This window comes from Pseudoclavibacter sp. RFBG4, from assembly GCF_002931515.1.
Lineage (GTDB): Bacteria > Actinomycetota > Actinomycetes > Actinomycetales > Microbacteriaceae > Pseudoclavibacter.
The window spans coordinates 1-57,529 of the sequence record NZ_PSYC01000011.1 but is presented as its reverse complement, the minus strand read 5'-3'; the positions used below and the strand labels follow the sequence as shown (position 1 = coordinate 57,529).

Genomic DNA, 57,529 nt, shown 5'->3' with positions numbered 1-57,529 from the left:
CGATGGCTTCGGCGTGCACTTCGCGCGCTTCGGCGTCGTCGCGGAGGTAGGGTCCGAGGTTCTCGACCGAGATGCGCGTCGAGGCGAGGGGCGTGCGCAGCTGGTGCGACGCATCCGACACGAACTCCTGCTGCCTCGTGACGGTCGCGGAGACGGTGCCGACCATGGAGTTGAAGGTGGAGGCGAGGAGCCGCAGCTCGCTCGGGCCCGTGTCGGTGCCGGCCTTCGCGTCGAGGTTGCCGCGCGCGACAGCATCGACGGAGCGTTCGAGCTCCTGAACGGGGCGGAGGACCCACCGCGACATGGGCCAGAGCAGCCAGAAGGCGACGGCGCCGGGAACGAGCAGCCCTGCGGCGAGGATGAGCCATTCGGTCAGGATCGTGGTGCGGGCAGTGTCGGTGGGCACGTCGAAGACGAGGGCGGCGACGACCTGCGAGTCGCGGCCGACTGGGGCGACGATCGTGAGCCGCTCTGGCCCCCACGGCCAGACGGTGGTGGTGAGGTCGGGCGACTGCCCGGAGAGGGCGGCGTCGACGAGCGCACGGTCGGCGTCGTCGACTGCGTAGGGCAGGCCCGCCGAGTGGATGATCTGCCCGTCGCGGTTGAGGAGCCAGGTGGGGGTGTCGAAGAGCTCTGCGTAGTCGTCGAGCTCGGCCTGGAGGCGAACGGGGTCGGTGCCGATGGCCGTGTAGGCGGCGGTCGAGAATCGGGCGGCGTCGTTGAGGCGGTCGTTGGTGAGTTCCGCCGAGTGGCGGTCGGCGATCGTGACAGCGGTGGGCACGGCGATCATGATGAGCAGCAGCACGAGCAGCGGGATGGCGCACAGCACGAGTCGCCGGTGCATCAGGTGGGCCCGTCCGGGTTGGCGGGCTCCGTCAGGCTGTACCCGACGCCGCGGAGGGTGGTGATGGTGACGGTGTCGCCGAGCTTGCTGCGCAGTGTGGCCATGTGGGTGTCGAGCGAGCGCGTGCCGGTCTCGACGCTGCGCTCCCAGACGCGGTCGAGGAGGTCCTCGCGCGTCACGGGCTGCCCTGCCCGCGCCGCGAGGAGACGGAGGATCTCGAACTCCTTCTGCGTGAGCGACTGCGCGGTCGGGGCGGCACCGTCGTCTGCGGTGATCGTCGCGGTGCGCGTCTCGGTGTCGAGGCGCAGCATCCCGACCTCGACGACGGGAGAATCGGGGGTACTCGTGGAGCGGCGCATCTCGCGGGTGCGCCGGGCGAGGCCTTCGATGCGGACGAGCAGCTCGGCGACGCTGAAGGGCTTGGTGACGTAGTCGTCGGCGCCGGCGCGGAGCCCTGCGATGCGGTCCTGCTCGCGGCCGTGCGCGCTGACCACGATGATGCCGACGGCTGGATGCTGGCGGAGCTTCGCGATGATCTGCGTGCCGAGCCCGTCGGGGAGGGACATGTCGACGAGTGCCAGCTCGGGCACTTCGTCGCGGATGCAGGCGAGGGCTTCGGCGACGTCGGCGGCCCGCGTGACCCGGTGTCCGGCGTGCTTGAGGGCGCGACTCAGCCCCCTTGCCAACTGGTCGTCGTCTTCGCAGAGCAGCACGCGCATGGGGTCGAGTTTATTTGACGCGTCCCTCGGTGGTCGGCGGCGTCGTCGAGGCCGTTGGTCTCGTGAGCCAGAGCCAGCCGGTGAGGGCGAGCCCCCAGAGGAGGAAGAGCGGGTCCCAGAGGAGGGCGTGCCCGATCATGGCATCCCGGTCGTACCCGCCTTCGGGCACGAGGATGCCGAGCAGCACGGCGCCGCTCGCGACGATGTTGACGAGCCCGTAGAGCACGATGCCGGGGCCGCCCACCCAGCAGATGGCGCGCCAGACTCTCGGCCACGGCATCCGCTGCGCGTCGAGTGCGACCGGGATGAGCGCGGCGAGCAGCTTGACCAGCGCGACGGTGCCGAGCAGCAGGCCGGACTCCACCGGTTCACGCCTCGAGAACTCGACGGCGATCGCCCCGATGGTCGACAGCAGCCAGGTTCCGCCGAGCGCCCAGTAGGCGCTGAAGGCGGCGTGCACGACGCCGATCGCCGCCGCGGCCAGCACGAGGATGCGTGCCGCGTTGCGCGAGCGGCGGGTGCGGGTATCTTCGCGCATCCGGCCCCTACTCCCCCGGTGTCTGGCCGGGCTGGTCCTCCAGGTAGACGAGCCCGTTGCCGTCCGGGTCTTCGAACGAGAACATGGGCGCAACGCTCTCCCAGCGCAGCACTTCGGTGTTGTGGAGCTCGACGCCGCTGGCCTTGATCCGGTCGTGCGCCTCCTGCGCGTCGGTGGTGCCGAGGCGCACGGCGATGGGAATCTCGCTGTCGTGCGGGAGCAGGACGATGCCGACGCTCGAGCCAGGCGGGAGCACCTCGACGTAGCGGGCGCCCGGCCACGCTTCGACGTCCATGACGAGCTCGCAGCCGAGCACGTCCGTGTAGAAGGCGAGCGACGCATCCACGTCGGAGACGGGAACCGAGACGCTGAGCACGCGTGTTGTCTTTGCCATGGGTCAAGTCCACCGCGAGGTGAACGACGACGCCAGTGGTTGGCGTGGATGCGCAGGAAGTTCGGTGGGGCGGACGGGCGCGCCTCGAGGTGGATCAGTGGTCGACGAAGCCCGCAGGTCGCCGCCCCGGCATCTGGTGGATGCTTCGGGTGCAGCGGCCTGCGGGCCTCGTGTTCTCGCCGTCTGCTAGCTGTTCGCCTTCGCGGAGCGCTTGCGCACGACGAGTGCGGTCACGCCGGTCGCGAGCAGCGCGAATGCGGCGAGGATGCCAGCGCCGATGTTCTCGGCGCCGGTCGTTGCGAGCGCGTCCGAGCCGTTGTCGGCGTTGCCGCCGCCGGCGACCGGTGCGGTCGTCGATGTGGCGGAGGCGGTGGCGGAGGCAATGGGCGTGGTCGTCGCCGACGCGGTGGGCGCCGCAGTCGCGGACGCGGTGGGCTCCGTGGTGGCGGTAGGCGCCACCGTCGGGGCTGGGGTCACGGTGGGCTCGGCGGTGCCCGGCGTGCTGGGCTCCGGCTGCTCGGCTCCTGCGTCGACGAGGCGGATGCTCCCGTCGGCGTTGACCTCGACCTGAGCTGCCATGGCGGCAGCCAGGTTCAGCCGCTGCCAGCTGCCCTCCGCACCCTCGTCGAGCGGGTAGCCGGAGTCGAGCGCGGTGAGCTCGAGCACCTGGCGGCGCTGCTCGGGCGTGAGGTCGGGGTGGCTCGTGATGAGCAGCGACTCGGCGTTCGCGGGGATCGTCACGGCTTCCCCGGCGGGCGCGATCTGCGGGAAGGCGTACGACATGCGCTGCTCGTAGAGGGCAAGGGCGTCGTCGTCGGAGAGGTACGGGGTGTCGGCCTCGATGCAGTCGACGAGGGCGGCGCCGCATCCGGCCTCGAGTACCCCGCGCAGCTCGGCCTCGGCCTCGGCGAAGAGCTCGCGGAACGCGGGGTCGCTCATGCGGCGCTCGACGATGTGCTGGCCCATCATGCGCCCGCTCATCACGTCGAGCGGGTAGTGCGCCGCCATGACGATGCGGTTGTTCCCGGCTTCGGAGGTGCGGGCGAGGATCTGCGGGGCGAGCTCTGGCAGCATCATCGAGAGCGACGTGCCCTGCCAGTACGCCTGCGAGGTGTGGCCGCTGGGGTAGGCGCCGCTCGTGGAGTCCCAGGCGTCGCCGCCCTCCTTGTCGCGGTACTGGAGCAGCTCTGGGAAGCGGATGTAGGGGCGGTCGTAGTCGAAGTAGTTCTTCGAGGGGTTGGACGACGAGTAGTAGCCGACGAGGCCGCCGCTCTTCGCGAGGAGTGCGTCGATCTTCGGGAGCTCGCCCGCGAGACGCGCCTCGGAGTAGATCGCGCCGAGGTTCGCGCCGAGGCCGTCGGCCATGGAGACCGACATGTCGTCGTACTGGTCGATGATCGCGCGCTCGACCTGCTCGGGGGTGGCCGAGGTGTTGATGTCGACGGTCTGGCTGTCGTTGAGCGCGATGATGTCGGCGCGGTCGGTGACGAGCCAGGAGAACTGGTCCATGATCGGCACGTAGTCGTACTCGGCGTTCGACGGGTAGTCGTAGGCGAGCTGGTCGTCCGTGAACGGCTCGGCGGCGGATGCTGCCCCCGCGCCGAAGCCGGAGAGGAGCACCCCCAGCCCGGTCGTCACAGCGATGGTGGAAGCGAGGCGTCGTCGTGACGTCGTGATGCGCATGCGGGGTTCGGCCTAACGGTCGGGGGATGAACCCGGCGAGCGTAGAGGCCCGGGGAAATCAGCCGATGTCCGTTAGGTGACCGGCTAGTGAACGAGGGTGCGGAAAGAGGCGCACAGCAGAACGGGGACCCGGCGCATCATGCGCGGGGTCCCCGTTCGGTGGCCGTCTCGGCTCAGTCGGCGATCTGCGCCGCGAAGGACTGCAGCCAAGGGCGGAGCTCGGGACCGAGCTTCGGGTCCTGGCTCGCGAGCTCGACGGTCGCCTTGATGTACTCGAGCTTGTTGCCGGTGTCGTAGCGGCGTCCGCTGTAGACGACGCCGACGACTCCACCGAATGCCTCGGGATCGCCCGCGAGCACCTCGAGCGCGTCGGTGAGCTGGATCTCGCCGCCGCGGCCGGGGGCTGTGCGTTCGAGGACCTCGAACACCTCGGGGCGCAGCAGGTAGCGACCGATGACGGCGAGGTTCGATGGCGCGTCTTCACGGGCTGGCTTCTCGACGAGCCCGGTCAGCTGGATCGTGTCGGGGCCGACGACGCCCTGTTCGCGCGGAATGCTCGTGTCGTAGGCGGCGACTCCGTACGCGGAGATCTGGTCGAGGTCGATCTCCTGGAGCGCGACCACGCTGGCACCGGTCTGCTCGTGCACCTCGATCATGCGCTTGAGCAGGGATCCGCCGGAGGACATGATGTCGTCGCCGAGGAGCACGGCGAACGGCTCGTGGCCGATGTGCTGCTTGGCCCGGAGCACGGCGTGACCGAGGCCGAGAGGGTCGCCCTGGCGGAGGTAGTGCACATCGGCGAGGTTGGTCGCCGCGTTCACGCGGGCGAGCTTCTCGTGCTCACCGCGAGCCGCGAGGAGCGTCTCGAGTTCGGCCACACGGTCGAAGTGATTCTCGAGGGAGGCCTTGTGGCGCCCAGTGATCATGAGCACGTCCGAGAGGCCGGCTTCAACGGCTTCTTCCACGACGTACTGGATCGCAGGGCGGTCGACGACGGGGAGCATCTCTTTCGGGATGGCCTTCGTGGCAGGCAGGAAACGAGTGCCGAGGCCTGCCGCGGGGATGACGGCCTTGGTGATGGGTGCGCGCATGAGGAGAATGCTATCGGCACGCGACCTCGCCCCGAAACTCCGGAGGAAAACGGTTACGCCCGTTTTCTCGGTCGCCGTGCAGTCGATCAACAGAAATGGGAGCTTCCACGCTGGCTCGGAGGACGGCGTGACGGGCTCGCCCAGCTAGACGATAGGGGTGACGGTCTCCGCAAGCGTCGAACCTTGAGAATTCGTCGCGATGAAGCGCACTTCAGCCGGCCCCGTCGTGGAGGTGCGGGCTTCTGATGCCGCAGTCGTCTGCTCGGTCACGCAGTAGTCGGCAACGCCAGGAATGGAGACCTTCCCGGTCGCAACAGACCCGTCGAAACTCACCTCGCCGCCTGCCAGAGCTGGCGAACTCGTCACCCGCAGCGAGACCTCTCCGCTCTCGTGTCGGTGCGCTTCAACCAGCACAGGAGAGGACGGGTCATCGCCCAGGAACACCGTGTTCAGGTGGAGCTGCTTCTCGAAGACGATCGCGACGGCGTGGACGACACCACCGGCAATCTCATGGTCGGTGGGAGAGAGCGCGACTTGTCGCGGTTCAGTGCCCCAGCTGAAGAGGACTCGCTGCCTCCCCCGCGCAAGGATGATGCTGGTCGTCGTGACGTCCCGGTCAGCATCGCCCGCGGAATACGTGCTGCCGTCAGCAAACGTGAGGACGTCAGAGGGCTTCAAGACCAGGGGCAGTCTGTGGGTGCTCTCACCCTCCTGCTCCGTGATGAAGGAGTACCGCAGGCTCGAATCCCAGTAGCTCCACCCGGTCGCGTACTGACTCGCACCCTCTTCGGACTCCGCCTGCTGTGAGAACAAGCCCGATTGCTGCGAGAGCTCGTCCGCTGACAAGGTGCTCTTCGAGGAGCCGTTGCGCGCGTCGACGAAGCGCCCCACAGTGCTGGAACGGCGGGTGCTGAACTCCCCGCCCGGGCCGATCGTCTCCCAGCCCGTCCCAGCCTCGTCGTCGTTGGAACTGACGAGAATGCTGCCCATCAGCGGAGACCAGAGCGTGCCGAGTTGACGTGCAGAGTTCTCGCCCTGCATCCACTCACCGAAGACGCCGACGGCGTAGTAGCCGGGACGGCGCACGAACAGGTATTCGTCGCCCACGGAGCCGAGGGCACGCTTGACGAAGCGATCGCTCGTCAGCATCGGAAGTGCCGCTTCCACCTGATCACGTGCGGTCTTGCTCGGCCCGTCGGGCGCGAGGACACCGTGCATCCAGATCCGGGGGTCGCCACTGGGTTTGGAGAGCGGTGGGATCTCCTTCTTCGAGTTCAGGAACGCTGCGCGTACCTTGTCCTTCTCTGATTTCGTGGGAAAGAACAGGGCGATCTCTGGGACCTGCTCGAGGAAGTCCTTCGCCAGAGCCCCCCGGTCCATGAATTCCTCCGCGGAGCGCGACAGCTTCGAGACTGCGCCGCGAGTGTGCAGGGCCGGCACGTGGAACAGCTCGCTGGTTCCCGGCTCGGGGATAACGGCGTAGCGCATGAACTCCACGTACCGCTGCACGAGACTGAGGAGAGCCGGGTGCGAGGTGTGACGGTACAGCCAGGCGACGTCGGGCAGTGCGACGGTGAAGTTGTAGCCGAAGTCGACGCCGTAGGGTTCGTGCAGGAAACCGGCTGGAGCCTGGCCGTGCTCGACGAGGAACGAGGTGCGTTCGTTCACGGCATCCTGCGTGGTCGTGGGCTTGTCCAGGGCCTCCAGGGCTCGCTGAGCGCCCACGAGGCCGGCGAGCACTTGGTTGAAGTACGGGATGGGCGTGCGCCAGTGCCTGGCTTCGGGATTCATGAACCACTTCACGGATCGCTCGAGGCTCTGCGCGAGTTGCTGCTGCGCCTGGTCGGACATCATCACGGAGCGCAATGCGACGTACGCCTCGGCTTGGACGCCCATCCCGAACGTCGTTGCAGCCAGCGAGGACTTATCGCGCCAATCCGGGTAACTGCCATCGTCGAACTGCAGCGAAGTGTAATAGCCGATGGCCGCTTCGAGGCGGCTCAGCAGCTTCGGGTCCAGGTAGTAGGGGTTCCAGTCCCGCTTGTTGGCGTAGAACCAGGCAAGCGTCGCGATGTGCTCCATGGTGCGAGCATTCTTGGGATTCTGAGTGTCGGGGGACCGCCACCAGCCTCCACCCATGAAGCCGTACGTCGCCCCGTGGTAGTCCACGATGTCGTTCGCCATGCCGGTCACGCTCATGAGGTACCGGCCGAGCACCTGCTCGTTGGGGGCGAAGAGGGCACGGGACGGGGACGAGATCGCGCCGACCTTCGGCAGCAGGGTGGGAGAGTCCGCGGAAGCTGGAAACGCGAGCTGCACCGCCGCGCCGAAGGCGCCCATGCCCAGTGCTCCGAGCAGCAGAGAGCGACGGCTGAGTTCGGAGGGGTCTCTGGTCATGATGATTCTTCTCAAGATTGGGGGATCGGGGCTGCCTGAGCGATGCTCTGCGAGCAGAGGGCCAGCAGGTCATCCCACACTCGGTAACTCCCGGAATCGGGACCGTGGTCAGAGGGCGGCGTGGGGTTCATTCACGGCTGGAGAACCTTGCGAGACCGCACCATGGCCGGGTCGAGCTGTCGCGGCAGCTCGAACAACCACCCGAGCTTGAGCTTCGGTGCGAGGGTGCCGAGAGCGACGGGCCCAAGCACCCCGACGGCTGTTCCAGCGCCCGCCTGGAGCACCAGGTTTTCGACGCCCGCGACGTTCAGGACGATTCGAGTTCCGGACGTGAACACGATGTGCGCGACGAAGATCACCATGGACTTGGCGCCAAGGCTCGAAAGCCACGCGGCCCCTGGCATGCCGGCCACCAACTTCGACGTCGCGAGGATGCCGACGACCCCACCCGTCGATGCCACGGTGCCGAGAACCACACTCACGACCGTCCGGCTCTCACCGTCAAGCGTCGGTGGCGTCGCCAAGCCGGAGACACCGAGCACGACCATGGTGCCCAGCCCGAGCACCGCCGCCGCGATCAAGGTCCACCGCGAGCGAGCTGCAGCGAATGCGAGGAAACGTTCGCCCCGCCAGATCGTCGCGACCACGAAGAAGATCGTGAGCGCGAGGCCCTGGGTGCCGAGGATGCTTCCGCCGAGGCCCCACATCGCGAGCGACCCTGTTCCGGCGATCAAGAGCGCGGCTGCGCGCCTGGCAGGTGAATCCCAGGGCCGGACGAGGGCCGTGAAGACCATCATGAGTGCGATCCACCCGAAGAACCACAGTTGTGCGTCCGGCGTCCAGATCTTGAGCACCGACTCGAGCGACGTCGGTGAATTCACGACGCTCGACGCCGCCAGCTTCACGCCTCCTTGGACCGCGGTCCACAGCAGGTAGAGCCAGAGGAAGGTCAGATCTCGGTCCAGGGCGTACTTCCAAGGTCCGACCCGACGCATTCCTCGTTGCACGAAAAGGCCAGCAGTGAAGGCGAAGACACTGAGATGCGACATGTAGACCGTGTCGTAGACCACGTTGAAGGTGTGCAGGTCTTGGATCAGGCCCGCGGCTTCGAGCCCGAGCCAGACGTGGCCGAAGACGATCGCAACGATCGCGAAGCCCTTGGCGATGTCGATGGACGAGTCGCGGGATGTACTGGGTATCCGGGGCACTTCCCAAGACTATGCGAGAAGTCGCCGCCTGGATGAGCTGCGGATTTCCACGAAGTAACATGATCTCGACAGTCGCACCGCCGCTCCCTGACGCCGGAGCCGCGTCAGTGAACGAGCTGACGTCGCCCATCCGGATCCACCTCGAGGAGAGCCTTGCGAAGCGCTGACGACCCGCTTCCCTACGCACCCGCGAAGCGCGGGTACGTGAGCACGCCGATCATGCTCCTGGTTGCGCTCATGTGCCTCGTCCTCATCCCCGCCGGCCCTATTCTCTTTCCCAGCCAGGGCACTCCGACCCGGTCGGACGCGATCATGGTGCTCGGCCCCGCCGACAACGGTCGCCTCGACTTCGCGCGCAGCCTCGTCGCGGATGGCTACAGCGACACGATCATCGTCTCGGCGGACGCGAACGGCGGTCGACTCAGCCGGGAGAACATCCGGATCTGCAACGAGCCGAGATCCTTCCGCGTCATCTGCAAACAGCCCTCGCCCTTCACGACGCAGGGCGAAGTGGCTCTCCTCCAGTCGGTCTTCGACGAGCGCGAGTGGCAGAGCGTCATCGTCGTCACCGGCACGATGCATGTCGCTCGCGCTCAGCTGTACCTCGACCGTTGCTTCGATGGACAGGCCACCGTCATCTCCGACGGAATGACGCCTCCACTCGGGAGCCTCCCATACCAGTACCTGTATCAGACAGCGGGCTTCTTGAAGGCCTTCACGGCCACGCCCGGTTGCGCCTAGCGACAGCAAAGCGGCCACCTCTCCTGGGGAGAGATGGCCGCCTTGATGGAGACGCTACGGGCGACCCATGCCGAAGTACTGCCATCCAGCGTCTCGCCAGCGGACCGGGTCGAGGCAGTTGCGGCCGTCGACCACGATCTTCCCGCTCACCAGGTCGCCAGCAGCCGTGGGATCGAGTTGTGTCCTGTACTCGTCCCACTCGGTGACGACAAGCACAGCGTCAGCCCCCGCAAGGGCTTCGTCGCGATCCGCCACGTAGGTGAGCTGCGGCTGCACGCGTCGTGCGTTCTCGATGGCCTCGGGGTCGGTCACCGTCACGCGTGCACCGAGTCCGTGCAGACGAACGGCCACGTCGAGAGCTGGCGAATCCCGGATGTCGTCGCTGTGGGGCTTGAAAGCGGCGCCGAGCACGGTGACCGACTTGCCGTGGACGTCTCCTCCGAGCGCATCGACGACCAGCTGAGCTGCACGCGCGCGACGACGCAGGTTGATCGCGTCCACCTCGCGCAGGAAGCTGACCGACTCTCCCTGGCCGAGCTCCTCCGCACGCGCGGAGAACGCCCGGATGTCCTTCGGGAGGCAACCTCCGCCGAAGCCGATGCCGGCGCCCAAGAACCGGCGTCCGATCCGCGCATCGTGTCCCAGTGCGTCCGCGAGCTGGGTGACGTCTGCGCCGGTCACTTCGGCGATCTCAGCCATCGCATTGATGAAGGAGATCTTGGTCGCCAGGAACGCGTTCGCCGACACCTTGACGAGCTCGGCCGTGGCGTAGTCCGTCACCAGGAAGGGAGTTTCCGTTGCAATCGCCGTGTGGTACACCTCGCGGAGGACGTCCGCTGCTCGCTCGCCCTCCGGACCGCTCGGAACGCCAGCAACGAGACGGTCAGGTGCGATCGTGTCGTTCACCGCGAAGCCTTCGCGCAGGAACTCGGGGTTCCACACGAGAGTCGCGCCAGTCTCGACGATTCGGGGTGCCAGCTCCTGCGCCGTGCCAACCGGCACGGTGGACTTCCCTGCAACGATGTCCCCTGGCTTGAGGTACGGCAGAAGTCCGTCGACTGCCGCATTCACGAACCGGAGGTCAGCCGAATAGCTTCCAGCTTTCTGGGGTGTGCCCACGCCGATGAAATGCACGGTCGCGCTGGACGCTTCGCTCAGGTCGGTGGTGAAGCGGAGACGACCCGACTCCAGTTCCTGGGTCAGGAGCTCCTGCAGCCCTGGTTCGAAGAACGGAGCCTTGCCCTTGGCGAGCATCGCGATCTTGGCCTCGTCGACGTCGATGCCGACGACTTCGTGTCCGATCGAGGCCATTGCGGCAGCGTGCACGGCGCCGAGGTAACCGCAGCCGATTACTGAAAGTCTCAAAATCACTCCTGGATCTATTTCATCTGGGGGGGGTCAGGCCGTGGCACAGCGCACGAATATGCGGGGCCGCGACGATGACGGTTCTATTGGGGGGGGGCAGAGCGGCTCAGTCGAGGGTACCGAGACTTGCCTTCGTCTGGAACGGATTCCGGAAGGAGGGAGCCAGGAGTCTCAGCAAGATGATCAACGACGCGCTTTCAGCACTCCCCTATCTTGAAGCTCCTGAAGGCGGCGAGCCACAGCTTTCGCGGACGCGGCAATGGTCAGCGCTCTGGCATTGCTGACGAGGTGATCCGAGTAGCGACGTCGGAGGTCCTCGTCGTCGCGGAGCCGTTGCACGGCCTCACGCCACGCGGCCGGGTCGGCGCTCTCCAGCACGAACAAGCGCTTGAACTCATCCGTGCTGACCAGCTGGTCCGCACAGCCGAAGCTGCTTGCGAGGACCACGGGGACCCCGTTCATCGCCGCTTCGACCGCGCTCCTGCCGTATGCCTCCCGAGAGGACGTGCCCACGTACACGAACGCGTCCTCCCACAACGCAGACGGGGGCGCCCATCCTTCGATCGTCACGTTCGAGGGGGCGCTGGCCGCGATCTCTCGTTGGAGGTGCCCGGTTCCGAACATCCGACCGCGAATGCCAGAGTCCTGCAGAGCCGTCGCGAAGAGGTGCGGCCTCTTGTCCTCGTCGAATCTCGCAGCCCATACGGCGTTCGTTCGTGCACCAGCGCCATCCCAGCTCCGCTCAAGCGGGGCAATACCGGCAGGGACGATTTCAACGGGGGAACGCAGATCGAGATCATCGCGCAGCACGCCGGTGGTCGCCCAGACTTCACGTGCCCGCCGCAGGGCAGCGCGTTCCAGGGTCCTCCACGCCACACGCTTCCCCAGCTTCGCCTCGCCAGCTGCTGGCCATGGGAGCCCACGCGTGAAGGCGATCCACGGGGTCTTCCCGATCGCGAGAGCCATGTCCGTCTGCGGAATGAGGCTCACGACCACGTCGAGGTCGCGTTCTTCGACGAAATCCCTCACCCTGCGGCTCTGTGCCCGCACACCTCCGAGCCCTGACGGCTCCGCGTGCTCTTCGACGATCCACTCCGGATCGTCCGCAGGGCGCCCCCCGGGGGCTCCCGCGGAGACTCCGAGGAGAAGCTGCCAGTCGAGTGACTCGTCTCGGCCAGCCGAGACCAGTTCTCGCGCAGAGCGGTAGACACCCGACCGTGCGGTCAGGGGCGAAGCGACGAAACCGACCTTCACCATCACCTGCCCGCCCTTCGTGACCGAGCGTCAGCGAACAGGGCGAGGTGGAGGTTCGCGATCTCCTGATCGTCCGCAAGCCCGTCCGTTGCCACTGCTGCTCTGCCGAGCGCCTTCCGCAGCGATGCGTCCTGATCGAGTCGATCGATCTGCAGCGCAAGGTCCTCTTCGGAACCGGAACGGAAGGTCAGTCCGTTCTCACCGTCCGTGACCCACTCTGTGGGTCCGCCCTCGTCTGCGACGATCGTTGCGCGTCCACGAGAGAGGTACTGCAGAACGTTCTGACCGAGCGGCTCGGGACGGATCGAGGCTTGAACGCACACATCAAGGCCATCGATGAACGAGTTGACATCCCGGACGTGGCCGCAGAAGTCCACTCGATCGGCGATGCCGAGCTCCGCGGCGAGCGCCCGGAGCTCCTCGAGGTAGGGCTCATTGCCGAACGGTGCCCCGCCGGCGAACATCAGGCGGCAATCAGCCGAGAGATCGGCTCTGGCAAGTGCGCGAACGAGAAGCTCCTGGCCCTTCCACGGGTCGATTCGGGCCACCATCCCGATGCACCTGATCCGCTCCCCGGCAGCGATGTCAGGGAGTGAGTCCGCCTCGATGCGCGCGATTCCCGCGGCGCTTGGGATCACGGCGACTGCCGTGGCCTCACGGATGCTGCTTCTCGCTGAGTCGAGCGTGGCCGAGGAGTTCGCGATGACCCCGTCTGCTCGGCGCAGGGCGAGTCTCGTGAAGAGTGCGTGGCCGGCACCGCCGATGCTCTCCGGAGTGATCATGTCGCGGAGGTGCACCACGAAGGTCCGGCGAGATCCGAGGACCGCCAGCACACCGTAGATGGCCGACCTCGTCGAATTGGCGTGCACGACCTCGACGCGCTGTCTGCGAAGGGTTGGCCGCAGCACGAGCGCCTGCCCGAGCAGCCGGATGGCCATGCCAGCCAGCTTGCCGATGCCGCCCGCGTTGCTTGCCCCGACCGGTTGCTGGGGTCCGATCCTCAGTACGCCGACCTCCTCGTGGAGACGACCGTCGGTGAAGACTGCGTTCTCGTCATTGCTCCTCTTCGGCAAGATGACGAGCGGGCGCCATGACGGCTTGCCCTGCAGCATCCGTGCGAGAGCGAGCTCTGCTCCACCATTCGTGTTGACGTGATCAAGGTGCGCGACCTTCATGACCTGGCTCATGCGGCCACCCACTCCTGAATCTCCGATTTGAACCGTTCAGGCGCGAACGACCGTGCTCGCTCTACGCAGGCACCGCGATCGATCGACGAGAGGGCGTCCACGGCTTCGCGTGCCGATACCGGGTCGAAGGACTCGAGGAGGTACCCCGTCTGCTCGTGGACGACGCTCTCACGTGCACCGCCGACCGCGTTGGCTATGACCGGCGTTCCCGACGCCATGGCCTCCACCGGCATGATGCCGAAGTCCTCGACGGGTGGGAAGACATAGGCGATGGCGCGAGCGTAGAGCTCTCGGAGCAGCGCGTGACTCGGGCTGAGAATGAAGTGCACCTCTGCCTCTGACTCTTGCGCGTAGCTCCGCAGGAATTCCTCACCCGGGCCTGAACCGGCCAGCACCACTGGCACCCTCGCTGCCGCTCCGAGGTCGATGACGGTATCGAGCTTCTTGTATGGAACGAAACGGGACGCTCCGAGGACGAAGTCGGCCGGCAGCGAATCGAGCAGATCCCTTTCGGCGCCAGAGAGTTCGTCGAGCAGGGAGCTCGTGAACGCCGAGACGTCGACGGGCGGGTAGATCACCGTGCTGTCCCGATGCCAGCAGCGTGCGATCCGCTGCTTGACGAACTCGCTGTTCGCCGCGATCTTGTCGAGGGATTGCGCGCGACGAAAATCAAGCTGCTTGAACGGCACTGCTGCCGCCTGCAGCACCTTCGACTGCCCGCGCACGTCCAGATCCGGTTCCCAGAGGTACCGGGCAGGTGTGTGCACGTAGGCGTACCGCTTCGCATCGGCTGCGGGGCCCGAGAAGCGCGCATGGTGGGCGAAGAGATGCGAGCTCGCGAGAATCCACTCTGCTTCCGAGTGCCCCATGCTGCGCCACGCGGTCTCCATGAAGGGGAGCGCGAGGCTCTTGCTCCTTCGCAGCCTTGTCGAGGCCAACCAGGACTCGGTGACTCGCCCGGTCTCATAGCGTTGGGGAGCGTCGTTCCAGAGCGCGCGGATCGGGGCCTTGGGGAAGGTCTCTGCGAGCGCGTCAAGCACCTTCTCCGCTCCGCCGCGTGGCTCGATCCATTCGTGGATCAGCACCCCGCGAGAACCGGATTGCGATGACTGCGCTCCTCCTTCTTCACGCGGCTTGTCCTGCTGGTTCGACCGGTCGTGCTGGCTCATCTGCTTGGCAGTTCCTTGGGGGGTCGGATTGCTCATGCCTAGAACCTCTCTTGTCGATTCGGGGGGAAAGTCGTGTGCAGGCACAGGTGAACGATGGGGTGGGTGGGAACGCTCATTTTTTACGACTCTGAGATGCGGTGGACGGCGCCTCGGTGGGAGGCTCGCCGCTGCCGGGGTCAGCTCTCAGCATGCGTGCGGCCACGATGATCGCGAAGATCAGGGGAAGCCAGTACATGGCCTGGTTCAGGAAGGCGGCCGTAGAGGCGAAGATGAGGATCAGGAGCACGACGGATGCGGGCCAGAACGCGCGCTTCTTGCGCAGCGAACCGAGCAGAATCGAGAACACGGCCGTAGCTGTGAGGAGCAGCAGCCAGAGCGCGACGAGGATTCCGCCCTGGTACCAGCCACGGAGCAGATAGTTGTGCACAACCGTCTTGCCGTCGAATGTCGTCGAGTTCATCGGGTCCATCCCGACACCGACGAAGGGGCTCTCCGAGATCCACTGAAGTGCCCAGGTGTACGTGCCTTCGCGGATGTCGAGCGAGGCAGCGCCTCCGCCGCCGCTCTCGCCCGTGACCACCCCGATTCGATACATGACCGACGAGAACAGCACGTCCTCGCCTCCCGCGGCGAAGAGGTAGATCGGGATCAGGACAGCGGCGGCCAACACTCCACCGATCAGGAGCCGGAAGAACTTCCGCGACACGAGGACAACGAATAGCGCGGCGAGCAGCACCGCCATCATGGCGCTCAGGCTTCCCGTCGCGACCAGCGCGATGCCGTTGACGGCCATCGTGAAGATCAGGACAGTGCGCAGGAGAGACGAGCGCGTCATGACAACGCTCGCCGCGATCGCGAGTCCGATGCCCGCCATCAAGCCGAGCGCGTTCGCATGGCCGGCCAACCCGACAGCTCGGCCGAAGACGGTGCCGTACCCCAGGACGCTGATGCCAGCGAGCTGAAGCAGGCCCGCAAGTCCGGAGATGGTCTGGGAGACGAGGAAGCTCCCGGCCACCCAGCGAAGAGCGTGAGGCGTGTCGGCCAGCATCCGGGTGATCACGCCCGGCAAGAGGATGAACATAATACCCATGAGCGCGCCAACGATCAGGGACGAAGTCACCGAGCTGTTCACGCCTGACCACAGCGAGCCGAGCGGCACCATCAGGCCACCGAGGATCCAGAGCCAGAAGTACGGCGGCCGCTGCGTATAGCCGCACACCGTGAAGACCAGCAGTAGACCGCAGATGATGACGTTGATGTTGTTGGTCTCGGTACCGAAGACGATCCGAGCCATAGGTATGCAGAAGGCGACCACGACTGCGAGGAGAAGAACGGGGCGTCTGAGCCAGCCACTCGCGCGCTTCTTCGCCTGGGGTGCCACCGGCTGGACCAGCGGCGACGGGACGATGACTCGTGTGACGCTAGCCACGTGGGCCTCCTAGATATGCGTCGACAAGCCTCGCCTTGATCACGGGCGCCATGAACTCGCTGATCGAGGCCGTGAGGTGGTGCGTGTCTCGATAGACGAGGATGTTGCCGATGATCGCAGGGCACTCCTCGGCGTTGCAGAGATAATCGTTGAAGGAGAGGTATGCGCCGCCCGAGCTCTCGACTGCCTGTCGCTCGAGACCCGCCAGGTCCGCATTGGTCCCCTGGGCGGTCGGAACGGCACACTGGGCTGCGTTCTCCACGTCCCTCGACAGACACAGCAGCGGTTCCTGCGCAAGATGCGGCGTGTCCTCGAGGACAACGACCTGACTTGCAGCTGGCATAGCCGCGAGCGACGTCTTGAGCCCCTCCGCCCAGACTTCGGCACTCGGATCCGTCTGGTTGACGAAGGAGGTGTCGCCACTTGAGACCGGCGCGTAGTTGGAGAGCACAACCAGTTCAGGCTGCACTTCTTCGATCCGCTCGACGACGGCCTCGCGCCACTCGTCGCACTCCCAGTAGGCGCGGCCGTCGAAGTTCTTCTCGACGAAGCTCGAGGAGCAGCGTGACTTGGAGTAGGACTCGACCTTGATTCCCTCTTGCTTCGCGATGAGGTTGATGGCCGGGAACCAGTTCGCGGCGTGGGAGTCGCCGAACAGCACGATCGTCCGGTCTCCGTCAGGGTCCCCGAAGGTGCACGGCTCGAAGGAGGTCGCGCGCTCAGTCACGTGGCATGGCGTCGAATACACGAGCGCGTTGTCGTCGGCTGCGGTCATGAGCGATGGCGTCAGGTTCGACGGCACCTCGAGCACTTCAGGGGGTGCGAGCACAGGCGACTGCAGGACCTGTGCGGGCGCATCCGCCGTGACGGTCGAGTTCTCGGACAGGACGCGGCCACCGATGCTGGCACCGCCGAGCACGACGGCAACGGTCAACGCAAACGCGAGCACACGTCGCGGCTTGAGCTTTGGCGACCTGAGCTTCCGAATCGGATCTTCGATCCAACGGTAGAGCGCGTAGCCAACCGGGATCGATACCAGCGCGAGTGAGAGCCTGACCCAGAACGGCAGCTCTTCACCGACGGCCAGCTCGGGGATGATCAGCAGTGGCCAATGCACGAGGTAGATGGAGTACGAGATATCTCCGATCCACCGGACTGGACGCCAGGCGAGCGCTCGCTGGATCGGCCCGGGAACGGCGACTGCCCCGCCCAGGATGAGCAGCGCGCTTCCCACGACGGGGATAGCTGCATATGGACCGGGGAACGGGGTCGTCCCGGTGATGAAGAGTGCGGATCCGAGCAAGAGGAGTGCGCCGAGGACGGATGCGACCGCGCCGAGCCCTCGGGATATCTGGGGCCGGGCGAGGAGAAGAATGGCTACGAGGCCGCCCACGCCGAGCTCCCAGGCGCGAGTGGGCAGTGAGTAGAAGGCCCACGGCTGAGACGTGGACATCACGAACAGGCACAGGGCGAATGAGCCGAGGACCAGGGCAGCGACCGCGAGGAACATGACCCTGAGTCGACCGCGCCCGAGTGCGAACAGCGCAACGATGACCAGCGGCCAGACGAGGTAGAACTGCTCCTCGACGCCGAGTGACCAGTACTGCTGGAACACGGACTCGCTGCCGTCGGCGAGGTAGTCGCTGCCTTTCGCAGCGAAGTACATGTTGGGCACGTAGGCAAGCGCAGCCGCGCCCGCGAGAAACTCGTCCGGAAGCAGAACCCGCGGCAGGAAGATCGCCGCGAAGACTGCGGTGAGGACGATGACGGTGATTCCGGCAGGAAGCAGTCGCTGGATCCGCCGCGCATAGAAGCCTGCGAAGTCGACGCGCCCTGTCTTGGTCCGGGTACCGATCAGGTGCGTCGTGATGAGGAAGCCGGAGATGACGAAGAAGACGTCAACGCCCACGAAGCCCCCGGAGAAGCCAACGAATCCGGCGTGGTAGCAGAGGACAAGCAACACCGCGAAAGCGCGCATGCCCTGGATATCGCCGCGGAATCCGCTCTTAGGGCGGATCTGCGGCTGAGCGGGGACCGCCACCTTGTGATCAGTTGCCATCTCGTCCACCTCGGATTCTCGCCATGACCTTCTCCCTGCCGGTGATGAGCTTTCGGAACAGCACCACAGGCGAATGCAACGTTGCGACGCGAGCGAGGTGGTAGAGACGCCGAGGCAGCGTCTCCGCAGAGTGGGACCTGATCCTATGCACAGACTGCACCAGGAGGCGCCGGTTCTTCGGCGACAGACTCTTGCTGTGCTTGGCGATGTACGCCTCAGTACCGGCAGCACGACGCTCCGTCACGCCGGTCAGCTGACCGAGCTGGTGCTGGCGTTGCCGCACCAGTCGCTCGCGGACGACTCCGTAGTCGTACCCCACCTGCAGGAACCGAGCGAGGAAGTCGGTGTCATTCTTGACCGGAAGCTTCGGGTCGAAACCATCGAGTGCTTCGAACGCGCGGCGGGTGACCACGATGCCGCTTCCGGTGACACCCGGGTTCTGGGCGACCACTTCTTCGAAGGAGAGGCCAGGCTCCGGGGCGTGCCAGTCCCTGGCGTGGTTCTCGCTGAACTCGATCATCCAAGGCACGGACAGATCGACGCCGTCCCCCTGGAGCACGGAGAGGGCACGCTCGAGATGCGTCGGCTCCCAGAGGTCATCGTCGTCGAGAAACGCGAGGATGTCAGTCCCGGCGATCGCCGCACCCGCGTTCCTGGACCCTGAGGCTCCCTGCGGACCTTCGAGACGCTCGACGTACCTGACGTCGATCTCGGTGGAGTTCGCGATCGACGTGATCGCCGAGCGAGCGTCGTCATCCTTCACATCGCTCACGACGATCACGACCTGGGGGGCGAGGGTCTGCGCGAGCGCCGACTCGACAGCCTCCGTGAGGTAGGCCCCTCGAAGGTGAGTTGGTATCACGCACGCGATCGTTCGCATCGTCTGAGTCACGGTCCCCTACTTCCGTCGCTGCAATGCTGATCGCACGAAGCCGATCAGCTTGCGCAGGTCGCTGCGAATGGTCTTGAACAGAAGAGCGGACACGGCCCACCAGACGAGGGCGGCAGCGATGCCCAACATCAGGCGACCCAGGTCGTTCTCAACGGGAACCAACCGTGTGACCGCAAAGCAGGCCAGCGCGGCGGGGAGCGTGAAGACGAGCAGCGCACGCGCGGCGTCCACGAGCAGCAGCCGAGGAGAGGTCTCCGCCTTGCGGCACGCCCAGACCAGCGAAACCAGCCAGTAGACGATCAGGCCGGCAGCGTAGCTGATGGCGACTCCGGCGGCACCCCACGGCAACCCGATGAGAATCACGGCCGCCAGGGCCGGCTGCGCGATCAAGTAGAACTTGAGCTGCTCTGACGCGAGGCCCTTGGCGATGTAGATCCAGTAGCACATCTGCGACAGGGCACGGAAGACCGCACCGATCGCGAGGACCTGGACGAGCGGCCCCGCAGCAACCCATGTCTCACCGAGGACGATGCGCACCACGATGTCGCCGCTGGCTGCCAGCAAGCCGAAGACCGAGGCGGTTCCGTACAGCGTCACGAGCTGGGCCTGGCGGAGGGCGCCTGCGAAGCGCTCCGGCTCGGAGCGAACCCGAGAGATGGTCGGCACCGCGACACGAGAGAGCGGCGCGTTGATCTGATTGATCGGCATCATGACGACCTGGTAGGCGCGGTCATAGAAACCGAGCTGAGTGCTCCCCCACGCGCGCCCGATTGCGATGCTGTCGATGTTCCGCGTGAAGTAGCCGATGATCTGAGTCACCGCGATCCGCCAGCCGAAGCCCACCAGGCCGTCCATGCTGGTGCGTTTCGGCATGGATGGGATCCATCTGGCGAGGATCGTGGCGAAGAGCAGCGTGGTGATCGCAACGATCACCTGCTGCCAGACCAGCGCCCAGACGCCCCATCCAGACCACGCGAGCCAGGCGGCGAACAGGAATCCGACCGCATACGGGGCAACATCGATCAGCGAGAGCTTGAAGAACTCGAGGCGACGGTTGATGACCACCTTGAACTGCGTCGAGGCGCCGTTCAGCGCGAAGGAGAGGCAGAGCACCTGAGCGATGGCGACGATCTCCGGCACGCCATAGAAGGCCGCGATGAGCCATGACGATCCGAACACCAGGATGGTGAGGGTTACACCGATAGCCAGATTGAGCCAGAAGAGGTTGCTCTGCTGCTGCTGTGACAGCGTCTTGGCCTGGAGGGCCGCCATCGACAGACCGAAGTCTCGGAAGATCTCAGCGACACCGACGATGGCGATGACCATCGCGAAGATGCCGTAGTCGCTTGGGCTGATGAGCCGCGCGAGCACGACGATCGACAGCACCATGACCGCGATCTTGACCAGCTGCGCCGCGATCGTGATCGCGCCGCCGCGCGCCGCGTGTGCAGTCAGCCCCTTCTCTCCACTCATCGGCAGCGCCTAGACAGCCGCGAGTTTTTCGAGCGCTGACGTGACGCGGCGCAACTCTGCGCCGGCGAGACGGTGACGTTCGAGAATCTCTGTTGAAGAAGGCAGCACGATGTGGACCGCGGTGCTGACTGCCCCGGCATCGAAGCACCAGTCGTCGAGGTGCGCCGGAGACAGCGTGCGCTTGAGCTTCTCAGCGCTGCCCGTGCTGAGCCCGACAGGAACGGCGCCTCGGCTGGCGGCCAGCACCAGGGCATGCAACCGGTCACTGACGATCGCCCTGCAGGAGGCGTAGACGTCCTCGAGCTCCTCGAGCCGTGTGGCGTGCGAGGTGTCGTTCCAGGCTCGCACTTCAGCACCGGATTCGAGCAGGGAGGCAATCTCATGCGCGCGCTCGTTGTCGCGTTGAACCTGCGTGACGAGCAGAGGAGTGAGTGCGTGCTTCCGGGCCAGACCGTCGACCGCCGCCAGCCAGGCGGCGTCAGGAACAGGACGATCTCCGCGCATGCTCACGGCCAAGTACGGACGAGCCTCCGGCTCAGCGTCGGCTTCCAGCACTTCGAGCGCAAATGCCCAATCAGGCGCTACCGAGCCGATACCCACGGCTGCGTGCGACTCGGGGTCGCGCCACGTGACGAGGTCGGCCCGCTCGAGGAACTTCTGCAGCCGCGCACTCGGGCGAGCCTTGATCCCCTCGCGGACGCCGAGACCGGTCTGCACCACGCGCCCGCCGCGTGCCGAGACGAGCTTGGCGAGCAGATCCAGGCGACCTCCCACGTACTCGTGTCCGTCGGAGATGCGTGCCTCACCTGCGTTCAGGAGCAGGACTGGACGACGGCCGAGCAACGCCTCGCGCACGAGTCGTCGCTCCCAGGCGCCTCGATCGGCATAAGCGATATCGACGTCCGAGAGCCCGAGCCCGGTCACGTATCCCGGCGAGTTGTATCCGGTGAGCACGTGCAGCTCACCGAGCGACCTGACCGACTGGAGGTAACCGCGCCGGAGCAGAGAATCGCCGAGGTTGTCTTCTTGACCTGTCACCGTGATGAACAGACTGGTCACTGTTTCCCTCTCAAAGTGGTGTTCGCTTCATAGATTGGTCGTGCTCGCGTCTTGGGGTGTCCATGCGAGTGCTGTCAGGTTCGCCAGCCCCAGCTTGGAGCCGGTCACCGCGACCCGAATCCCCTGCATCGCTGTGGCGACGGGAACGGGAACACGGCTGACCTGTATCTAGTTGTGCGCGCGGCTACTTTCGAGTGCCTTTCCTGGCAACGATCGGCATCTGCCCCGTGCCGATCTTGCGGTATTCCGTGGTCGGGTTGCCCGACTCGTCCGTGCCGTAGTAGGCGCCGTACGCGCCGTAGGAACCGTAGGCGTAGGAGTCGGGGCCCTTGGTCGGAACCTTCGTGACCACGATTCCCGAGACCTCGGAGCCGATGCCCTCGAGCTGGGCGACCGCGCCGGCAAGGGCGGATCGGGGCGTCTGACCGCTGGCGACGACGAGCAGGGTGCCGTGCGCGAGCTCGCTCAGGACCGCACCGTCGGTGACGAGGAGCAGCGGCGGCGCGTCGATGATGACGTAGTCGTGCTCGGCGAGCAGCTGGTCGTGGACCTGCTGCATCGTGTGGGAACCGAGCAGCTCGCTCGGGTTCGGGGGAATGCGTCCGGCGGGGAGCACATAGAGACGACCGCGGCCCCAGCGCTGCAGGACGTCCTTCGGCTCGGCGCGGCCGCTCAGGAGGTCGGTCAGACCGACGGAACCGTCGACGCCCATGGTTGTCGCGACCTTCGGCTTGCGGAGGTCACCGTCAACCAGAACGACCTTGGCGCCCTGCTCGGCGAGCGCGATCGCGATGTTCGCGGACGTGGTGCTCTTGCCCTCGGAGGGGAGCGAGCTCGTGATGACGAAGCTGTGACGCGTGTTCTCGATATCCATGAAGCGCAGGTTCGTGCGAAGCGCGCGGTAGGACTCGGCCTTGGGGCTCTTCGGCTCTTCGTGGACGATGAGCGGCCGCCTGCCGGCATCCGGGTCGTAGGCGATGGTGCCGATCACGGGGCGGTCCGTGATCTGCGCGATGTCGTGGGTGCTACGGACCTTGGTATCGATCAGCTGGCGGAGCGCGGCGACGCCGACGCCGAGCGCGATGCCGATGACCGCTCCGATGACGATGTTCAGAGGCACTCGGGGCGAAACCGGAGCGTGGGGAACCTGGGCCGACTGGACCGGCTGGATCTTGACGAGGCTCGGCGCGGCGCCCTCGGGCTTCTCGAGCTCATCGACGACGACCTCGATGAAGTTCGCCGAGACGGCGTTCGCCAGGGTGGCAGCCAGCTGCGGATCCTCATCCTCGACGGAGATCTCGATCACCACGGTGTTCAGGGCATTGGAAGCCGTGATCTTCGACGCGAGCTGAGCTGGCGTCAAGTCGAGGCCGAGCTCTTCGACGACTCGAGACGTGACGATCTCCTTGTTGACGACCGTCGTGTACGACTGGACCGCCTGACGCGCGAACGTCGTGCCCTGGTTCAGCGCTTGCGCCTCGGTTCCGTCGGAGGAACGAACCGAAACGTACAGCTCGGCGGTGGCAGAATACGTAGGCGTCATCACGAGTGACACCCCAGCTCCTGCGGCCACTCCCGCCAGCGTGCAGATCAGCATCGCGATCCAGTTTTTGTGCAGGATTCGCAGGTAGTCGCGCAGTTCCATAAAGGTCCGTCCGTGTGTCTCTTGCGCTCGTGCCGCTGCCGCTTTCGCGGCTGGCACGAAACGGGTGGCTCGCGGTTCGGAGCGCAGGGGGTATCTCAGGCAAGCTGGGGCAAGCCCGGCCTCATACTACTGGTGTCATGTTATTGGGCTGTAAATTCGTGAAACGTCACGAACCTGTCGCAGATCGGGCACACGATGGCGCAGAACGCCGATCAGCCGCCGATTTCCACGGGCAGGCCCGCGTCGACCGCGTTCGCGATCAGCTGGTGGCCGGCGTCGTCCGGGTGCAGGCCGTCGAGCTCGAAGTACTGGAACTCGTCCTCGAAGAGGTGACCGACGTCCAGGTACTGGCCGCCCACGGCCGTGACGTCAGCCTCGATGAGCTCGCTCGTGAGCGTCAGCTGTTCCGGGTACGCCGTGCTGACCCAGAACGGGGAGACCGCGAGGATGCGGGCATCCGGCAGCCCGGCGCGGAGTTCGGTGAAGACCGACTCGACGCCCAGCGCCTGATCGAGCTCCGACATGTTCAGGCCGCCGGAGACGATGACCACGTCAGGCTCCGCGGCGATCGCTTCCTCAACCTGGACGGCGTAGGAGTTCCACTCCTCGAGGCCCTGGCCGTAGCTCGCGCCACTCACGCCGAGGTTCAGCTCTTCCCAGCCGTTGGCCGCAGCCAGCAGAGTCGACCAGCGCAGCGACGGGTCGCTCGCGCCGACACCCTCGGTGTAGGAATCGCCGATGAACGCGACGGTGAGGCCCGTGCCGGCTGGGGTCGCCGACGGTGCCGAAGCGGATGGAGCGCCAGCTGCGCCCGACACCGAACCGGTGTCCTCTGAGCTGGAGATCGTAAGAATAGGTTCTGCGCCGGTCCCCGCGGGGGCCTCACGTGGCATGAACGCCAAAGCCACCAACGCGACCGCAGCGAGAGCCACGACCACGAGCAGTGTCAGCTGGGGCCAACGACGCGCACTCTGGTTGCGTGTTTTCATTTCCATGTGATCGTACCGGCCCAGCGGCGAAGCTGATACTCCCCTGGGAACTTCCGATCCCCTCGACACGCTGAAATCCGCGGAATTTCGCCCCGAAATGAATCCTAACTTTGTCTCGATTCGCCATGTTCCGGCCCAAAAAACCGGCAAGTGTAGCGTCGAGACACGGCGAGACGGGGAAATCATGGCAGCGCACGACGAGACGAGACGGCCCGCGGTGCCCCTCCCCCGGCACCGCGAACGCTGGATCGACATCATCCGCGGTGCCGCCATCCTGCTCGTCGTCGCGAACCACGCCATCGACGTTCCCATGCACATCGCCGACGTCGCCCCCGGCACCGTCATCGACGACCTCACCCTGTACTTCGCGCCCTTCCGCATGACCTCGCTCATGCTGCTGTCGGGGCTCCTCCTCCCCCTCGCCCTCGCCAAACCGCGCCGCCACTACTACGCCAGCAAGCTCCGCACCCTCGCCTGGCCCTACGTGGTGTGGCTCGTCATCTTCTGGATCGCCACCGAGAACCCGACCGAGTGGATGCGCCCGGACGGCTGGATCACCCGCAGCTGGCTCTGGTTCATCCTCTGCCTGTTCCTCGCCTACCTCGCCGCACCGATGCTCACCCGCATCCCGACCCCCTGGTTCGCCTCCGTGCCGGTGGCCCTCTGGCTGCTGAGCTTCGCTGCCCCGGACGGCACCCTCTTCGACCTCAGCTACTACGGCGGCTTCTTCTTCGCCGGCTACCTCATCGCCGAGAACCGACACCGGCTGCGCCGCTTCGACACGACGCCCACGATGCTCGCGCTCCTCGCCGGCAGCTCGCTCTTCGCGGCCATCCTCGTGCTCCAGGAACACGGCCTGGCTCTCGGCGGCGCAGAGACACCGGCCACCGACGACCGCGGCGCCATCGAGCGCTTCGACCTCATCTGGGTTCCCGTCGTACTCGCCGGAATCGCGGGCACCATGCTGCTCGCGAGACGCGTCCGGGGAGCACTCGACGGTACGCGACAGCCCGCCCTCTCCCGCGCTCTGCAGCACGTCGGCCGCAACTCGATCGTCTTCTACCTCATCCACTATCCGCTGCAGATCGTGGTCGTGAAACTGCTCGACTCCTGGGGCGTCACCGCGCAGCCCGTCATGATGACCGCGTGCATCCTGGCCGCACTTGCCGTATCGTTCGGCGCTGTCGCACTCCGCCGCCGCAGCCGCGTCGTGGATGCGCTCTTCGTCTTCCCGAGACGAGAGAAGCTGAGCCCGGCACGAGCACGGTGACCCCCACCCGCGCCCCGTCTGAAAGCCCGATGACCACACCAGCCCACACACTCGCGCCCGCCGAGCGGCCATCACCTCGAGGCCCATCTCGCCAGGCGACCCCGCCCGCCTCGGGCCGCGAGCACTGGATGGACCTCGTGCGCGGCGCCGCGATCCTGCTCGTCGTCACCTTCCACGCCAGCGCGATCCCCATCTTCCTCACCGACGTCGCGCCGACGAGCTTCATCAACGACCTCAACACGTTCTTCGCCCCCTACCGCATGAGCACGCTGCTGCTGCTGTCGGGCATGCTGCTCGGCCGCTCCCTCGCGAAGACCGGCGCCACCTACTACGTGGGCAAGCTGCGCACGCTGCTCTGGCCCTACCTGGTCTGGGGCACGATCTACTGGCTCGTCACCATGCAGGACGGCTGGACGCAGCCCAGCAACTGGATCGCCCTCAGCTGGCTGTGGTTCATCTTCTACCTGGCGATCTACTACCTCGCCGCTCCCCTCCTGACGCGCATCCGGGGCCCCTGGTTCGTCGTCGTCCCGCTCGGCCTCTGGGCGCTCAGCGCGATCCTCTCCACCCGCGGAATCGGCCCCCTCGTGCCGCTCGGCGACCTGGCCTACTACGGCGGCTTCTTCTTCGCCGGCCACCTCATCGCCCAGTACCGCGGCCAGCTCGCTCGCATCGAGAAGCTGCCGGTGCTCATCGCCTGCACGCTGACAGCCGCGGGTTTCGGGGCCCTGCTCATCGGACAGACCCACGGCACCTACTTCGGCCTCGACGGAGCGCTCCGCATGGTGTCCGACTCCAGCTCGACCGCACCAAGTGACGGATCCCTCACCGCCGCGACGCGCCTCATCGACCGCTACGAGCTCGTGTGGATCCCCGTCGTGCTCGCCGGCGTCGCGGCCATCATCATGATCACGCGGCGCCTCACCGGCGCGACGCGCGGCCGCGACGGCGACAGCGCTCGCTGGTTGCAGTACATCGGCCGGAACTCGGTGGTCTTCTACGTGGTCCATTACCCCGCGCAGATCATGATCACGTCGTGGGTCGGCGACTGGGGCATGCTCGACCCCACCTGGATGCTCATCATCAACACGGCCGTCGCCATGGGCCTCAGCTACCTGTTCTGCTGGCTCCGGCAGTGGCCGGCAGGTGACGCCGCATTCGTGTTCCCCAAGCTCCGGACGAGCGGGCGCCCCGCTACGCCTTGAGCGGGGCCCCGTTGCGCTCGAAGCCCGACCAGGCGGACGTCACCATGTCGTCGAGCGTGTACTGCGCGGTCCAGCCGAGCTCGTCCTTGATCCGGGATGCATCTGCCACCAGCAGGGCAGGGTCGCCGGGCCGACGCGGAGCCACCTCGGGCTCGAACGACAGGCCGCTCGCGCGACGAACCGCATCCACCACCTCGAACACCGAGTAGCCCTCACCGCGACCCACGTTGTACTCGGCAGAGACGGGCGTGCCCGCCGCGATGGCATCGAGCACCGCCAGGTGCGCGTCCGCCAGGTCGACGACGTGCACGTAGTCGCGCACGCACGTGCCATCCGGAGTCGGGTAGTCGTCGCCGAACACCAGCGGAGCCTTGTCCTCCGCGAGCTTCTCGAAGATCATCGGCACGAGGTTCAGGGCGAAGCGGTCGGCCAGCTCGTCGCTGCCAGCACCGGCGACGTTGAAGTAGCGCAGCGAGACGGCCGTGATTCCTGCGGCCTTCGCCGCGGCCTGCACGAGCCACTCGCCGGCGAGCTTCGTCTGCCCATACGGGTTGATGGGGTTCTTCACGTCCGACTCGCGGATCGGCTCGTCCGAGCCCGTGCCGAGTCCGTAGACCGCCGCCGACGACGAGAACACGAGGCTCTGCACGTTCGCCCGCTGCATCGCCTCGAGCACGTTCGCGAGGCCGCCCATGTTCTGCTGGTAGTACCACGCGGGCTTCGCGACCGACTCGCCCACCTGCTTCTTGGCGGCGAAGTGCACGACGCTCGTCACCTCGAGCGCCTGCATGATGTCGGCCAGCGCATCCGCCGCACCCGTCGTCGAGATGTCGAAGTCGAAGTGCGGCGTCGAGCCGACCTTCTCCGCCGTTCCCGTCGTGAGGTCGTCGACGACAACCACCTTGTCGCCGCGCGCCTCGAGGGCCGCGAGCACGTGAGCGCCGATGTAGCCGGCGCCGCCGGTGATGAGCACAGTCATGGAGAATCCCCTCGGAGGTGCGCCGACGACGCGCTCCTGCGCGCCGTTGCCGATGTCGTCGAGCCCACCAAAGTGCGCCCTCCGACATTCTGGCAGTTCTCGGAGCCGCCCGGGCCGGCCGCGGCCAACTTCCCTGATCGAGCGCCGAAGCGAAGCGAAACGATCACCGCACGCGACTCAGCCCTGCCTGGCCTTCATGCGCGGGCTCTTCTTGTTGATGACGAAGACACGGCCGCGCCGACGCACGATCTGCGCACCTGGAATCTTCTTGAGCGCCTTGAGCGAGTTGCGAACTTTCACGAGAACCTTCCTTCTTGAGAACCTTTCTCATTAGACTAGCCCCATGACCCCCGATCGACCAACCGCCCAGACCGTCACCAGCTCACTCGGCCTGACCCTCGTCAGCGGGCTCGAGACCTCGGGGCGACAGCTCGTCACCGCACTCATGTGCGGGGAACCGAGCGGACCGACACCCATCACGGAGTTCGGCGACGAGCAGACGAACGCCCTGGAACTCGGCGTCGACATCGCCGACGACCTCCTCCGACAGGCCGCGGACGGTCGCAGGGGCAACATCATCGTCGAGCTCTCCTCCGACGCCGAGACACAGGGCGTCGGTCTGGCCATGGACCACGTCATCGCCGAGGCGCGCAGCCACCCCTCCGCGCCGGACACCGCCGACGTTACCGTCGGCGCCAGAGAATTCATCACCGTCGCCAGCGTTGCCGACATCCGCCGGCTCCTCTTCCAAGAGGGCACGCCATTGCCGGAGGACGCCAACACGTCCGCCACGCTCGCCGCCCAGCTCGAGTTCGCCACCATCGTCGTACTCACGGGAGCCGACGCGCACCCCTCTGGCCTCGTCAGCGAGACCTGCACGCTCATCCAGCAGCTCAACCCCACCGCGGTCATCACGACCCCGGCCACAGCCCGCGACTTCGGCAGGCACCTCAGACCGATCCGACCGGGGCTCGCCCATCAGCTCGCCTCGACCGCCGGGTGGATGCTGCGCCTCGACGACCGAACGCACTTCCCGCCAGCACGCGGCCACATCGACTGCACCGTCTTCAGCGAGCCGCGACCGTTCCACCCGGAACGCCTCGCCGCGGGACTCGCGAACCTCACCCCCGAGCAGGTCGGGCTCATCACCCGATCACGCGGACACTTCCGCCTCGCCAACAGGACGGACCACGTCGGCGACTGGTCGAGCACGGGAGGCAACATCCAGCTCGGAGCATCCGGAGTCACGAGCTCGGACCCCGACGCGCCACTCGGCACCTCGATCGCCGTCTTCGGGCGACAGCTGCGCACCGAGGCCATCGCCAGTCTGCTCCACGAGTGCGCCCTCACCGACGAGGAGCTCATCGCGGGGCCTCGGGCCTGGCGAGACTACGCCGACCCGTTCCCCGGATGGGAATGACCACCGGACCAGACGAAGCAGCCGGCTACGCAGGTCCGACGTGCAGGACCCGTCAGCGCCCGGAGAGCGGGAGGTGGAGCTCGAAGGTCGTGCCACTGCCAACAGTGCTCGACGCCTCGAGACGCCCACCGTGCGCCTTCACGATCGCCAGCGTGATGTTCAGGCCGAGCCCCACGCCAGGGACCGCCTGCTTCGTGGCCGTCGTCGCGCGGAAGAACTTCGTGAAGAGGCGGTGCATCTCCTCCTCGGGAATGCCCATGCCGGTGTCAGACACGTAGACCACGACCTCGTTCCCGTCCTGCCGCACCCCGACGTGGACGGAGCCGCGCTCTGGGGTGAACTTGACGGCGTTCGAGATCAGGTTGTCGATCGCCTGCCCGAGCCGCATCGCATCCCCGGAGAGGACGACGTCCTCTCCGCCGGCATCGCCGACCAACTCGACCGATGCCTGCGCAGCAGTCGGCAGGGCCGTCTCCAGGGAAAGCCGCACGACCTCCCCCAGACGCACCGGCGAGAACTCCATCGGCACCTTCCCGGCGTCGACCTGGGCGACGAAGAGCAGGTCGCCGACCAGCGACAGCAGTCGGTTCGCATTGCGCTCCGCGACGTCCAGATAGTGGCGCTGCTCGTCGTTCAGCGGACCGCTCTCCTCATCACGGGCGAGCTCGAGGTAGCCGAGGATCGAGCTCAGCGGCGTGCGCAGCTCGTGCGAGATGGTGCCGACGAACTCGTCCTTGAGCCGAGACGCCTCGTTGACCGGCGTCATGTCGTAGGCGATGAAGATGTGGCCGACCGTCTCGCCATCCGGCGTCTTACGAGGAGCACACGTCATGAGCGCCGGCATGGGTTCGTCCTCCGTGCGCACGAGCTCGACCAGCGTGCCCGCCTGCTCGTTGCATCCCGCGATCTCGACCAGACGCCGCAGCAGACGGCTCCCGTCCTCGTCGTCATCGCCCTCGCCGCGGATCGCCGACGCGGAGACCTCGGAGAGGAAGTCCGTGACATTGCGTTTGCCGACGACCTCAGCCGAAGAGGGTCCGAGGAGGTTGCGGGCCCCTGGACCCCACGCCACGATCGTCCCGTCGAGCTCCGTCACGATGGCGATCTCGTGAACCGCCGCGTTCCAGACGCTCCGGTTGAACGCCTCCGAAGTGCGCAGCTCCCGAGTGGCCACCTCTCGCGCCTTCTCGCTCGCCTGCACCTCCAGCAGGCGGCGCTCGCGCTCATCCGCGTAGAGCTTCGAACTCTCCACCTGCACCCTGGCACGGTGCGACAGCTCGTTGATGATGCTCGCGATCACGGCAAACACCAAAGGTGTGAAGATGACGCGGAGGATCAGAGGATCACTCCAAGGAGCCGTCCCGATGATGTACGGGATCGCGATGGTCAGCACCGAAGTCGCGGCCGCTAGCCAGATCGCGCGGCGACCGGGCTCCGCCGCGATGAAGATCAACGGCAACAAGACCAGCGAGGTGAACATCGACTGGGTTCCACCGGTCCCGGCGCGGAACAGGCCAAGCGCCAGCATCGTCGCGACAGGAAGTACCAGCTGCCAGCACGGCCCGATCTTCGCCCACGGAATCACGAAGGCGGCAACCGCAAGCACGACGACCACCACCACGCCCGTCCACGCAGGGACAGGGTGGATGATGACCGCGCCCGGAACGATCGCCATGACAGCGAAGGCCAAGACCAGGCCGAGCACCGAAGCAAGCTGACGGATGGCAGGCGACGTCGTATCGACCGTGAACTGGCCGAACGGACTCTTCACCGAAACGCTCATGACTGGACCTCCCTGAGCCTCGCGACGAGACTCGCCAGCGAGAAGGGCTTCGTCAGATAGTCGTCCGCACCCGCCGCCTCACCAGCCTCCTGCGCCACGACATTGGCGTTGGCCGACACGATGATCACGTGCGCCCGAACGTCGCCCTCCTGGGCGCGCACATGCGCGAGCACCTCGAGCCCCGACAGGCCAGGCATGGACACGTCCAGGAGCAGCAGCTCGGGCACCGACTCGAGGGCGGCCCGCAGCGCGCTCACCCCATCACCGTAGGAGCCGACGATCTCGAAGCCGGCCCGCCTCGCGGCGGTCTCGAGCAGGAAGCGGATGTCATCGTCGTCATCCGCGATCACCACCCTCGCCGCCATCAGGCACGCCTCGCACGCAGACGCGCGACAAGCCCCTTGACCTGCTTGCCCGTGAACGGCTTCGGGAGCACATCGTCCGAGCTCGGGTAGTCAGACTCGTCGAGCACCGAGGAGATGACGATCGCCACCTCGGGAACCAGCTCGCAGATCTTCTCCCGCACCTCCCAACCGCTCCCGACCCCCAACAGCAGGTCGATCACCGCGACGTCCGGTACCTCGACGCGGATGCTGGCAAGGGCCTCGTCGAGCGTCGCCGCCGACTTCGCGGCACACCCCGCCTTCCGGAACTGCGTGCGCAGCAGCTCGCGCTGGTCGGCGTTGTCGTCGACGATCAGCACCCGCAACTGGTCAGCGCTCACAGGAAGAACACCTCTCTCACGACGACCAGCACTGCAACGCCGACCAACGCCAGCGTCGCCTGCAGGTACAGGCGGTTCTCCGCTCTGGCGTCGCGCTTGATCTCCTCCGTCAGACGGCGTTCACCCAACTCGCTCATGCCAGCACGGCTCCGCTCTTTTCCGTCTTGTCCCACGTCATCGCGGCGCCGCGCGCCTCCTTGATGTAGGAGTCGAACGTCACCGCGCAGAGAATCGGCCCGTAGCCGATGAGGTAGACGAGGAACGGATTCACCACCCGGCCGAACTTCGTCGAGTCGATGAGCTTCATTCCCCACGCCGCGACCATGCACAGCGAGATCCACGCGAAGATCGCGAGGTTCCACGCGTCGTATCCGCCCTCGGTGAGCGTCAGACCGAACATCGCCGGGATGCGCTGCTCGAACAGGCCGGGGAAGAACGCCGCCAGCAGCACGACCATCGAGATCAGCCCGGGGAAGAGCAAGACCTCACGCCACGCCACCCTGCCCACCTTCGGATCGAGCTGTGCCGCGAACAGCATGATGTACACGTATGCGCAGCCCACCACGATCCACAGCGCGCGGAACACGAGCATGGCAAGCGGCGAATCCATCAGGTACAAGCCGATGAGGCCCACCGACGAGAGCAGCATCAGCACCGGCAGCAGGAACACGCTGAACCAGAAGAGGCCGAACGAGATCGTGCCGAGCTTGTGCTCCTTCGACGGCCGGAACCAGAGGTGGCTGTACCGCTTCGTCAGCTGCACGTTGCCCCTGGCCCAGCGAAGCCGCTGCTTCCAGAGATCCCCGACGTGACGCGGTTCCTCGGCCAGCACGACAGCGTGCGGCTCGAACACCACCTTGCGGCCGGAGAGCTGCGTCTCGAACGTCGTGACCGTGTCCTCCGCCAGCGAGCTCGTATCGATCTGCCCGCCGATCGCAAGCAGGTTCTCACGCGAATGCAGCTGCGCACCGCCAGCGAGGCAGGCCAGAGCCCCGAGCACATTCTGCGCACGGCGGCTGCCGACCTGCGACAGGACGTACTCGAACGCGATGAACCGCGTCAGGTAGTTCTTCCGGAGGCTCCCCTCGCTGATGTACGCCGTGACCGACCCCACCTCGGGGTCGGCGAGATGCCTCGTCATCTTCCGCATCGAATCCGGAAGGTAGATGACGTCGGCGTCCATGATGAGCAGCGCCTCCATCCAGTCCTCGCTGAGCACGCGGCGGAGCCCGTGGTTCAAGGTGTGCGCCTTGCCCTCCCCGCCCTTCTCGCGACGAAGGTGGAAGACGCGGCCCGGGTAGCGAGCGGCACGCTCGAGGACGACGTCAGGGGTGTCGTCCGTCGACGCGTCGTCGACGACGTACACCCTGAGCCGCTCCGGCGGGTACTCCAAAGCCATGAGCCGGTCGATGGACCCGCCGATCACCGCCCCCTCGTTCCACGCCGGGACGACGACGGCCACGTTCGGCAGGTACGGCGCAGCCTTCTCGTAGTGGTTGAAGCGAGCGTGCAGCGGCACGATGAGGAACTGGTAGGCCATCGTGAAGGCCGGGATAGCGCCGATCGCGACGAACACGACGAAGATCGTCGCCAGCACCGCACCGCCGATATCGAGCCAGGCGTCGGCGCTCACGCGAGACCACCGGCGTCCGACGAACCGAACGCGGGCACCTCCGCCAGCAGCTCGCGAACGCGGGCGTAGACGCCGACGTCAGCAGCACGGTGGCTATCCGTCGAGGCGACCAGCGTCGCACCCTCCGCGAGAGCCGCCTCGATCGCCCGCGAACTCGGGCACACCCACTTCTCGTTCACCTCGATGGAGGTCCCCGTCTCGCGCGCGGCAGACGTCCACGCCGAGAGCTGATCCGCAGAGAGCTGAGACTCGTCGATGCCCACCTTGGGAAGGATCGAGAACGGATGCGCCAGCTGCGCACCGCCACCGGCTGCCCGCATCGCGGCGATCGTCGCCCCGATCAGCAGATCGAGCGCGTCCTCGACCGCAAGACCAGCCGCCAGACGCTCCCGCGTCTCACGCGGCGACCACGGGCCATCCGGACCAGGGAACTGATGATCGGCGATGACGATGCCATCCACCCCGCCAGTCCCCACCCGCAGGTCGCTCGGCACGTCGAGCGTGCCCCGCGCATCCATGATCTTCGCCTCGACGCCGATCACCAGCTCGACCCCGGTGGTGCGCCTCGCCGCGACGACCGCAGCCACGAAGTCCGGCACCCAGGCCGTATCGCCCCGCACGTGGTCGGTCGCCCGCATCGTCACCAGGCCGCGCTGCTCAGCGGCACGGACGTTCGCCGAGATGGGGCTCTCCGCGTCATCCGAGAAATCGGAATGGACATGCCAGTCGCCGAGCAGCAGCGCTTCGAGACCGGGACCCGTCTGCGTATCAGCCACGAGCGAGAACTTCGTCAAAGGGCAAGAACACATCCTCGAGGAAGCGGACATTCGCGACCTCACGGAACTCGACGCGCGACGGCACCGGCCGTTCGAGCGCGATATCCACCGCGAGCGACGGCATATCGACACCGGCCGCGATCGTCAACGGCATGGCGCCCGAGAACCTCGGGTTGATCTCCAGCAGCGCGGGGCGACCATCGGTGCTGTACCTCAGCTGCACGTTCGCCACCCCCACGAGCCCGGCCGCACGGGCGCACGCGGCAGCCGTCTCCTCGAGCTCAGCGCGGTGCACCGTGCGACCCGCAACCGCCACGCCGGAATCCACGCGCGCACGCAGACGAGGAACCGCCGCGATCGCCTGACCGTCGGCACCCATCACGACGTCGACGGAGAACTCCTCGCCCGGGAGGTTCTCCTGGATGAGCAGGGCAGCATCGCGCGTCTTCGCCTCGAGCTCCTCCCGCGAATGCACGAGGTGAACGCCACGAGAGCCCGCGCCGCTTCGGGGCTTCACGATGACCGGGAACACCCAGTCGCGCGCGATGCCCTCGTCGTCGAGCAGAGCCGTGGCCGGCACCAGTGCGTGCGGCTCGCACGCCTGCACCAGCAGCCACTTGTCGAGGCACGTCGCGAGCGCCTCCGCGGAGGGCGCGGCGAGCACCGCGCCGAGCTCCGCGCGTCGAGCCGCGAGCGGCGGGAGCTCCACGTCGACGGTCGACACGAGCACATCGATGCCGTCGGCTGCGACCATGTCGATCAGCGCATCGCAGAAGCCCTCGGAGAGCCCAGGAGGGACGAGCCGCCGGTGCGCCTCATCCACGAGGTACAGGCCACTCGCCCAGCCATCCATATCGGCGGCGAACACCTCGAGGTCATCTCGACCGAGGAGAGAGCGGATGACCGCCACCCCAGCCGGCCCACCGGCACCCGTGACCAGGACTCGAAATCTCATGCGCGGTTCTTCTTCTCAGTCTCAGTCGTGCCCAGATTATGCACCGTCGCGAACTCACCGTCGCCGCGCTCCGCAGTGATGCTACTCGCATCCCGGATCACCTCGAGCGGCTCGCTGTACGTGCCAGTGCCGAACCGCGACCAGTACCGCGCAGCGGAGAGCACGAAGTCCGGCGCCAGATAGTCACGAATGTCGGCCTGCGACGCGAATTGCGCAAGCAGACCGAGCTTCATATCCGTGAATCCGTCGACCGTCACGAACCGCGTCGGACGGAAATCGATCGTCGACGACGGGCTCTGATAACAGGCCACACTCGCCACCCTGCGACTCGCGACGAGCGTCGCCTCGTGCACGGCACGGTGGTCTTGATGCCGATCATTGCGAGAATGCGTGTAGACGATCGTCGGATCGGTCTCCGCGATCACCCGCTCGATGATGCCCACCGTCGGGTCATTGTTCGGAATCGCGGTATCCGTGAGGTCCTCGAGGAAGAGACGAGCACCGAGCGACTCCGCCGAAGCGAGAGACTCATGCTGCCGATCCGCAGCATCACCGCCGCGGCCGCCGCGAGACAAGGTCAGGATCACGATCGAATCTCCGGCTGCCGCGTGCGCCGCCAGCGTCCCGCCGACGCCGATCTCCACGTCGTCCGGATGCGCGCCGATCGCGAGGACCCGACGGCGCGGGCTGCGCGCCCGCTTGGCCCTCGCCGCCTCGACAAGACGCTGCACCGTGCTCACCAGCAGCGCACCAGGGATGGGCTTCTGCAGGAACTCGTCGGCGCGATCGCGAAGGGCCCGCACCGCATACTCGACGGAGGCATGTGCCGTCATGACGACAACGGGCAGATCTGGCTTGATCTCCCGCAGACTTCCGAGAACCTCGAGTCCGTTCGCACCCGGCAGCTCGACGTCGGTGAGCACCAGGTCGGGATTGAAGTCGTTCACGTTCATCAGCACGGCAACCGCGTCCCGAAGCACGCGCACCTCGCACCCCAGGCGCCTCCGGAGCACCGTCTCCAGGAATTCAGCGACGTCACCATCGTCTTCGATGATGAGAATGCGGTATGAAGCCTCGGGCATAGTCGCCAAGAGTAATCGGAAAAGCAATCACCGGCACCCGCTCCCGGCGATTCTCGAATTCGAGCGAAATACCCGGAGAATACGAAAGAGGAATACCTATGAACTTCCCGTCATCCTGACGGATCAAAGGCTCTGCGGCGAACGCTATGCAGCGACCGCATCCTGCGCCGCCGAGGGCTCCTCGCCTCCCGGAGGGATGCGACACCACGACTCCGCGACGAGCCCGACGACAAGCAGCACCAGCGCGCCGACAAGGGAGAGCACCGCGTGCCAGATGGGCTCCTCGGGCGGCACCGTTCGAGTCACCGCGAACGCCAGGACGCCGAGCGCAACACCGGCCAGCAGCGACGACGCGAGGCTCGCCGCACGCGCGAACGCCAGCACTCGGAACGCGTACTGCGGGTCGACGCGCTTCCCCCGTACCTCACGTTCTGGCTCGCGGGCAGCATGTTCTTGCCGCGCACCGCCTCCCTGCGACCGGTCGCGCTCGAACCCCGGGGCACGCCGTCGAGACTCGGCATCGCGACGTTCACGCCACAGACGGCGCGTGTACGCGCGGATCGGCCACGCGAGCCACAGCAGCAGCCCAGCGAGAACGACAAGCGTCAACGGCATCGTCAGCGGAGGCGCCACGACGGCGCGCCCGGAGCTCACAAGCCACGTCTCCACGCACCAGGCCAGCACACCGCCGATGACGCCGAGCCCGACGAGCAGGCCCGGCCTCGTTCTGCTCGCCAGGTTCACTGAGCGATCCGCTCGACGCGATCCTCCGCCGCCGCCCGCAGCTCAGCGACGCTGCCGTGAGGGTCGAGCTGCGCGCGCGGATCGACCTCCAGCCACGGAGCCAGCACAAACGCGCGCTCGTGTGCCCGCGGATGCGGCAGCACCAGCTCGCCGCTGCTGACCTCGCCAGCCACCTGGATGAGGTCGAGATCCAGCGTCCGGCTCCCCCAGCGCGTCTCGCGAGTGCGCCCATGCGCATCCTCGATCTCATGCAGCGCCTGCAGGAGCTCCGTCGACGGCAGCTCGGTGTCGACCAGCACCACCGCGTTGCAGTACGCGGGCGCCTCCTCGCTGACCCCCTCGAGCGTGAGCGCCGGAGTCTCGTACAGGCTCGACGCCGCGACGAGCTTCGTGCCGGGCAGCTCGGTGATGCTCCGCAGCGCCGACCTCAGCGCCGCCTCGCGGTCGCCGAGGTTCGCGCCGAGCGCGATTACGGCCTGACGGACCCGACGAGCCGGCTCGGCGGGTGCGACGTTCGGAGCGCCCCCGGAGCCGATCACGATCGCCGCGTCGGACGCCGTTCGCGCCGCCGCCGCTTTCGCCGCCTCACGGGCGTGGAAGTCATCCTCCGCGCTCGCCGACACCGCGTGGGCCGCCGATGACTCGAGGTGATCGCCCCGCAGCGTCGGCCGGTGCCGGAGGATGCTCACCGCCACGTCCTCGAAGTCCAACGCGACGGGCGCCTGCGGCTTGTGCACCGTGATGCGCACGGCCACGGCATCGTCGAAGCCGAACGTCGCCGACGCGAGACGCTCCGCGAGCGTCTCGATGAGATCGACCGGCTCTCCCGTCACGATCGCGTGCAGCGCGTGCATCCACTCGCCGTAGTGCAAGGTGTCGCCGATGTGGTCGCTCGACGAAGCAGCCGTGGCATCGACCCACGCCTCCGCGTCGACATAGAAGTCCTGACCGTCCCGGCGCTCGTGATCGAAGACCCCGTGATGCCCACGCGCGTGCATGCGCGTGATGAGGATGCGGTCGAGCTCAGGCTCCGGGGCGCCGGGGCGAAGAGCCGACGCCGAGGGTGCTTCCCCCGTCGGAGCGCCGGGAGCGTCCGACCCCGCACGCGCCGCCGCGCCCGGTGCCAGATCGGCGCCGCTGCCACTCGCATCCGCGACCCGCTCGCGCGTGAACGCATGCTCGTGCGCCTGCCCGCCAGCCGCGACCGCACGCGCTGCCCGCACCTCCGCACCGCGCCGCCGATCGAGGTCAGGCTCGTGCCCGTTCATGTGATCAGTCATCCTGTGCTCCTTCACGCCAGGAGGCAACGACATCCAACGCCACCCGGTTCGCCTCGACATTGTGGACACGCACGCCCCAGATGCCCGCCTTCGCCGCCAGGGCGGTGATGACCGCCGTCGGCAGGTCACGCTCCGTCACCTGCGCGTCAGACCGCAGCATCTCGCCCGTGAAGCGCTTCCGCGAGGCACCCACGAGCAGCGGATGCCCGAGCGCCACGAACTGCTCGAGCTCACGCAGCACCGCCCAGTTGTCATCCCTGCGCTTCGCGAACCCGAGGCCCGGATCCAGGACGATCTGAGACTCATCGAGCCCCGCCGCCACGGCGCGGTCTCGCGCCCCTGCCAGCTCGGCCAGGATCTCCGCCGCCGGGTCTCGGTAGTCGGCGAGCTCGTTCATGCGCACCGAATGGCCACGCCAGTGGCTCAGGATGAACGGGCTCCGACTCTCGGCGACCACCTCGAGCATCGCCGGGTCGGCCAGACCACCGGACACGTCGTTGACGTACTCGGCACCGAGTGCGAGCGCAGCCGCGGCCGTCTTCGCGTACATCGTGTCGATGCTCACCAGCACGCCGAGCGCCGCCAGCTCCTTGACAACCGGCAGCACACGCGCGGCCTCCTCCTCCTGCGGCACCCGCACCGCGCCTGGCCGCGTCGACTCGCCGCCGACGTCGATGATGTCTGCCCCCTGATCGACGAGCTCCCGAGCGCGTCGCATGGCCCGCTTCGTGCGGCGCTTCTCGCTGAAGAGGTCCTCGAACCTGCCGCCGTCGCTGAACGAATCGGGCGTGATGTTCAGGATGCCGAGGATGCGTGGGCGCTTCGGAATAGCCGGTTGCAGCAGGTTCGTGAAGCGCTGCGGCAGGGCGAACGGCCTCGTGTTCGTCGTCACCGGCCCAGTGTCGTCGGCCTCATCGGCATCACCCGGCGTCGGGTCGAAGCGGGCACGAGGCTGCGCCGCCGGCGCTGCGCCCGCGGACGGCACCGAGCTGGCGACCGCGTCAGCGGCTTCGGCTGCGGCTTCGGCTTCGGCTTCGGCTTCGGCTTCGGCTTCGGCTTCGGGCGGCGTATCAGCGGCCGGACGATCCACACCCGCCTGTGCCTGCGCGGCCGAGGCCTCGAATGCCAGCGCCGGCTCGGATCCCGAGGGCTCCTGCCCGACGAGAAGCGGCACGTCATCCTCACCCGCCGTCGAGAACGAGCCCCGCACCGGATCGAAACGCGCACCCCGCAGGACATGCCCCTGCACCACAACCGGCTGATCGTCTCCAGCAGCCCGCGCGGGCACCTCCGACGCCACGATGACCGGCACCTGCGAGTGTGGGTTTGAGCCGATCAACGCCATGATCTCTGCCCGAGCCACCGGCTCCGACAGCTCCCCGCGCGCCGACACCGTCACCACGGTGCCAGCCTGCTGGCGCGAACCGCGAAGCCCCGCACACGCGTGACTCGCCTCGATCACCGCAAGCGCACCACGCGCATCCAGCGCCGACATCATAACGTCGACGAGCTCGTCGCCGAGACGCTCCTGCAGCGTCGGACGCGCGGAGAGCGTCTCGAGCATGCGGTGCAGACGGCCGAACCCCACGATCGACGCAGACGGCACGTACGCGAGATGCACGCGCCCCGAGAACGGGAGCAGGTGATGCTCGCACACCGACCGGAACGCGAGATCGCGCAGCACGACAGGCTGCGACACGCCCCCGGGCAGAGCCACCCCCGCGTCCTCCTCGAAGGGCGACTCGATCTCCGCGACCGGGAACCTCGCACTCGCGAGCGGCGCGAGCGCGTCGACCCCGACACCGCCGAACAGCTCGAGCGCCGCTTCAGCCACACGGGCCGGCGTGCGCTCGAGCCCAGGGCGATCGGGATCTTCGCCGATCGCCGACAGGAACTCACGGACAGCCGCCTGAGCACGCACCAGGTCGATGCGCCCCACCGACCCCGAATCGATGTCGTTCATCTGCAAGTCCTCACTCCGCGTGGCCCGCGGCGCGGGTCTGGTTCCATCCTCCCGCGAATTGAACCCCGCGCGCACCCCCGGCCTCGCCGCGCGCGTCACACTCAGCGGTCCCTGTGCGAGGCGCCGCCAGATTGACAAGACCCGGTGGATTTCGAGAGGGTCGAAGGACCGACGAGCAGAGGAGTCACCATGACCGGCGACCGGCCCGGCTTCCGGAGCTTCGCATCCACCCCACTCGCCATCGCGCTATGGGTTTTCACCGTCGGCGCGACCGCGCTCTTCCTCGCGCTCGGATGGAACCTGCTGCAGATGGGCATCCTCATCGTGCCCCTCGCGGCCGTCAGCACCGCCGTGACCGTCTCCGCCCTCAAGAAGGCGAGAGGCGGCACCGGTTGAGCGTGCGTCCCGCGCGCCGCTTGAGACCAGCTCTCTGACGAAGAATGCAGGCTCCCGATCTTGGGAGCCTGCATTCTTCTCGTGTGGCGTGCGCTCACCCTGCGGCGTGCGACACGGGCCTGGGTCTAGAAGCCGAGCTCGGCCCCGCCATCCTGCGCATGCTCGATCGGGTCCATCTGGTCGACCGGGATGTGCGGCTTGAGCGGCACCGGCGGCAGCGCGCTCACAGGACGGTCGGGGCTGGACAGCCACTGCGGGCGCTCCGGGAGCTTCCGGACGGGCTTGAAGATCTCGTCGAGGCGGATGTGGTCGAGCGTCTCCTTCTCGAGGAGCTCCGCCGCCAGCTGGTCGAGGATGTCGCGGTTGTCGTTGATGACCTTCCACGCCTCGTCGTGGGCCTGCTCGATGAGCAGACGCACCTCGCGATCGACGGTCTCCGCAACCGACTCCGAGTAGTTGCGCCCGGCTCCCGCCTGCTGGCCGTACACCGTCTCGGCCGACGACTCTCCGAGCTTCACCGAGCCGACGGATGCGGTCATGCCGTACTCCGTGACCATCTTGCGGGCCGTCTTCGTGGCCTTCTCGATGTCGTTCGACGCACCCGTCGTCGGGTCGTGGAAGACGATCTCCTCCGCAACGCGGCCGCCCATCGCATACGACAGCTGGTCGAGGAGCTCGTTGCGGGTGACCGAGTACTTGTCTTCCAGCGGGAGCACCATCGTGTAGCCGAGCGCGCGACCACGCGGGAGGATCGTGATCTTCGTCACCGGGTCGGTGTGGCGCATGGCCGCGGCAGCAAGCGCGTGCCCGCCCTCGTGGTACGCCGTGATGAGACGCTCCTGGTCGTTCATGACACGGCTGCGACGCTGCGGTCCGGCGATGACACGGTCGACCGCCTCATCCAGCGCCTCGTTGTCGATGATCTGCGCGTTCGAGCGAGCCGTGAGTAGAGCCGCCTCATTGAGCACGTTCGCGAGGTCTGCACCCGTGAAGCCGGGCGTCTTGCGGGCGATGACACGGAGGTCGACGTCCTGCGAGAGCGGCTTGCCCTTGGCGTGCACGCCGAGAATGCGAGCGCGGCCGTCGAGGTCGGGGGCGTCCACGCCGATCTGCCGGTCGAAGCGACCAGGGCGGAGCAGGGCCGGGTCGAGCACGTCCGGGCGGTTCGTCGCAGCGATGAGGATGACATTCGTCGACCCATCGAAGCCGTCCATCTCCACGAGGAGCTGGTTCAGCGTCTGCTCGCGCTCGTCGTTGCCGCCGCCGATACCCACGCCGCGGTGGCGTCCGACGGCGTCGATCTCGTCGACGAAGATGATGGCGGGCGAGTTCTGCTTCGCCTGCTCGAAGAGGTCACGGACACGGCTGGCGCCGACACCCACGAACATCTCGACGAAGTCCGAACCGGAGATCGAGTAGAACGGCACGCCAGCCTCACCGGCCACGGCACGGGCCAGCAGGGTCTTGCCCGTTCCAGGAGGGCCGTACAGCAGCACGCCCTTCGGGATACGAGCGCCCACAGCCTGGAACTTGGCAGGCTCCTTGAGGAACTCCTTGATCTCCTGCAGCTCCTCCAGCGCCTCGTTCGCGCCAGCGACGTCGTCGAACGTGACCTGCGGGCTCTCCTTCGAGACCAGCTTCGCCTTCGACTTGCCGAACTGCATGACCCCACGACCGCCGCCGCCACCGAGGCCGCCAGCGAAGAGGATCCAGATGAAGAAGCCGATGAGCAGCAGCGGGAACAGGATGCTCACCGCCGAGAGCAGCCAGCTCGGCTGAGGCACGTCGTCGTCGTAGCCGCCAGCGGGAGCAGCCGAGTCGACCGCCGACACGACATCGTCGGCGCGCGCATCCACGAAGTAGAACTGCACGTTCTGGCCGTACTCGGGGTCGGCCTGCGCGAGCTCCATGTCGACGCGGTTGTCGCCGTTCACGATGACGACCTTGTCGGCCTTCTTCTCCTGGAGAAGCTGAAGGCCCTGCTGCGTCGTCACCTCGCGGGTGCCGCTGCCGTTGATGAGACTGAAGCCCAGGCCGATGACCAGCACGGCGAGCACCACGATGAAGATCGGGCTCTTGAAAATCTTGGTAACTTGCTTCATAAGTCGAGACTCGAGTGGCGTGCTCGGTGCCTTTCAGCCGGTTCTTCGCCAGCGCACCAGGGCGCTCAATCGAAAGTCATGGTACTCGCGGCCCCCGACACCGGCGTCCAGTGTTCGCTGCAGGCGCGCGGCGCATCCGCTCGAGCGTGCGCGCCTACTCGCCGCCGTACACGTGCGGCTGGAGCACGATGATGTCGCGCAGGTGCCGGTACTGCTCGTCGTAGTCGAGGCCGTAGCCCACCACGAACTCGTTCGGCACATCGAAGCCGACGTAGCGCACGGGAACATCCGACTTGAGCCGCTCGGGCTTGCGCAGCAGCGTGCAGATCTCGACCGAGGCGGGGCCCCGCGACTCCAGGTTCTGCTTGAGCCACGACAGCGTCAGGCCCGAGTCGATGATGTCCTCCACGATGAGCACGTGACGACCCGTGAGGTCCGTGTCGAGGTCCTTGAGGATGCGCACCACACCGCTCGACTCCGTGCCGGAACCGTACGAGCTCACCGCCATCCAGTCCATCTTCAGCGGAATCGTCAGCTCGCGAGACAGGTCGGACACGACCATGACCGCGCCCTTCAGCACACCGATGAGCAGCGGCTCGCACTCGGCGTAGTCGCTCTCGATACGGCGGGCGATCTCGGCGAGCTTCGCCTGGATCTCCTCCTCCGTGATGAGGACCTCGCGGACGTCGTTCGGAATATCAGTAGCGCGCATCCTGGCTCCCTGGGTGGTTCAGCGCTCGACGAAACGAGCGCGGTGTGCGAAACGGTAGAAGCTAGGCGGTCTCGTCGAGGTGGTCGTCGTGCGCGGAGGCCGTCGCACCGAACAGGATGCGACCCTTCTCGCGCTCGACCCGGATGCCGGGCAGATCGACGGGGCCCTGCCCGCGCCACTCCGTCGCCAGCGCCGTGACCGCCATCGTGTGCCCACGGGTGAGCGAGACGCCGAAGCCCTGCTCGGCGACGATGCGGCAGATGCGCTGACGCAGCGCCGGAGGCTGCGCGACGATGCCGCCGACATCGAGGGAGATGCGGCCGTCCGCGTCGGTGTTCACGATCTCGTGCGCCCACTCGAGCGCAAGCGCATCCAGCGTCTCAGAATCCTCGCGGAGCGTCGTCGCCGTCCGAGCGAGCGCCTCCGAGATGCCGGGGCCGAGCTCCTTCTCGAGGAGCGGAAGAACCGTGTCGCGAACGCGGACACGCGTGTAAGCGGGGTCGCTGTTGTGCGGGTCGATCCACGGCGAGAGCCCCTGGTCTTCGCACGCCTGCACCGTCACAGCGCGGTGGATGCCGAGCAGCGGCCTCAGCAGAGCGCCGGTGACCGGCGCCATCCCGTGCAGGCTCTTCGCTCCGGAACCGCGAGCCAGGCCGAGCAGGACCGTCTCCGCCTGGTCGTCCAGCGTGTGCCCGAGGAGGACCCACGGCGCGCCCGTCTCGACGCGCACCGCCTCGATCGCCTCGTAGCGGGCAACCCGGGCAGACGCCTCGGGGCCGGCTCCGACATCTTCCACGCTCACGCGCACGACGCTCACCGGGGCGAGCCCGAGCTCGGCAGCCTGCTCTGCGGCGCGCTCCGCGACCCGCGCAGAACCCTCCTGCAGATCGTGGTCGATGATGACAGCGCCAGCCTCGACCTCGAGGCGCTTCGCCTCGAACGCCGTCGCTGCAGCCAGCGCCAGCGAGTCCGGACCGCCACTCAGCGCGACGAGAATGCGGTCGCCCTTCTGCACTCGCCCGAGGAGAGAACCACGGACGGCTCGACGAAGGTCGGCAACAGCTGGAGTGAGGCGAGCGCGATCTGACACAGGTACAGCCTAAACGCGCCCGCGCGAACCGTCACGCTCGAAGCCGGAACATCCCAGAAGGACGAACCCGCGAGCCGCGGAAACGGGCAGGCGGCTCAACGCTTGCGACCGAAGAGGAAGTAGGAGATGGGGCCAACGAAGTTCACCAGCGAGAACGCTCCCCACGCGAGTCGCGAACCCCGCACCTGGCTCGGCTTGCGGCGCAGCAGGCTCAGCAGCGCGGCCCCGAGCAGCGTGAACTGCACGCCAGCCGCCAACGCCGTGCCCAGCGACAACGCGTGCGGAAGCGCCTGGCCCGTCCCCTCCCGGAGCGGGATGAACGGATCGACGTGCAGCGCTTCCTTGAGATCAACCATGGAGACCAGCATGCCACGAGCATCCACCCGGCGATCATTCCGGAGTCACACAGCACCCCCGCGACGCCCGACGCCGAACCGCGCGACGCGAACCGCGCATCCGCAGCCCCGGGCGAGGCGCATCCACTACCCTGAAGCCGAACGAAGCCAACGGTTTCGTGCGGCGAGCAGCGCCACACCGGGCCCGCCGACAAGCCACACAGAATGAGCGCCACCAGGCGCAACGAAGGAGCGCCATGGGCAGCTACGACGTCGTCATCGAAATCCCGCGCGGAAGCCACAACAAGTACGAGGTCGACCACGAGACCGGCCGCGTGTTCCTCGACCGCGTGCTCTTCACGCCGTTCGTGTACCCCGTCGACTACGGCTACTTCGAGCACACCCTCGCCGACGACGGCGACCCCCTCGACGCACTCGTGCTGCTCGAGTACCCGCTCTTCCCGGGCGTCGGACTCAAGGTGCGCCCCGTCGGCGTCCTCAACATGGCCGACGAGGCCGGTGGAGACGACAAGATCCTCTGCGTGCCCGCGAAGGACCCCCGCTGGGCGAAGATCCAGGACCTCGGCGACGTCGACGACTCCACCAAGGACCAGCTCAAGCACTTCTTCGAACACTACAAGGACCTCGAGCCCGGCAAGTGGGTCAAGGTCGAGGCCTGGGGCGACGCCGCCGCAGCCGAGGCGATCATCGAGCGCTCCATCGCGCAGTACAAGCCCGCCGAATAGGCGCAGCTCACCGGCCAGACCGGTGACCGGCTGACGAAGCCCCGCATCCATTGCAGAAGTGGCTGCGGGGCTTCGTCGTGCGCGGACGTGGTCGTGCGCGGAGCGCTTCGGCTTCGCGCTGCGCCTGACCAACATGAGTGCAGATCCGGGGCGCACGGCACCGATCCGCTCGAATCAGCCCGAATCTGCACTCAGGTTGGTCAGCGCCGGGGCGGCCGATCCCGTCGCTGTCCAACTTCCGTGACGAGAACAGCCCCAGGGGCCATCAGAGCGCGCCGGTGCCTGGATCGTCACGGACGTTGGACAGCGGAGGCCAGCGGCGGACACGGGCCAGCGGCGCCCAGAAAGCTCGCAGGCACGCAGAAGGGCGGCCCCCGCCGAAGCGAGGAGCCGCCCTCTCGTGCGCGCTGGCGTCAGTCGACGTGCGTGCGAATCAGTAGTAGTAGATGCCTGCCGAGGCGAGCCACGGCTTCGGGTCCATCAGCGTGCCCCAGTACTTCAGCTCGAAGTGCAGGTGGCAGCCGGTGGATGAACCGGTCGTGCCGGCGTAGGCGAGCACATCTCCAGCGTTCACGGTCTGGCCGACGTAGACGTTGATGCCGCCGTCCATGATGTGCGAGTAGGAGACTTCGGTGCCGTTGCCGAAGTCGAGCACGACGTGGTTGCCGAAGCCGCCGTTGTAGCCGGCGTACGTGATCGTGCCGCTGTGCACCGCGTAGAGCGGGGCGCCGCAGGTGCCGCCGTTGACACCGAGGTCGAGGCCGTTGTGCATGCGGTAGGTGCCGAAGATCGGGTGCAGGCGCATGCCGTACTCATCGGTGACGACGCCGCTGCTGATCGGGCCGTAGTAGCCGGCGAGGACACCGTTCGGGGTCTCGGGCGTCGTCGGTGCGACGACCTCGGGCTCCGGCTCGGGTTCCGGCTCGAGCTCGACGTCAGGCTTCTGAGGCTCTTCGGGGAGGATCTCGATGTCGGGCTTCGAGGGCTCCGGCTCGGGAGCCGCCGTCGGCGCGGTCGTCGGCTGCGGCTCAGCAGGGGTCGTGGGTTCCGGCGCCGTCGTCGGCTCAGGTGCCGTCGTGGGCTCGGGCTCCGCGGTCGGCTGCGGGGTGACGGGCTCCTGGCTCGGTGCCGGGGCTGGCGACTCGGCTGGCGTGGTCGGCTGCTGCGGGGTGACCGGAGCGGTCGGGTCGGCCGTGGCCGTCGGCGGGGTCGAGGGCTGACGAGGAGGCGCGGCCTGCTGCGGCGGGCGCAGCGTCTCGGGTGCGACAGAGGTGTCGGTGGGGTCGGCAGGCGCGAGCGGCGCGTTGACTGCCGGAGCCTCGCTGGAGATGTCCGGCTTCGGCGGAGCCTGCACGCCGGCGGCCTCAGCCTCGGCGACGACCTGCGCGTATGCCTCTTCCTGGTACGCGGCGGCCGCCTCGGCACGCTCGCGGTTGGTCTGCGCGACCTGCTCCTGACGCAGCTTCTCGCCCGCCGCGTAGTCGGTGGCGGTGACATCGCGCTTCTCCTTGAGCGGAGCGAGCATGGCCTGGAGGTCGGCCTTCTTGTTGTCAGCGAGGTACTTCTCGTTCTGGAGGACGACCTGCTCGGCCTGCGCCGTGTCGAACTTCGTCTTCGCCTCGGCCTCGAGCTTCGCCAGCTCGTCGTGCGCGGTCGTGGCCTGCGTTCCGAGCACGTCTGCCGTGTTCTTCTCGGTCACGGCCTGGTTGTAGATGCCGTCGGTCTGCTCGGAGAGCTTGCTGATGGTGCCGAGCTGGTAGAGGAGCGTGTCGGCGTCGCCTGGGTTGAGGAAGAGCGCCAGCTTCGGGTCGCCCGCGCCTCGCGTGCTCATGGCGGCAGCGAGCTGGCCCGCCTTCTCACGGGAGGTCGATGCCTTCTCTTCGGCCGCATCCGCCTGACCCTGCAGGATGGTGACCTCGGCGAACTTGTCGCTCGACGCGGTCTGCGCCTTGCCGTGCTCTTCGCCGGCGGTCTTCGCCTGCGCGGCCGCTGCGGTGACCTTCGCGTCGAGATCTGCGATCTGCTGCTCGATCTCGCTGATGAGCGCTTCCTGGCGGTCGACGTTGCCCTCTGCGGCGACGACGTCCTCCCAGGTCGCGTAGCCGTCATCGGCGGCGAAGGCTGGGCCGGATGCGAATGCGAACGCGGCGAGGACTGCTACGGATGCCGCACCGACGAGCGGTGTGCGCCAGCGGTTGCGAAGTCGCAGGGGCTTCGGGCTCCTGGTGGCGGGCATGCGCTCTCCTCGTGATGAATCTTGGGTGCGGAACGAGGCGGACGCCTCTGCGGCAACGCGAGACCGCATCTACCACTGCAGTCACTCGTTTCACACCAACAACACGAGAAACAGTAACAAGTTTGTCAACATCTGCCTAGCGCGTCACAGAGACCCGGGGGACGAATCACGTACCGGGTCGCTGTCTGCACCGGAATTCCGCGCATCTCGGGGAGCATCCGGTCACGACGAAGCCTGCGCTCACCACCACCTCAGCACCCCACGACACGCCGAACAGGCGACGATGCAGCGCCCGATTTGCCGCGAAGGAAAAACGCCCCTATGCTCTTCTCTCGGTAGTCAAGTCAGCTACAAGCACTCGGCCCCATCGTTTAGCGGCCTAGGACGGCGCCCTTTCACGGCGTTAACACGGGTTCGAATCCCGTTGGGGTCACGGTCGTGACAACACCAGGTGCTGAGATGCTGTACATTGAACTGTCGCAATCGAATACGGATGAATCAGCCCAGGCTGAGACACCACAGTAAGGCCCTGTAGCGCAGTTGGTTAGCGCGCCGCCCTGTCACGGCGGAGGTCGCGGGTTCAAGTCCCGTCAGGGTCGCCAAGCATCTTGCCCTCTTCTCGAAGAGGGCAATTTGCAACGGTGACGAACATCAGTACGTCGCCATGAGGCTTCGGCCTCCGGCTCTGTAGCTCAGTTGGTAGAGCGCACGACTGAAAATCGTGAGGTCACGGGATCGACGCCCGTCGGAGCCACTGAAACCCCGCCTAGCTTCTACATGGCGGGGTTTCTTTGCGTCTGCGCAGGCGCCAGGCGGTAGACACGCCGCGCCCGCCCCGCGGTGAAGCCGGCCCGCACGTAGCGCTCGAGCAGGGCATCCGTCGCCGCCGCCGCGACCAGCACGGAACCGGCAGGCGCGTGCTCGATGAGGCGCCTCGCGAGCATGACCGCCGTCAGACGCGTGCCAGGAAGCTGGGCGAGGGCCGCGACCATCCACCGATCCCCTTTCGGAGTCTCGGGACCGGACGCCGACAGCGTCGTCCCACCCGGCTGCACCAGCGCGATCACCGCGCCCGCGAGCAGCACGGCGTAGATGGAGAAGCCGAGCAGCAGCACGGTCGTCGCGTCGAAGACCAGGATGCAGGACACCCAGAGCACAAACGCCGCGATCGTCACGAGCGCGACGACGAACCCGTCGAGGATGGGCATCCGACGCTCGAACAGCACGGTTCCCGTGCGCGTCCTGTCGAGGTAGAGGCCGCCCCGCAGCGTCATCGGCAGGATCGAGAACGCGTAGATCGGCACCGACAGCACCGCCAACGGGACGTTCGGCGTGGACGCGCGGGCCGAGATCCACGCGGCACGCGGCAGATCCCGGACGGTCGACGGACGGGGGCGCACTTGAGCGGAATGTGGGGGCATCCCGACCAGGCTAGCGGGGTGCCGTCAACGGCCCGCTGCGGCACATCCGTCAGCCAGATGCAGGTTCTTCGCGAGGCGAGGGTGCGTCTCGCTCACTTCTGTGCGGGTGGGGCGGAAGCAGGGGCAGGGATGCGGCTGTGCGTCAGGCCGTGACGTTGACCGTGATCTCGTGGTGGCCGGTCGCGCCGTCGGGAACGACGTTGGCGCGCGCATCCGTCTGCACCTCGCCGTCGCTCGACGTGGCGCGGACCTTCACAGAGTGCTCGCCGGCTGGGGCATCCCAGTCGAGCTTCCACTGCAGCCACGTGTCGTCGGAGATGGGGGCCGCGAGCTCCGTCGGCATCCACTCCCCGTCGTCGATCTGCACCTCCACCGCTTCGATGCCCGTGTGCTGCTGCCACGCGAATCCCGCGATCGTCGTGGGGCCCGCGTTGAGGCTGCCGCCGCTCGGCACGTCGATGCGGGAGCCGATCTTGATCGGGCCCTTTGCGCTCCAGCCGCGATCGGTCCAGTACGCGTTGACGCGGTCGAAGCGCGTCACCTCGAGGTCGACGACCCACTTCGTCGCCGAGACGTAGCCGTAGAGGCCAGGCACGACCATCCGCACGGGGAATCCGTGTTCGGCGGGCAGGGTCTCGCCGTTCATGCCGACCGCGAGGATCGCGTTGCGGTCGTCGGTGAGGGCGCCGATGGGGGTGCTCGCCGTCCAGCCGTCGACGGACTTCGAGAGCACCATGTCGGCGTCGGCCTGCGGTCCAGCGCGCTTCAGCAGCTCGCGCAGCGGGTAGCCGAGCCAGAGGGCGTTGCCGATGAGGCCGCCGCCGACCTCGTTCGACACGCACATGAGGGTCGTGATGCTCTCTTCGAGCGGCAGGGCGAGGAGCTCGTCCCAGGTGATCGTGACCTCGTTGTCGACAAGGCCGTGGATGCGCAGCGACCAGCCCTCGGGGTTCACGAGCGGCACGCTCAGCGCGGTGTCGATGCGGTAGAAGTCCTCATTCGACGTGACGACCGGCGGGAGGCCGGGGATCTCGAATTGGGCTCCGGCGGGAACCGCCGCGGCGCGAACGGCCGCCTGCGGCAGCGCGATCGCCTCACGCACCGCCGTGACGGCGCGGGTCCCGGCAGAGAGTGCGGCACCGGATGCCGCGGCGATGGCGCCCACGATGACGGAGGCACCGGTGTAGATCAGGAAGCGGCGGCGATCGACTCCGGCGGGCGTCGTGTCCACGCGAGCGTCGAGGTCGTCGCCGTCGGATGCCGCGGCGCGGCCCGTCGCTCCGACCGCGGAGCTCCGCGTCGCCGCCACGGCCGCCTCGCGTGACCTCTGCCGCGCGCGCTGCTCAGCTCCGTCGAGGGTCTTGGCCAGGAACTGCAGCGTGAGCACGGCGACGACCATCGCGAGCAGCGGAGGCACCGTGTCGAGCGGCGAGAAGGGAGTGCGGGTGGCAACGGCGACGGCGCCGATGGCGGCGATGAGTCCGAGGACGACCCGCCCCCACGGCGGGCGCCTCGACTCGAGCACCCCGGCGACCGCTGCGAGGAGGATGAGCACCACCGCGACGAGCGCGATGAGCGCGATCTTGTCCGCGGTTCCGAACAGGGCGATCGCGGTGTCCTTGGCCCACGGCGGGGCGAGGTCGATGAGCAGCGCGCCCACCGCGACGATGGGGCTCGCGGTGGTCTGCAGAAACGCAGCCGCGAGCTCTCCGAGGCCGACGCCGAGGGCCGCCGCGCCGATCCCGGCGAGGCCCGCCGGGACGGACTCGCGAAGGCGACGACGGCGCGTTCTCACCTGTTCGGGACTGGTTTCGAGGGACATGGCGGACACGCTACGCGCGCGAAACCCGGCCGGGCTGAGTGTGGGCGGATGGTGTGCATCCCCTGTGAATAGCGACCCGAGGTGGCCCTCAGGGGCCGCCCGCACGAGACCGCCGCGGGTGCGGTCACCCACCGCGCCTGGCAGACTGGGGGCTTTGTGCCGCGTCATCCGGCGCACGTGCATCCGGCGCCGTTCCGACCCCGGCGCCCGAGAAGGGCCGGTTTGTCAGCGCTCAACGTCCTCGCCAATCTGCTTCGGGGCGCGCTCATCGGCGTGACCGAGATCATCCCCGGTGTGAGCGGTGGAACCATCGCGCTGCTGATCGGCGTCTACGAGACCCTCATCGACTCTGCCGGCCATCTCGTGCGGGGCGTCGTCCGCGCCGTCGCCGACACGCTGCGCCGCCGAGGCCTGAACCGGGCTCGCGAGCACTTCGCGCAGGTGAGGTGGGGCATGGTGCTCCCGATCGGCATCGGGATGCTCGTCGCGATCGTCGTCGCGGCCCGCCTCGTCGCCCCGCTCATCGAGTCGCACCCCGTCCCCTCGCGGGCGCTCTTCGCGGGACTCATCGCCGTCTCCCTCATCGTCCCCGCACGCATGCTCGGCGCCCGCTGGCAGCTGCGGGACTACGCCATCGCCGTGCCCGCCGCCGTCCTGAGCTTCGTGCTCACGGGGCTCCCCTCGGCCAACGACGCCGACCCATCGGCGCTCGCCATCTTCGTCTCCGCCGCCGTCGCCGTCTGCGCGCTGGTCCTGCCCGGTGTCTCCGGCTCGTTCGTGCTCGTCACCACGGGCATGTACGAGCCGACGCTGCGGGCCCTCAACTCGCTCGATCTCGGGTACGTCGCCATCTTCGCCGTCGGCGCCATCACGGGCCTCGCCCTCTTCGTCCAGGTGCTGCTGTGGCTGCTCTCCAAGCACCGCCGCGTGACGCTGGCCCTCATGACGGGCCTCATGGCGGGCTCGCTCCGCGCCCTCTGGCCCTGGCAGACCGAGGACCGCGAGCTGCTCTGGGCCTCCGGGGACGTCGTCGGCCCCGTGCTCTGGTTCCTCCTCGGTGCCGCGATCGTCGCCGCCCTCCTCATCGCCGAGGGCCTGCTCGTGCGCCGCGCGCTCCGTCGCGCTCCCGAAGCGCACGCGTAGCTCGCGCCGAACGCCCGGGCGTCCGGACCCGAGTTCGCAGGCCAGCCGCGCAATGTCGGCGGTGCTCGGTAGCATGAGACGCGCATCCACTCGACAGCAGGGAAGTGCCCGATGAGCCTCGTTCCAACGGACCCGTACGCCTCGCAGCCCGAGGACGGCCAGTCGCGATCGTCGCAGGCGAACGGCGCACCCTCCTCACCCGCCGCCGGCTGGTACCCAGACCCGACGGGACGACAGCGCTACTGGGACGGCGCGCAGTGGGGCCAGTACGCGCCAGCGCAGTCGCAGGCGACCGGGGCTCCCGTGCTCTACCAGCAGACCGTCGTGGTCAGCGGAGGCAAGGAAGTCGGCATCACCTATGTGCTCGCGATCTTCCTCGGCGGGCTCGGCATCCACAACTTCTACCTCGGGCGCACCGGCATCGCCATCACGCAGCTCGTGCTGTACCTCGTCGGAATCGCCACCTCCTGGCTCGGCATCGGACTCCTGCTCATGTTCGGCGTCGCGATCTGGGTCATCGTCGAGCTCTTCCTCATTCCGCAGTTCGTGCGCGAAGCCAACGCGCGCCTCGCCGGGGCCGGCGCGTACGCGGCGAACCAGGGCTTCGGCCAGGCCGGTGGCGGCGGGTCGTACCCGGGTCAGTACTAGCGCACGTCCGGCGCCGGTCCCGGCTCAACTGAGCGAGAAGGCCCGATCGCCCCAGGCGGCGCGGAGATCCGCGTCGAGGTCGTCGACCGCACGGTCCGCGTGATCGATGACAAGCGTCGACCGAGCCTCTCCGAACGCAGCCCACGGGACGGCCCCAGCCAGCCCGCCCGCCGTCGGCTGGCCGTCGCGCGCGAACGACGTCCAGAGGGCGAGCATCCGGTCTGACACCTCCCCAGCCTGGCGTCGCCCCCCGAGCTTGTAGGAGAGCCCTCGCGGGTCGGTGTCCAGGTTGCCCCACACATACGCGATCTCGGTGCCGTGCGTCGCGCCCAGGCGCAGCACCTTCAGCACCGGCGTCGCGAAGTCGAAGCGGTACAGGAACGTCGGTGCGACGCGCGAGTGCCCCTCCGCGATCCACACCGTCGGCATGCGGAAGCCCACGTCGCGAGCGATGCCGAGCCCCACCATCCGCTCCCGCACGCCCTCGTACACGTCGAGGATGTGCTCCCGGTCAGGCATGTCGACGGTCGGGTTCTCTGCGGCGATCTCGGTGATCATCGTCGTCAGCGCCGCCTCGCCGACGGGTAGCAGCGGCGACTTCGCGAGCTTGAAGAACGTCGCCTCGTCGCGGTTCGTGCCGATGATGAGCGGCACGGGCAGCCCGCGGCCCTCGCTCAGCACGGTCACGGGATGCTCCGGCACGAGGTCGCCGTCGACGACCGGCGCGAAGGCGAGCGTGCCAGGCGACTCGGTCGGGATCTCCGCGAAGAGTTCCGTCGCCACCTCGACGATGCTCGAGACGGGGAGGGCGCGGAGCGCCGACCAGTCGCGGCTCGCGGGCGCTTCCTCCGGGGTGCCCTCCGCCGGCCTACCCTCCGCCGCGCCGTTGCGGCCCTCCACTCCGAGCTTCGCGACGAATCGCTCGGCGACGACCTTCGCGCGTCCGAGTCCGTAGACGCTCGTCGCGGGTGAGCTCTCGACGATCGCGGCTGAAAAGAGTCCCCGTGCGGAGGGCGTCGCGAGGAGCGTCGATACGATGCCGGCGCCCGCCGACTCCCCGAAGACAGTGACGCACTCGGGGTCACCACCGAACGCGCCGATGCTCGACTGCACCCACTCGAGCGCGCAGAGCACATCACGCAGGGCGAGGTTCGAATCGAACTGCCCTTCCGCTCCGTCCAGCGTCGAGAGCTCGAGGAACCCGAGTCCGCCGAGCCGGTACCCGAGCGTCACGACGATCACGTCGCCACGCTCCGCGAGGGCCGCCCCGTCGTACACGGGTTGAGTAGTGCCGCCGAGCACGTAGGCGCCTCCGTGCACCCACACCATGACGGCACGCGCGGCCCCGGCGTCGCCGGCACCCGCCGGACGCCAGACGTTCACGAACAGGCAGTCCTCGTCGGTGAGCGCCCGCTCGCCCACATCCATGCCCTTCATGCGGGACTGCGGGGCGATCGGTCCCGGGATGCGGGCATCCACGACCCCGCCCCAGGATTCGACGGGAACGGGGGCGCGCCAGCGCAGCTCACCCATTGGCGGCTTCGCGTAGCGGATGCCCAGCCAGCGCTCGGTGGCCCCCTCGGCGGTGCCGCGGAGCGTGCCGCTCGGCGTCTCGACCAGCGGGGGCGCGGAGCTCGAAGCGTGCGGCGTCGAAGGATGCGGTTCTACGGCTGGTCCCATGGGCAACTCCGGCGTTCGAGGGGCAACTCTGAATGCCAGCTTCCCACCGCGCACGCCAGCTGCGGCGTGCCGCGGGGTCGGCCGAACCGAGCGCGTCAGGTCACGGTGATGGACGCATCCCGCCAGCCGACCTGGCCTACTCGAACATGCCCTCGATGGGGCCGCGGGCGAAGTAGATGAGGAAGCCGACCGCCACGATCCACAGGAGCGGCGACACCTTGCGGGCCTTTCCCGTGAGGGTCTGCACGAGCACCCACGAGATGAAGCCGGCGCCGATGCCGTTCGCGATGGAGTAGGTGAGCGGCATGACGACGATCGTCAGGAAGACGGGCAGGGCGACCGAGAAGTCGTCCCACTTCAGCTCGCGCACCTGAGACACCATGAGCACACCGACGACGACGAGCGCCGCTGCCGCGACCTCGAGTGGGACGATCTGCGTCAACGGGGTGAAGAACATCGCCAGCAGGAACATGATGCCCGTCACGACGCTCGCGAGGCCAGTGCGGGCCCCCTCGCCGACGCCCGCCGCGGAGTCGACGAAGATCGTGTTCGACGAGCTCGACGTCGCGCCACCCGCGACGGCGCCGATACCCTCGACGACCAGCGACGACTTGAGGCGAGGGAAGTTGCCCTGCTTGTCCTGCAGGCCCGCTTCGCGCGTGAGACCCGTCAGGGAGCCGACCGCGTCGAAGAAGTTCGTGAACACGAGCGTGAAGACGAGCATCACGCCCGCCAGGACGCCGATGCGCTCGAAGGCGCCGAAATCGAACGCGCCGATCAGGCCGAGGTCAGGGACCGAGACGATCTGCGTCGGCAGCACCGGCACGTTGAGCGACCAGCCGCCCTCGTTCTCGAACGCCGGCCCGAGCTTCATGATCGCCTCGACCACAACAGCGACGACCGTCGTGCCGACGATGCCGATGAGCAGCGCACCCTTCACGCGGCGCGCCATGAGCACGCCCATCACGATGAGGCCGACCACGAAGATGAGCGTCGGCACCGTCGTCACGGAGCCGCCGACACCCAGCTGGACGGGCGGCGACGCGTTCCCCGAAGACGTGACGAAGCCCGCATCCACGAGCCCGATGAAGGCCAGGAAGAGGCCGATGCCCACCGTGATCGCCGTCTTCAGCTGCGGCGGCACGGCGTGGAAGATCATCTCGCGCAGACGGGTCGCCGAGAGCACCACGATGACCAGGCCGTTGATGACGACAAGCCCCATCGCCTCAGCCCACGTCACCTGCTGCACGACGTTGACCGCGAGGAAGGAGTTGATGCCGAGCCCCGCGGCGAGACCGAACGGCAAGTTCGCGATGACGCCGAACAGGATCGTCATCACACCGGCCGTGAGCCCCGTGACCGCCGCCACCTGAGAGGCCTGCAGCCAACCGCCCTCCACGTCGAGCGTGGCCTGATCCTGCGAGAAGCCGCCGAGGATGAGCGGGTTCAGGATGACGATGTACGCCATCGTCATGAACGTGACGAGCCCGCCGCGGATCTCCCGCGGCACACTCGAGCCCCGGTGCGTGATCTCGAAGAACGTGTCGACGCGCTCCTTGAACGACGACCCGCTGCCGCGTCTCGTCGGCGCCACCCGAGTGGCGCGCTCGGGTGCCGGCCCGTGGCCGCTGCCCGCCTCCGCCTGACCCTGCTCGACTGCGGACTCGTGGCTGTCGCTCATGCGGCTCCCCTGATCGTGCTGCTCGCGTTAACAGGGACAAGCGTAGTCAGCGCGCGAGACCCGCGCGGCGCGCGCCGACCGGACCGACCGACCGGACCGCGACCCTGCGCGCGCCGACGGTCACCCGATCCCCTAATCTCGTAGAGGTCACGCGCCGCTCCCCCGCGCAGGCCCAACCCCGCCGAACGACCTGGAAGCGAGACCACCGTGGCACTGCCCTGGAAACTGCACGGAGACGGCAAGAACGTCCCCGCGAGCGACATCGTGCTTCCCGAAGAGCGGCTCACCTGGCCGCGCACCATCGGCCTCGGCGCGCAGCACGTCGTCGCGATGTTCGGAGCGACGTTCCTGGTGCCGCTGCTCACCGGCTTCCCGCCATCGACGACGCTGCTGTTCTCCGGCATCGGCACGATGCTGTTCCTCCTCATCACCCGCAACCGGGTGCCCAGCTACCTCGGGTCATCGTTCGCGTTCATCGCGCCGATCCTCGCCGCCGTCGCGTCCGACGGGCAGGGCGTCGCCCTCGCGGGCATCATCGTCGTCGGCGCGCTCCTCGCCGTCGTCGGCCTCATCGTGAACCTCGCGGGAACGCGCTGGATCAACCTGCTCATGCCGCCCGTCGTGGCAGGAACGATCGTCGCCCTCATCGGCTTCAACCTCGCGCCCGCCGCGAAGAACAACTTCGAGGCCTCCCCGATCGTCGCCTCCATCACCCTGCTGACGGTCATCATCGTCGCGGTCGCCTTCAAGGGCATGATCGGCCGCCTGTCGATCCTCATCGGCGTGGTCGTCGGCTACATCGTCGCCGCGTTCATGGACCAGGTCGACCTCGCCGGGCTCGACGAGGCCGCGTGGATCGGGCTCCCGACGTTCACGGCCCCCGTCTTCGCCGCCGAGCACCTCCTCGTCTACCTCATGTTCGTGCCGGTCGTGCTCGCGCTCATCGCCGAGAACGTCGGACACGTGAAGGGCGTCGGCCAGCTCACGAACCGTAACCTCGACCCCATGGCCGGCCGCGCGCTGCTCGCCGACGGCCTCGCGACCGTGCTCTCCGGCTTCGGTGGCGGCTCCCCCACGACCACGTACGGCGAGAACATCGGCGTCATGTCGGCAACCCGCGTCTACTCGACGGCCGCCTACTGGGTCGCGGCGATCGCCGCCATCCTCCTCGCCCTCTCCCCCAAGGTGGGCGTGCTCATCGCGAGCGTCCCCGGCGGCGTGCTCGGCGGCATCACCACTGCCCTGTACGGCCTGATCGGCATCATCGGCGTGCGCATCTGGCTCGAGAACAAGGTCGACTTCTCGTCACCGACCAACCAGTTCACCGCGGGCGTCGGCCTCATCGTCGCGATCGGCGACTTCACGATCAACAGCGGTCAGGTCACGTTCGGCGGCATCGTCCTCGGCACCGTGGCGACGCTCGTCGTCTACCACCTCATGAGCGGCATCGCCCGGCTCCGCGGCTCCGACGCCGACGACGCCGGTGACGATCTCGTCGCCGGCGCCGACGGGGCAGCGGATGCGGAGCGCACCCCGCGCTAGCCACACCCCGCGCCCCCTACCTCCC

Annotated in this window: 50 protein-coding genes and 3 tRNA genes (1 of these 53 cut by a window edge); 12 read left to right on the top strand and 41 right to left on the bottom strand. The window is 67.6% G+C overall.

The genetic code is table 11. The annotated features are described in order from the left end of the window. From C5E10_RS02970 to C5E10_RS02935, 8 genes are all read right to left on the bottom strand, one after another. Positions 1-844: the 5' portion of an ATP-binding protein gene (locus C5E10_RS02970; protein WP_104330372.1), read on the bottom strand. It extends 539 nt beyond the left edge of the window; 844 of the gene's 1,383 nt are visible here — the first part of the coding sequence; the start codon lies at positions 842-844; its stop codon lies off the left edge, out of view. Beyond that, positions 844-1,563: a response regulator transcription factor gene (locus C5E10_RS02965; protein ID WP_104330371.1), complete on the bottom strand. Its 720-nt coding sequence runs from the start codon at positions 1,561-1,563 to the stop codon at positions 844-846. Before C5E10_RS02965 ends, C5E10_RS02970 begins: the two co-directional genes overlap by 1 nt. Positions 1,564-1,573: 10 nt before the next feature. Next, positions 1,574-2,101, bottom strand: a complete 528-nt coding sequence (locus tag C5E10_RS02960; protein WP_104330370.1) for a DUF3995 domain-containing protein — start codon at positions 2,099-2,101, stop codon at positions 1,574-1,576. A 7-nt stretch (positions 2,102-2,108) separates the two neighbouring features. Beyond that, positions 2,109-2,495 carry a VOC family protein gene (locus C5E10_RS02955; RefSeq protein ID WP_104330369.1) on the bottom strand — a complete coding sequence of 129 codons (387 nt, stop codon included), beginning with the start codon at positions 2,493-2,495 and terminating at the stop codon, positions 2,109-2,111. Between the two features lie 186 nt (positions 2,496-2,681). Further along, a complete protein-coding gene (locus C5E10_RS02950; protein WP_104330368.1) occupies positions 2,682-4,178 on the bottom strand; it encodes a phosphatase PAP2 family protein in 1,497 nt (498 codons plus the stop codon). 173 nt (positions 4,179-4,351) lie between these two features. Then, the gene (locus C5E10_RS02945; protein ID WP_104330367.1) at positions 4,352-5,269 is read right to left on the bottom strand and encodes a UTP--glucose-1-phosphate uridylyltransferase; all 918 of its coding nucleotides are present in this window, start codon (positions 5,267-5,269) and stop codon (positions 4,352-4,354) included. Between the two features lie 144 nt (positions 5,270-5,413). Beyond that, positions 5,414-7,666 carry a hypothetical protein gene (locus C5E10_RS02940; protein ID WP_104330366.1) on the bottom strand — a complete coding sequence of 751 codons (2,253 nt, stop codon included), beginning with the start codon at positions 7,664-7,666 and terminating at the stop codon, positions 5,414-5,416. 131 nt (positions 7,667-7,797) lie between these two features. After that, complete coding sequence (locus tag C5E10_RS02935) at positions 7,798-8,874, bottom strand: acyltransferase (protein ID WP_104330365.1); 1,077 nt, start codon at positions 8,872-8,874, stop codon at positions 7,798-7,800. A gap of 153 nt (positions 8,875-9,027) precedes the next feature. On the opposite strand from C5E10_RS02935, the gene C5E10_RS02930 reads away from it, so the two are divergent. Then, on the top strand, positions 9,028-9,615 hold the full coding sequence (locus C5E10_RS02930) for a YdcF family protein (RefSeq protein WP_104330364.1): 588 nt from the start codon (positions 9,028-9,030) through the stop codon (positions 9,613-9,615). Between the two features lie 54 nt (positions 9,616-9,669). Here the strand turns inward: C5E10_RS02930 and C5E10_RS02925 are convergent, their stop codons facing one another. The 11 genes from C5E10_RS02925 to C5E10_RS19015 all read right to left on the bottom strand — a co-directional run bounded on the left by C5E10_RS02925 (position 9,670) and on the right by C5E10_RS19015 (position 23,965). Beyond that, a complete protein-coding gene (locus C5E10_RS02925; protein WP_104330363.1) occupies positions 9,670-10,980 on the bottom strand; it encodes a UDP-glucose/GDP-mannose dehydrogenase family protein in 1,311 nt (436 codons plus the stop codon). A 183-nt stretch (positions 10,981-11,163) separates the two neighbouring features. Then, on the bottom strand, positions 11,164-12,237 hold the full coding sequence (locus C5E10_RS02920) for a glycosyltransferase (RefSeq protein WP_104330362.1): 1,074 nt from the start codon (positions 12,235-12,237) through the stop codon (positions 11,164-11,166). Continuing rightward, positions 12,237-13,421, bottom strand: a complete 1,185-nt coding sequence (locus tag C5E10_RS02915; protein WP_104330361.1) for a glycosyltransferase family 4 protein — start codon at positions 13,419-13,421, stop codon at positions 12,237-12,239. The genes C5E10_RS02920 and C5E10_RS02915 overlap by 1 nt, the downstream gene beginning before the upstream one ends. Beyond that, positions 13,418-14,626: a glycosyltransferase gene (locus C5E10_RS02910; RefSeq protein WP_258070976.1), complete on the bottom strand. Its 1,209-nt coding sequence runs from the start codon at positions 14,624-14,626 to the stop codon at positions 13,418-13,420. Before C5E10_RS02910 ends, C5E10_RS02915 begins: the two co-directional genes overlap by 4 nt. Positions 14,627-14,702: 76 nt before the next feature. Continuing rightward, the gene (locus C5E10_RS02905) at positions 14,703-16,019 is read right to left on the bottom strand and encodes an O-antigen ligase (RefSeq protein ID WP_104330359.1); all 1,317 of its coding nucleotides are present in this window, start codon (positions 16,017-16,019) and stop codon (positions 14,703-14,705) included. Next, entirely contained in the window at positions 16,012-18,078 is a 2,067-nt protein-coding gene (locus C5E10_RS02900) for an acyltransferase family protein (RefSeq protein ID WP_146080132.1), read from the bottom strand. The genes C5E10_RS02905 and C5E10_RS02900 overlap by 8 nt, the downstream gene beginning before the upstream one ends. Next, positions 18,068-18,940, bottom strand: coding sequence for a glycosyltransferase family A protein (locus C5E10_RS02895; RefSeq protein ID WP_181062609.1), 873 nt, complete (start codon positions 18,938-18,940; stop codon positions 18,068-18,070). Before C5E10_RS02895 ends, C5E10_RS02900 begins: the two co-directional genes overlap by 11 nt. 36 nt (positions 18,941-18,976) lie before the next feature. Continuing rightward, entirely contained in the window at positions 18,977-20,443 is a 1,467-nt protein-coding gene (locus tag C5E10_RS02890) for a lipopolysaccharide biosynthesis protein (protein WP_104330356.1), read from the bottom strand. A 9-nt stretch (positions 20,444-20,452) separates the two neighbouring features. After that, positions 20,453-21,502, bottom strand: a complete 1,050-nt coding sequence (locus tag C5E10_RS02885) for a polysaccharide pyruvyl transferase family protein (RefSeq protein WP_104330355.1) — start codon at positions 21,500-21,502, stop codon at positions 20,453-20,455. 184 nt (positions 21,503-21,686) lie between these two features. Continuing rightward, a complete protein-coding gene (locus C5E10_RS02880) occupies positions 21,687-23,147 on the bottom strand; it encodes a polysaccharide biosynthesis tyrosine autokinase (RefSeq protein WP_104330354.1) in 1,461 nt (486 codons plus the stop codon). A gap of 212 nt (positions 23,148-23,359) precedes the next feature. Next, complete coding sequence (locus tag C5E10_RS19015) at positions 23,360-23,965, bottom strand: SGNH/GDSL hydrolase family protein (RefSeq protein ID WP_181062608.1); 606 nt, start codon at positions 23,963-23,965, stop codon at positions 23,360-23,362. A 355-nt stretch (positions 23,966-24,320) separates the two neighbouring features. Here C5E10_RS19015 and C5E10_RS02870 point away from each other — a divergent pair, with 355 nt between their 5' ends. Both C5E10_RS02870 and C5E10_RS02865 read left to right on the top strand, forming a co-directional pair. After that, positions 24,321-25,406, top strand: a complete 1,086-nt coding sequence (locus tag C5E10_RS02870; protein WP_181062607.1) for an acyltransferase family protein — start codon at positions 24,321-24,323, stop codon at positions 25,404-25,406. 29 nt (positions 25,407-25,435) lie between these two features. After that, a complete protein-coding gene (locus C5E10_RS02865) occupies positions 25,436-26,611 on the top strand; it encodes an acyltransferase (protein ID WP_104330352.1) in 1,176 nt (391 codons plus the stop codon). Here the strand turns inward: C5E10_RS02865 and galE are convergent. Both galE and ykgO read right to left on the bottom strand, forming a co-directional pair. Continuing rightward, entirely contained in the window at positions 26,601-27,590 is a 990-nt protein-coding gene (galE, locus tag C5E10_RS02860; RefSeq protein WP_104330351.1) for a UDP-glucose 4-epimerase GalE, read from the bottom strand. The two genes, C5E10_RS02865 and galE, sit on opposite strands and share 11 nt — an antisense overlap. A 177-nt stretch (positions 27,591-27,767) precedes the next feature. Continuing rightward, a complete protein-coding gene (gene ykgO, locus C5E10_RS02855; RefSeq protein ID WP_104330350.1) occupies positions 27,768-27,890 on the bottom strand; it encodes a type B 50S ribosomal protein L36 in 123 nt (40 codons plus the stop codon). A 43-nt stretch (positions 27,891-27,933) separates the two neighbouring features. Between ykgO and C5E10_RS02850 the strand changes: the two genes are divergently transcribed. Continuing rightward, complete coding sequence (locus C5E10_RS02850; RefSeq protein ID WP_104330349.1) at positions 27,934-29,010, top strand: GTP-binding protein; 1,077 nt, start codon at positions 27,934-27,936, stop codon at positions 29,008-29,010. Positions 29,011-29,062: 52 nt separating this feature from the next. Here the strand turns inward: C5E10_RS02850 and C5E10_RS02845 are convergent, their stop codons facing one another. The 11 genes from C5E10_RS02845 to folP all read right to left on the bottom strand — a co-directional run bounded on the left by C5E10_RS02845 (position 29,063) and on the right by folP (position 39,950). Continuing rightward, complete coding sequence (locus C5E10_RS02845; protein ID WP_104330348.1) at positions 29,063-30,793, bottom strand: cell wall metabolism sensor histidine kinase WalK; 1,731 nt, start codon at positions 30,791-30,793, stop codon at positions 29,063-29,065. After that, positions 30,790-31,158, bottom strand: a complete 369-nt coding sequence (locus C5E10_RS02840) for a response regulator transcription factor (protein WP_104330347.1) — start codon at positions 31,156-31,158, stop codon at positions 30,790-30,792. Before C5E10_RS02840 ends, C5E10_RS02845 begins: the two co-directional genes overlap by 4 nt. Then, the gene (locus C5E10_RS02835; protein ID WP_104330346.1) at positions 31,158-31,517 is read right to left on the bottom strand and encodes a response regulator; all 360 of its coding nucleotides are present in this window, start codon (positions 31,515-31,517) and stop codon (positions 31,158-31,160) included. The genes C5E10_RS02840 and C5E10_RS02835 overlap by 1 nt, the downstream gene beginning before the upstream one ends. Next, a complete protein-coding gene (locus C5E10_RS19010; RefSeq protein WP_160071101.1) occupies positions 31,514-31,654 on the bottom strand; it encodes a hypothetical protein in 141 nt (46 codons plus the stop codon). Before C5E10_RS19010 ends, C5E10_RS02835 begins: the two co-directional genes overlap by 4 nt. Continuing rightward, positions 31,651-33,150 carry a glycosyltransferase family 2 protein gene (locus C5E10_RS02830; protein ID WP_258070975.1) on the bottom strand — a complete coding sequence of 500 codons (1,500 nt, stop codon included), beginning with the start codon at positions 33,148-33,150 and terminating at the stop codon, positions 31,651-31,653. Before C5E10_RS02830 ends, C5E10_RS19010 begins: the two co-directional genes overlap by 4 nt. Next, positions 33,147-33,926 carry a PHP domain-containing protein gene (locus tag C5E10_RS02825; RefSeq protein ID WP_104330384.1) on the bottom strand — a complete coding sequence of 260 codons (780 nt, stop codon included), beginning with the start codon at positions 33,924-33,926 and terminating at the stop codon, positions 33,147-33,149. The genes C5E10_RS02830 and C5E10_RS02825 overlap by 4 nt, the downstream gene beginning before the upstream one ends. Further along, positions 33,919-34,881 carry an ATP-grasp domain-containing protein gene (locus C5E10_RS02820; protein WP_104330345.1) on the bottom strand — a complete coding sequence of 321 codons (963 nt, stop codon included), beginning with the start codon at positions 34,879-34,881 and terminating at the stop codon, positions 33,919-33,921. The genes C5E10_RS02825 and C5E10_RS02820 overlap by 8 nt, the downstream gene beginning before the upstream one ends. After that, positions 34,878-35,963, bottom strand: coding sequence for a response regulator (locus C5E10_RS02815; RefSeq protein ID WP_181062605.1), 1,086 nt, complete (start codon positions 35,961-35,963; stop codon positions 34,878-34,880). Before C5E10_RS02815 ends, C5E10_RS02820 begins: the two co-directional genes overlap by 4 nt. A 144-nt stretch (positions 35,964-36,107) precedes the next feature. Next, positions 36,108-36,707 carry a DUF3180 family protein gene (locus C5E10_RS02810; RefSeq protein ID WP_104330343.1) on the bottom strand — a complete coding sequence of 200 codons (600 nt, stop codon included), beginning with the start codon at positions 36,705-36,707 and terminating at the stop codon, positions 36,108-36,110. Then, the gene (folK, locus tag C5E10_RS19345) at positions 36,704-37,987 is read right to left on the bottom strand and encodes a 2-amino-4-hydroxy-6-hydroxymethyldihydropteridine diphosphokinase (RefSeq protein WP_181062604.1); all 1,284 of its coding nucleotides are present in this window, start codon (positions 37,985-37,987) and stop codon (positions 36,704-36,706) included. Before folK ends, C5E10_RS02810 begins: the two co-directional genes overlap by 4 nt. Beyond that, a complete protein-coding gene (folP, locus tag C5E10_RS02800; protein WP_104330341.1) occupies positions 37,980-39,950 on the bottom strand; it encodes a dihydropteroate synthase in 1,971 nt (656 codons plus the stop codon). Before folP ends, folK begins: the two co-directional genes overlap by 8 nt. A 189-nt stretch (positions 39,951-40,139) precedes the next feature. Between folP and C5E10_RS02795 the strand changes: the two genes are divergently transcribed. Next, complete coding sequence (locus tag C5E10_RS02795) at positions 40,140-40,346, top strand: hypothetical protein (RefSeq protein ID WP_104330340.1); 207 nt, start codon at positions 40,140-40,142, stop codon at positions 40,344-40,346. A 125-nt stretch (positions 40,347-40,471) separates the two neighbouring features. Here the strand turns inward: C5E10_RS02795 and ftsH are convergent, their stop codons facing one another. The 4 genes from ftsH to C5E10_RS02775 all read right to left on the bottom strand — a co-directional run bounded on the left by ftsH (position 40,472) and on the right by C5E10_RS02775 (position 44,606). Next, the gene (ftsH, locus tag C5E10_RS02790) at positions 40,472-42,448 is read right to left on the bottom strand and encodes an ATP-dependent zinc metalloprotease FtsH (protein WP_104240270.1); all 1,977 of its coding nucleotides are present in this window, start codon (positions 42,446-42,448) and stop codon (positions 40,472-40,474) included. Positions 42,449-42,602: 154 nt separating this feature from the next. Further along, on the bottom strand, positions 42,603-43,160 hold the full coding sequence (gene hpt / locus C5E10_RS02785) for a hypoxanthine phosphoribosyltransferase (protein ID WP_104240269.1): 558 nt from the start codon (positions 43,158-43,160) through the stop codon (positions 42,603-42,605). A 61-nt stretch (positions 43,161-43,221) separates the two neighbouring features. After that, positions 43,222-44,250: a tRNA lysidine(34) synthetase TilS gene (gene tilS, locus C5E10_RS02780; RefSeq protein ID WP_104330339.1), complete on the bottom strand. Its 1,029-nt coding sequence runs from the start codon at positions 44,248-44,250 to the stop codon at positions 43,222-43,224. 95 nt (positions 44,251-44,345) lie between these two features. Continuing rightward, on the bottom strand, positions 44,346-44,606 hold the full coding sequence (locus tag C5E10_RS02775) for a PLDc N-terminal domain-containing protein (protein ID WP_104330383.1): 261 nt from the start codon (positions 44,604-44,606) through the stop codon (positions 44,346-44,348). A 236-nt stretch (positions 44,607-44,842) separates the two neighbouring features. Here C5E10_RS02775 and ppa point away from each other — a divergent pair, with 236 nt between their 5' ends. Continuing rightward, positions 44,843-45,331 (top strand): inorganic diphosphatase, encoded by a 489-nt coding sequence (gene ppa / locus C5E10_RS02770; RefSeq protein WP_104240267.1) that lies wholly within the window; start codon positions 44,843-44,845, stop codon positions 45,329-45,331. A 433-nt stretch (positions 45,332-45,764) separates the two neighbouring features. On the opposite strand, the gene C5E10_RS02765 is transcribed toward ppa, so the two are convergent. Beyond that, on the bottom strand, positions 45,765-47,567 hold the full coding sequence (locus C5E10_RS02765; protein ID WP_104330338.1) for a peptidoglycan DD-metalloendopeptidase family protein: 1,803 nt from the start codon (positions 47,565-47,567) through the stop codon (positions 45,765-45,767). A 360-nt stretch (positions 47,568-47,927) separates the two neighbouring features. Between C5E10_RS02765 and C5E10_RS02760 the strand changes: the two genes are divergently transcribed. The 3 genes from C5E10_RS02760 to C5E10_RS02750 all read left to right on the top strand — a co-directional run bounded on the left by C5E10_RS02760 (position 47,928) and on the right by C5E10_RS02750 (position 48,321). Then, positions 47,928-48,000 (top strand) — tRNA-Glu (locus tag C5E10_RS02760). Positions 48,001-48,092: 92 nt separating this feature from the next. After that, positions 48,093-48,169, top strand: a tRNA-Asp gene (locus tag C5E10_RS02755). Between the two features lie 79 nt (positions 48,170-48,248). After that, positions 48,249-48,321: transfer RNA gene (locus C5E10_RS02750), tRNA-Phe, on the top strand. A 19-nt stretch (positions 48,322-48,340) separates the two neighbouring features. Here C5E10_RS02750 and C5E10_RS02745 read toward each other — a convergent pair. After that, positions 48,341-48,988 (bottom strand): hypothetical protein, encoded by a 648-nt coding sequence (locus C5E10_RS02745; protein ID WP_146080129.1) that lies wholly within the window; start codon positions 48,986-48,988, stop codon positions 48,341-48,343. A 142-nt stretch (positions 48,989-49,130) separates the two neighbouring features. Further along, complete coding sequence (locus tag C5E10_RS02740) at positions 49,131-50,810, bottom strand: molybdopterin-dependent oxidoreductase (protein WP_104330336.1); 1,680 nt, start codon at positions 50,808-50,810, stop codon at positions 49,131-49,133. Between the two features lie 222 nt (positions 50,811-51,032). Here C5E10_RS02740 and C5E10_RS02735 point away from each other — a divergent pair, with 222 nt between their 5' ends. Together C5E10_RS02735 and C5E10_RS02730 are read left to right on the top strand one after the other, a co-directional pair. After that, complete coding sequence (locus tag C5E10_RS02735) at positions 51,033-51,953, top strand: DUF368 domain-containing protein (protein WP_104330335.1); 921 nt, start codon at positions 51,033-51,035, stop codon at positions 51,951-51,953. 111 nt (positions 51,954-52,064) lie between these two features. After that, positions 52,065-52,601, top strand: a complete 537-nt coding sequence (locus C5E10_RS02730) for an NINE protein (protein WP_104330334.1) — start codon at positions 52,065-52,067, stop codon at positions 52,599-52,601. Positions 52,602-52,625: 24 nt separating this feature from the next. Here C5E10_RS02730 and C5E10_RS02725 read toward each other — a convergent pair whose 3' ends face one another. Further along, positions 52,626-54,281: a carboxylesterase/lipase family protein gene (locus C5E10_RS02725; protein WP_104330333.1), complete on the bottom strand. Its 1,656-nt coding sequence runs from the start codon at positions 54,279-54,281 to the stop codon at positions 52,626-52,628. A 136-nt stretch (positions 54,282-54,417) separates the two neighbouring features. Continuing rightward, on the bottom strand, positions 54,418-55,962 hold the full coding sequence (locus C5E10_RS02720; RefSeq protein WP_104330332.1) for an NCS2 family permease: 1,545 nt from the start codon (positions 55,960-55,962) through the stop codon (positions 54,418-54,420). Between the two features lie 207 nt (positions 55,963-56,169). Here C5E10_RS02720 and C5E10_RS02715 point away from each other — a divergent pair, with 207 nt between their 5' ends. After that, positions 56,170-57,504, top strand: a complete 1,335-nt coding sequence (locus C5E10_RS02715) for a uracil-xanthine permease family protein (RefSeq protein WP_104330331.1) — start codon at positions 56,170-56,172, stop codon at positions 57,502-57,504. Positions 57,505-57,529: the final 25 nt, after the last annotated feature.

What these genes read in the sequence shown, in the direction of transcription:
- C5E10_RS02775 (WP_104330383.1), bottom strand. Translation starts at nt 44,606, where the DNA reads ATGGTTGATCTCAAGGAAGCGCTGCACGTCGATCCGTTCATCCCGCTC.
- C5E10_RS02840 (WP_104330347.1), bottom strand. Translation starts at nt 31,158, where the DNA reads ATGGCGGCGAGGGTGGTGATCGCGGATGACGACGATGACATCCGCTTC.
- C5E10_RS02725 (WP_104330333.1), bottom strand. Translation starts at nt 54,281, where the DNA reads ATGGGACCAGCCGTAGAACCGCATCCTTCGACGCCGCACGCTTCGAGC.
- C5E10_RS19010 (WP_160071101.1), bottom strand. Translation starts at nt 31,654, where the DNA reads ATGAGCGAGTTGGGTGAACGCCGTCTGACGGAGGAGATCAAGCGCGAC.
- C5E10_RS02955 (WP_104330369.1), bottom strand. Translation starts at nt 2,495, where the DNA reads ATGGCAAAGACAACACGCGTGCTCAGCGTCTCGGTTCCCGTCTCCGAC.
- C5E10_RS02870 (WP_181062607.1), top strand. Translation starts at nt 24,321, where the DNA reads ATGGCAGCGCACGACGAGACGAGACGGCCCGCGGTGCCCCTCCCCCGG.
- C5E10_RS02850 (WP_104330349.1), top strand. Translation starts at nt 27,934, where the DNA reads ATGACCCCCGATCGACCAACCGCCCAGACCGTCACCAGCTCACTCGGC.
- hpt (WP_104240269.1), bottom strand. Translation starts at nt 43,160, where the DNA reads ATGCGCGCTACTGATATTCCGAACGACGTCCGCGAGGTCCTCATCACG.
- C5E10_RS02915 (WP_104330361.1), bottom strand. Translation starts at nt 13,421, where the DNA reads ATGAGCCAGGTCATGAAGGTCGCGCACCTTGATCACGTCAACACGAAT.
- C5E10_RS02880 (WP_104330354.1), bottom strand. Translation starts at nt 23,147, where the DNA reads ATGGAACTGCGCGACTACCTGCGAATCCTGCACAAAAACTGGATCGCG.
- C5E10_RS02765 (WP_104330338.1), bottom strand. Translation starts at nt 47,567, where the DNA reads ATGCCCGCCACCAGGAGCCCGAAGCCCCTGCGACTTCGCAACCGCTGG.
- galE (WP_104330351.1), bottom strand. Translation starts at nt 27,590, where the DNA reads ATGACTGTGCTCATCACCGGCGGCGCCGGCTACATCGGCGCTCACGTG.
- C5E10_RS02865 (WP_104330352.1), top strand. Translation starts at nt 25,436, where the DNA reads ATGACCACACCAGCCCACACACTCGCGCCCGCCGAGCGGCCATCACCT.
- C5E10_RS02950 (WP_104330368.1), bottom strand. Translation starts at nt 4,178, where the DNA reads ATGCGCATCACGACGTCACGACGACGCCTCGCTTCCACCATCGCTGTG.
- folK (WP_181062604.1), bottom strand. Translation starts at nt 37,987, where the DNA reads ATGACTGATCACATGAACGGGCACGAGCCTGACCTCGATCGGCGGCGC.
- C5E10_RS02820 (WP_104330345.1), bottom strand. Translation starts at nt 34,881, where the DNA reads ATGAGATTTCGAGTCCTGGTCACGGGTGCCGGTGGGCCGGCTGGGGTG.
- C5E10_RS02795 (WP_104330340.1), top strand. Translation starts at nt 40,140, where the DNA reads ATGACCGGCGACCGGCCCGGCTTCCGGAGCTTCGCATCCACCCCACTC.
- C5E10_RS02740 (WP_104330336.1), bottom strand. Translation starts at nt 50,810, where the DNA reads ATGTCCCTCGAAACCAGTCCCGAACAGGTGAGAACGCGCCGTCGTCGC.
- C5E10_RS02730 (WP_104330334.1), top strand. Translation starts at nt 52,065, where the DNA reads ATGAGCCTCGTTCCAACGGACCCGTACGCCTCGCAGCCCGAGGACGGC.
- C5E10_RS02745 (WP_146080129.1), bottom strand. Translation starts at nt 48,988, where the DNA reads ATGCCCCCACATTCCGCTCAAGTGCGCCCCCGTCCGTCGACCGTCCGG.
- C5E10_RS02720 (WP_104330332.1), bottom strand. Translation starts at nt 55,962, where the DNA reads ATGAGCGACAGCCACGAGTCCGCAGTCGAGCAGGGTCAGGCGGAGGCG.
- C5E10_RS02965 (WP_104330371.1), bottom strand. Translation starts at nt 1,563, where the DNA reads ATGCGCGTGCTGCTCTGCGAAGACGACGACCAGTTGGCAAGGGGGCTG.
- C5E10_RS02940 (WP_104330366.1), bottom strand. Translation starts at nt 7,666, where the DNA reads ATGACCAGAGACCCCTCCGAACTCAGCCGTCGCTCTCTGCTGCTCGGA.
- ftsH (WP_104240270.1), bottom strand. Translation starts at nt 42,448, where the DNA reads ATGAAGCAAGTTACCAAGATTTTCAAGAGCCCGATCTTCATCGTGGTG.
- C5E10_RS02890 (WP_104330356.1), bottom strand. Translation starts at nt 20,443, where the DNA reads ATGAGTGGAGAGAAGGGGCTGACTGCACACGCGGCGCGCGGCGGCGCG.
- C5E10_RS02845 (WP_104330348.1), bottom strand. Translation starts at nt 30,793, where the DNA reads ATGAGCGTTTCGGTGAAGAGTCCGTTCGGCCAGTTCACGGTCGATACG.
- C5E10_RS02815 (WP_181062605.1), bottom strand. Translation starts at nt 35,963, where the DNA reads ATGCCCGAGGCTTCATACCGCATTCTCATCATCGAAGACGATGGTGAC.
- C5E10_RS02920 (WP_104330362.1), bottom strand. Translation starts at nt 12,237, where the DNA reads ATGGTGAAGGTCGGTTTCGTCGCTTCGCCCCTGACCGCACGGTCGGGT.
- C5E10_RS02945 (WP_104330367.1), bottom strand. Translation starts at nt 5,269, where the DNA reads ATGCGCGCACCCATCACCAAGGCCGTCATCCCCGCGGCAGGCCTCGGC.
- folP (WP_104330341.1), bottom strand. Translation starts at nt 39,950, where the DNA reads ATGAACGACATCGATTCGGGGTCGGTGGGGCGCATCGACCTGGTGCGT.
- C5E10_RS02910 (WP_258070976.1), bottom strand. Translation starts at nt 14,626, where the DNA reads ATGAGCAATCCGACCCCCCAAGGAACTGCCAAGCAGATGAGCCAGCAC.
- C5E10_RS02960 (WP_104330370.1), bottom strand. Translation starts at nt 2,101, where the DNA reads ATGCGCGAAGATACCCGCACCCGCCGCTCGCGCAACGCGGCACGCATC.
- C5E10_RS02900 (WP_146080132.1), bottom strand. Translation starts at nt 18,078, where the DNA reads ATGGCAACTGATCACAAGGTGGCGGTCCCCGCTCAGCCGCAGATCCGC.
- ppa (WP_104240267.1), top strand. Translation starts at nt 44,843, where the DNA reads ATGGGCAGCTACGACGTCGTCATCGAAATCCCGCGCGGAAGCCACAAC.